This window comes from Bacillus cereus group sp. BfR-BA-01331, from assembly GCF_022663915.1.
Classification (GTDB): Bacteria; Bacillota; Bacilli; order Bacillales; family Bacillaceae_G; genus Bacillus_A; species Bacillus_A mycoides.
On the sequence record NZ_JAKUGJ010000022.1, the window covers coordinates 1 to 57,671 of the forward strand.

The window sequence follows — 57,671 nt, forward strand, 5'->3', positions numbered from 1 at the left end:
CCTGTCCTGGTTTTAAGGTATTCATAATGTGTTCTAAATCAACTTTGATGTACTGAGACTGTTTTTTTACTGTCCCATTTCGAAAGTATTCAGGAAAATCATTTTTGATATACACCATATTATTTAATTTCAGCCGCGATATATAATATACCCCGCGTTGGTCCATTTGATCTAAATCGTCCAGTGAATAATAACCCAAATCTCGAATACAGAGGTCGCCAGGTCGTAATGTCGCTAAACATTCTGTTCCAAAGGTTTTATCATTATTCTTCCCTGGTTCAACTTGAAAATTTAAAAACTGCCCACTATGTAAATCATATTCCAATTGAATCTTTATACCTGCTGTTTGTGCACAACCCCCCGAACCGGGATACACACTAGCTAAGTGTTTTGGTACTTGAAAAATCGTTGCATCTAAAATGCGAATTCGTTGAAAATGGGTTAGTGAAGAGCTTGGAATCAATGAAGTTTCATAAACTTTATTTTTTAATAATGCAGAGAAAACATGTTTTAAAAAGCAAACAGCTTTATTATTGAAGCGTTTATTTAGTCCTTCTGGACTAATAAGAGTTCCTGTAGCTGCATGTAGTTGACTACACAGTCTAACTAAAGAATCACTCGCTATCCGTTGACTCACCCAAACACAGATAGTGGCTAAGTCATGCCCTGAAAACTTACGCTTTCTTTGAACAAAATCTAATTCTCTAGCAAGCTCCTCTAAGAATGAAGGAGTAAAATATTGATATAATTCCTCAGCAAATAGTTGGAGTTCATCTTGAATCGAAAGATTCATAAAAAATGCCATCCTTTCTGTATATTTCTACAAAAAGAATAGTGATTTTTTTGCTATATGGATACAAATTTATTTTAATTTGATGGTGATGGATGGTGACCACTATTAAAAAGATACTAACATGCTTTATAAAATATAAGCATTTAAGAATCAAATTTTTAATTTGAATTACGCCCTTTTCCCTTAAGGGTCTTTACTATATTAATAAAGAAGACTAGTCCCACGGTAAAGAATGTAAGTGGATGTAGCCATGTTCTAAAATTAACCAAAGTTACAATAATCATTATTATAGAAGCTATAAAGCCTATAATATCAATGCTAAAAGATAGTTTCCCTTTTGTTGTTTTCATTTATAACATTTCCTCTCCAGATACAACTTTAATTTTAAATTCCCTATATAATAATAACACGTGCTTGGATTTTTAACTATTTTTTACATTAAATTACTTTCGTTGGTTCTGGTGCAAGAAATACTGTCATTTTGTACACTGGGGTATCTACCACATCGCCATCAAGCGGAAATTTTATAGTACCCCCAGAACGAAATTTTGTGCTAACTTGTAACAAAAAAAACTCATTTTTTCGTTTTGGGGTAATTCTAAATTCTTAAGTTGATGGGCATGGGGTGTAAAGTAAGTTGACAAAAGTTAAGGTTAGTTTACGACCCATTGCAAGTAAGTTCAATTTACCTACTGTTTTGAAAACAACTATACTACCAGGTGACTCAATTGAAAGGTTATTCATTGCCACCCAGGTAGGAGAAATCTTTTACATAGGAGACGGAGTTATAAGGACTTTTTTAGATATTCGCCCGCGAATTATCAAATTAGGCACGTTTGAAGAAGGTGTCTCTAGTAGCGGTTATGATGAACGCGGATTGCTAGGACTAGCGTTTCATCCACAATTTTATCAAAACGGTTTATTTTACCTTCATTATTCAGTAGCTGGCACTCAAGGTCCGGGTGCCTTTTCTGAACCTTTTAAACCTAATCCGTGTGATCCGAAAACTTTAAACTTAAAGTGGGTAAATAGAGATACTCAATATGATCATATTGATACGGTTGAGGAATGGATTTTACAATCACATAGTCAACCTCAAAAACGACGGACATTACTTAACATAAGAAGGCCCTTTTTTAATCATAACGGAGTCAATAGTTTAAACTTTTCACCTGAGAGTGGAAAACTTGTTTTTACAAATGGAGATGGTGGATCGGGTTATGATCCATTTAATTTAAGCCAGGATGATTTAGAAATAGCGGGTAAAATAATTGAAATTGATGTAAGTAAAAATACATTCATAAATAACCCTCCAGTAGTTACACGCTTTAATGAGTTTCCTTTATCTATACAAGAAACACTTACAGTAATTGCGAAAGGAGTTCGGAATATAACAGGTATTTCATTTCAAAGGTTTTATAATCAGTATATCAAATATGCTGGAAATGTCGGGCAGGATATTGTAGAGTCTATTTTTTCGTTTGTTCATTATAAACCCATACCGGTTACCGAACTTGTTCAAACGCATTTAATGAGATCCACTCCTAATCAAGATGGATTTATTAATTTTGGTTGGCGAGGATGGGAAGGAGAATTTCCTACTTCTTTTATAAGGCACTGTTCTGAGAATCCTACTTTGGATGAGAGAACAATGGCTTATTATAATGAAACAATAGAAACATCAGTGAGGCGCATACAGCCCCTAATTAGTTATTTTCATAAAGATTCCAGAGCAGATAAGTTTGGAGGAACCTCACTTACAGGAGTACAACCATATATGGGAACTACAATTCCTAGTTTAACTGGTAGTATCGTGTTTACTGATCTTGCTAAGAAAGAAGAATTTCAATCTCCAGTAAAGGGAGTGTTAGCTTTTACTAGAACAGCTCTAGACGGGAAACGTAATGATTTTCATGTTATTGAAACCAATTATGATTTTGGTGCTCAAGCAGCTTATTATATGAGCTTGGGAACAAACGGAGATCAAACTAGATTATATTTAGGGGTTTATGGATCTATGAAAGTAACGGATTTTAACAAAGGTATTATTTTTGAAATTGTTCCATGATACGGTATAAACTCTTAGTCTAAAAATATATGGAATTCATACTTTTTCAAACGCACGACTTAGCGCCTCTTAAAAAACCTTCTATGGATAAACATCTATTGTATAGTGATTCCTAACAAGCAGAAAGTAAAACATAACCAATAAGTATTTGAATAAAAATAGAAAGTGGTGAATTAAGTCTCTTTAGGGGGGAATTTGATGAATCGCTTTAGAAGCTATTGGTATCAATGGATGATAGAGCAGGATGCGAATTTTGTTCATAAAAGAAAGGTGACGCCTGCAAGTAGGTTAGTCATTACAGCATTACTCGGTTCATTTGCTGCTATTTTTCAATCTGCGGGGAACTTAATCCCTGGAATAGGGTTATTTATTAGTCCTTTCGCGACGCTACCGATTTTTCTAGCTATTTGTTATTCTATTCGTGAGGGAGTACTTTCTTATATTCTTACTATTTTCCTATTATTCATTATTGAGCCAAGTGAACTAATTGTCTTTCCCTTTACTACAGGCTTATTAGGTATAGCGTTAGGAGTATCCTTTTTACAATTCAAGAGGAGGATTTGGGTAATTTCCTTTTCAGCGATATGTTTACTTATAGGAATTATGATCATTCTCGATATCTTCCGTTTTCCTGTACTTGGTCCTACTATTCATACGACTATGGATATAAAAGTTATTACATTAATATTTATACTGAGTTTTTTATACTGCTGGATCTATGCAGAGCTGTGTAGAATAATAATGAATAGAGTATATAAAGTATGGTCTTAACAATTGTATAAAATCTTTTTGAACGAATACACTTTCTCATATATTTTCAAAGATTGGAGATGTAAGCCATGTATAACGTTGAAATTAGAAGGCCGAATTCGGATGATATAGATGAACTATACTTGTTTTTCCGTATAGTTATTACGAATACATATAAAAATGAAGGGTTATCCCAATTATTAGATGACATAGAAAATGAACTTAACACGAAAAAGCAATATTTGAAAAATGATTTTGATAGTAATGGAGAAAGTCGTTACTTTTTATTAGCAATAGATACAAGTAACGATAAAATCATTGGAACGATTGAAATCGGTCCAGCAAGTACATTGATTAATAGTTGTACAGACGGTGCACTTAAGGATTTGTATGAAATAGGAACTGTATTTATACTTCCGGAGTATCAAAGAAAAGGTATAGGGAGTTTACTACTAAATACAATGTATCTTACATTACTTAGCAGAGGAATAACCGAATGCTGTTTAGATAGCGGATACAAAAAAGCACAAAGTATATGGACAAAAAAGTTTGGAAAACCTAGTTATATGCTGAAGGATTATTGGGGCGAATCAAACGATCATATGATTTGGAGAAAAAGTTTACATGATATACCTATAATATTTGAATTATAAAATGAAATATCTCTCTTAACATAGCTTTTCTTACATACTTATGCTATTATTTATCTTTATAATAAAAGAGGACGTGAATGAACTTGATTAAAATTAATATTCCTGAAGCTGATGTTTCAATTACTGAACGTAACCAAGTTATTAAAGGAGACGAGCCATTAATTACTCCAATTAACGGTTTTATCGATTTCCACTTGTTCCCTAGAGATAAAGGCGGCATTTTTATGTTTTACAATATTAATGACGAACTTCTTTTCGTAGGTAAAGCTCGTAAAATTAGACAACGTATTAAAAAGCATTTTGAAGATAATGTTTCACCAATCAAAAATAATCGTGATGAAGTATACCGTATCGATGCATGTATCGTAGAAGATCCAACTGAAAGAGAAATTTACGAAACATACATCATTAATAAGTACAAAGCGAAATATAACGTTGATAAAGTGTTTTATAAATAAGTAAAAAAACAATCCTAGCACATATACTAGGATTGTTTTTTTGTGTTTCATTCTTCATTTTTTTCTCCTTTTTTAAAATAATTAGCAGCAATTAAACAGAAAAGCCCTATAAATAAAATTATAATTCCAAGCGTTTTATGCTTTCCTTCAAAAAAAGGAATATCTGAAATAACATTTGTCATACATAACCCTATAAACACAAGGATAGGTCCTGCCCACAGTAATACATTGCCGAATTTCGTATGTTGCCACATAGTAACCCTCCTCACTCCTTTTTACATATATATCCATGAAATAAAAGTAAATTCATAGAGAAAAATAGTTTTTTTCATATCGAAAATTGAACCTTCATATATTGGTACAAGCAAACGAGAAAGGGGACCATCATGAATTGGTTAGAAGCTTTTATATTAGGGATAATACAAGGTTTAACAGAGTTTTTGCCGATTAGTAGTACAGGACATCTTTATTTAGGAAGGCATTTGTTTCAATTAGATGAAGCTGGATTATTTTTAGATACGATGCTGCATATCGGGACTTTGCTTGCAGTGTTTATTTATTACAAAAAAGAATTTATATACTTAATTAAAAATCCATTTTCAAAACTAATGTTATTACTTATTGTTGGGACCATACCTGCAGTTGTAATCGGATTGTTATTTAAAGACTTCTTTGAAGATATTTCAAAAACAGGTATTACGATTGGATGGGAGTTTTTAGTGACAGGTTTCTTTCTCTACATGGCCGATAAACAAAAAAACGGTCGTAAAAAAATGGATGACATTACATATAAAGATGCATTTATTATCGGTTCATTTCAAGCGGCTGCTATTTTCCCAGCAATTTCTCGCTCTGGTATGACAATCGTCGCTGCTTTATGGAGAAAACTAGACCGTGAAACAGCAGCATATTTTTCGTTTTTATTATCTACGCCAGCAATAGTCGGAGCAATCATCTTGCAATTTGCAGATGTTTATCAAGTGAAAGCAGAATCTATTTCTAGTACATCTTTAATTGTCGGCACGTTATCAGCAGCGTTTTTTGGTTACATAGCTGTTTCATGGATGATTCAATATTTAAAACGTCACTCCTTAAAAGTATTCGCGTATTACGTATGGGGATTAGGTATTTTAATTTTAACGTTGCAATTTACTCATGTGTTTTAATTTAGTAATTCTTCGTTTAGATCCTGTTTCATTCATACAAGGCAGGATCTTTTTTCATTAAGGGGGAAAATATGTTTAATAAGGCTATCGTTATTGGCGGAAGTATAGCAGGAAAACTCGCAGCAAAAGCATTATCAACTTCTTTTAAAGAAGTAATCATTATAGAAGTCGGCGAAAGATGGGATGGAAAAGCTTTGAGAAAAAGAGTTTCACAAAGTAATCATCCTCATGTGTTATTAAAAGGTGGAGAAAATGCAATCGAGGAATTGTTTCCTACTATTACTAATGAATTAATAGAAGCAGGCAGCATCGTAAATAACTTTACTCGTGATATAAAATGGCATCAATTTGGTTTATGGAAACAACCATTCATAGGAGAAGTGCATATGATTCAACAAAGTAGGCTTTTGCTTGAATGGCATATCCAAAAAAGAATGGATCAAATTTCAAATGTAATCATTAAATTTGGAACATTGGTTGAAGGGTTATTAGTAGATGTAAAGCTTAACAAAGTATGTGGAGTAAAAGCTAAGTGTTTAGAGACTGGCATGCAAGAAGAAATTCAAGCAGATATTGTTGTTGATGCGAGTGGATTCGGTTCAAAAAGTATAGCATGGTTACGTGAATACAATATCGAAGTGAAAGAAGAGAAAGTGCGTATCGATTTATTCTACGCAACTAAAATGTTTAAACTCAAAGAAAATGAGAAATTAGACTGCTGTAATATGCTAATGTCTCCAAGTTTCCCTGACAATCCGTATGGTGTTCTTATTCAAACGATTGAGGATAATCGTTATTTTGTTACTTTCAGCGGATACGCAAATGAGAAAGCACCACAAACAGATGATGAGTTTTATGATTTCGCTGAAAATCTATCAATCCCTAATGTGACAGATTTTCTAAACAAAGCTGAGGGAATTACTGATATAAAGACATACAAAATTCCTTATCAAGTACGTCGGCGATTTGATTTAATTAATCATTTACCAGAAGGGTTGTTAGTAGTCGGTGATGCACAATGTCGTTTTGATCCAGTTTTCGGTCAGGGAGTTTCAGTTGCGGCTATGGAAGCTTACCAGTTGCAGTTGCTTTTACAACGGAGACAAAAGCTTGATAATGCATTTACACAGCAGTTTTATAAAGAAACTGCTAACATAATACAAACCCCTTGGGAAATGACTACAACGGAAATATCACGTCATCCTCAGTTAAAAAGAGAATTAACGATAAAGCAAAAATTTCAGCAATGGTATACAAAACAAATATATCAACTTTCTGCAAGTGACTCTGAAGTTTATATTCGATTAGTAAGAGTGATGAATTTAATTCGTAGTCCATTTCACCTATTTCATCCGAAAGTGCTGCTCGCTGTATTACTGATGCGAAAGAAATAGCAGGAAAATTATCGGTTAAAAAAGAATGTATAACAGTTAGTAAATCAAGAAGGGGTAAACGGGATGAAAATATACATAGAACAATTAAAGAATCAAGACGCTGAAGATTTATTTAACTTTGAACTAACGAACAAATCATTTTTTGAAACAATGGTACCAAGTCGTGGCTCTAATTATTACGTGTATGAATACTTTCAAAAGCAACTTGACGAACTATTAAAAGAACAAACTGAGGGGATTTCTTATTTTCATCTCATACGTAATACAGAAAAAGAAATTGTAGGACGTATCAATTTAGTTGATGTAGATAAGGAAAAACGAATTGGGTCGTTAGGCTACCGAGTTGGAGAGAAGTTTACTAAAAAAGGAGTTGCAGCAGCATCTGTAAAATTGATTTTGGCTCAAGCAAGAGTCTATGAAATTAATGAGATACATGCTATGACAACAACAAATAACATAGCTTCACAAATTGTATTAGAAAAGAACGGATTTTCTCGTGAAAAGGAAGCGGAGACAACTACTGTAGATTTAAACGGGGAAAACGTAAATTTCGTACATTATATTTGGAGGATCGCTAAGGGTTAAAGATAATAGGGAGGGACATGTACATGAAGGATTTACGTTATCCAATAGGTCAATTTACTTATGTAGGAACTATTACAGAAGAAATAATTGATAAATGGATTCAAGAAATTGAGGATTTACCTAATGAACTAGCAAGAGCGATAAAAAATTTAGATCAGAAGCAGTTAGATACACCGTATCGCGTCGGTGGATGGACTGTTCGTCAAGTTGTTCATCATGTTGTTGATAGTCATATGAATAGCTATATACGCTTTAAATTAGCACTGACAGAAAAGAATCCAACTATTAAACCGTACAAAGAAGAAAAATGGGCAGAGCTACCTGACTCAAAATTACCAGTAGATGTTTCACTTGTAATGCTAGATTCATTACATAAAAGATGGGTTAACTTATTATATTCTTTAGAACCAGCAGATTTAGAAAAGACATTTAATCATCCTGAATCAGGAGAAACAAAACTTGCTGCTGCAATTGGACTATATGCATGGCACGGTCGTCATCATACAGCTCATATTACTTCTTTAAGAGAGCGTTTAAATTGGTAACATTAGAGAAGGCGACAGAAATTGATGCAGAGATTATATTTCAAATGCAAGTAGAATCATTTAGTTCATTATTAGAAAAGTATAAGGACTATGAAACAAGTCCGGCAAATGAACTTATTGAAAAAACAATTTCAAGAATAAATAATCTGGACGGTGGATTTTATAAAATTTTCGTAAACACGAATCTTGTCGGAGCGATATGTATATCACGTAAAGAAGGGGCATCTAAATTTTGGATCAGCCCGATGTTTATTATTCCAAACTATCAAGGGAACGGAATTGCTCAAAAAGTATTAATTTTAATCGAGGAGATGTTTCCGGAAATAACGACTTGGGAGCTTGCTACAATTTTAGGGGAAGAGCGAAATTGTTTTCTATACGAAAAGATGGGATATATAAGAACGGAATTTAAAAAGAAATTAAATGATAAAGCAACTTTAATTTATTATAAAAAAGAAAGGTAAAGCACATTTTAAATGCTTTACCTTTTTATGTTATCTAAGATTAAATATACAAAATTAATGTATATTCTTCCAAAAAAATCGGGTTAGTAATTTTGAATTCGAATAAATATACAAAAATGAACTATTTCGTCGTATATGTTACTAACGCTTTTTGAATGCTTAAAATACTATCGTCACCTTTAAATTCTTTCGTAATTGGATCATCCATACTAGATACCCAAATTTTAAGCTCTGCATCTAAATCAAAATGCCCAGCTGTTTCAATGCTAAATTGTGTAATGCTTTTATAAGGAATAGAATGATACTCTGTTTTTTTACCTGATATTCCTTGTTTATCTACTAAAATAAGACGACGATTTGTAAATACGATTAAATCACGAATTAATTTATAAGCATGCTCAACTTTTTCATCATCTAGCATAATCTTTTCTAAATCACGTTCAACGCTTTCTGTACTCGCACTTGATGCATTTCCTAAAATACCACTAAATAAACCCATATGAAATTCCTCCTTTATAATATGTGGAATGAGTTTCTTATATTGTACCATGCGAATGACTAATAGATTATGACATTGCTTCAATAGTTTTTTGTTATTATTGCAACCAATTTATATAACCTCATCCTAAAATCTTGTGCTAACATATAATTAAGAAAACAGAAGCAGAGGGATATAGCATGAAAAATATCGGTTTAGTATTAGAAGGCGGCGGAATGAAAGGGTTATATACTGCAGGAGTACTCGAATACTTTATGGAAAGGGACTTATTCTTTCCGTATGTAGTCGGTGTATCCGCTGGAGCGTGTATGGGAGCAACATATTTGTCGCGTCAAAAAGGAAGAAATAAGAAAGTAAATACAGAGCTAGTAGCAGATCACAGGTATATATCTTATCGAAACTTAATTCAAAAACGTGAATTATTTGGAATGGATTTTTTATTTGATGAAGTACCAAACAAAATTGTACCGTTTGATTTTCAAACTTTCCTAAATTCAAATGAACAGTTTGTAATCGGAACGACTGATTGCGAATCAGGACAGGCAGTTTATTATAATAAAACAGAACATGGAAATGATATTTTAAAAATTATTCGTGCATCAAGCTCTGTGCCGTTTATAGCACCTGCTGTAGAATATGATAATCGAAAATTGTTAGATGGAGGGATTATAGATCCTATTCCAGTTTTTAAAGCGCAAAATGATGGTTATTTAAAAAACGTTGTTATAATGACAAAGCCAGAAGGATACGAGAAGCAGCGTAATAAATTTTCTGGACTAGCTAAAATTTTATATAGAAGATATCCAAAAATCGCAGAGCATTTAGTAGAACATTATCGTTTTTATAATGAAACTGTATCTTATATGAATCACAACGAACAAAAAGATAATTTTTATGTAATTCAGCCAAGCGCACAGCTTCCTATAAGCGGAATAGAAAGAAATAAAGAAAAGCTCGTTAATTTATATAATCTTGGCTATAAAGATGCTCATAATCATTATGAAAATTTATTGAATTGGATGGAGAAATAAAGGAGTGGAACGTTGGTATTAGGAAAAGAAGTTATTTTTAATGAATTGCAAAAATACATAGTCCTCTATATAAACCATTTCCGAATTGTGACATTCTAAAAGTACGGAAAGATTATAAAAATATATTTACAGAAGATGATTGCATAAGTTCTGATTTAAATTATTATTGGATGCATACAGCAGCAACTTTAAATTCTGTACTAAATAAAAAAGAAAAGAATATTTCGTTTCAGCAAATACAGTGGCTAAGAAAATCGTTTTTTGAATGGTTTCCACAATATCGTTTTCTAGAAACAGAAATTGTGAAGTATCCTATTTTGCATAGAGATTTTATGAATTATGAGAAGTCCCGGAAACTATTACTTTACTATCTTACTGAATAAAGACGAAGACGCACAGGTTAAATATAGCTTGTGCGTTTTTTTAGTTCATAAAATATACAATATTATCAACTTGTTTATATAGGAATTCTAATGAGAAGAAAGAAGTACATATAGAATGATATAAGGGAGAGAGAATAAGTTTAGTAGCCGTTTTCCTTTAAGTTATTGTCCAACTTGAATATAGTTATTTATGTTAAAATATTTCGAGTAAAATCAAGTTCTTAACGATTTTATCAAACATTAAACAAAATAAATTAGAAACGCAGAAGGGACAGCACTAACATGGAAAACGTGTCAAAGATAGATAAATTGGAATCAATAAAATCTTTACAATCGACAATTCGTAAACTTGAAAATGCTTTTTCACAGATGACTCAAAAAGGAGCAAATACTACCTTAGTAAAAAAAAGGCTTAAAGCCGTTTGCATAGGGCTAGCAGTGTTAGAGAACGTGTGGAATCAAGAAAGTCATCGGTATAGCCAAGAAGAGTTAGCAGAAGCTCGTAATGTCCTTGCTGGTTTGCTCCCATCAATTGAGAGAGCCTATGATAAGTCTAAAGATGGTAGTCCTCAAAGAACGCTTTTAACAAGACGGATAAAAGCGTTGGAGCTTTCTATTCAGGCAATTGATAAACTTTCTAATAAATAACTCATCTAAATACACAACATCCTAATCTTAAATTTTATAAAAGCAATCTAGTGAAAAGAAATACAAAGGAGGAAGATGGATGACTTCAATAATTAGTCCAAAGTTAGAGGAACTTAATAATCAATTGAAAAACGGAAACGAGAAAGCTTTTTATACTTTTTTGCATGAAATAAAGTCAAATAATACGCCATTAATAGAACAGTGTCCAGTAGATAATCGGTATAAGCTTATAACGTATATATGGTTAGGGGACCGAAAAACTGAAAACGTTTATGTATTCGGTAGTTTTCCTGGTTGGGATCTGTCTGTAAATCAATTGCAACGGTTGTTACATACAGATATTTGGTATCGAACGTTTAGAACGGATAAGCGTTTTATTTCAACTTACTATTTTTCAGTAAATGATTTTTTCGAAAATGATTGGATAAAGCGTAGTGAGCAGTACCGACTAGACCGATTTAATGGAAATGTATTTGGAGAAGATGCCAATAAAGCATCCGTGTTAGAAATAGATATGAAAGTGCCGTATGATAGTCGATTTCCTTCTAATCATTATCCATCTGGAGAAATTGAAACATATTCTTTCTATAGTTCAACTTTAAATAATACACGTAAGATTCATATTTATACTCCTCATAATTATTCTCAAACTTCACACCTTCATGAACTTCTCATTGTATTTGATGGGAATTCTTTTATTAAAGACCTTTCAATCACAAGAACACTCAATTATTTAATTTATAAAAAAGAAATTCCGTCTTGTATAGCTGTTGCTATAGATCCTGTTGATCGGCTAGAAGAGCTAACCTATAACGATAAAATGAATACATTTTTAACGGAGGAATTACTTCCGTGGATTCAAGCTAAGTATCACGTATATCAAGAAGAGAGGAATACAACAATTGCCGGTTTCAGTCTCGGTGGCTTAGCAGCTTTTTATGCAGCTCTTCAAAATCCACATATTTTCGGGAATGTGTTGTCAATGTCTGGATCCGTACATTGGAAAAAGAATGGCTTTGAAAATAAAATTCCGTGGATTGAAAATCAAATTACATCTGTAAATCCCAATACGTCTCAACCTCATTTTTATTTGGCAGCAGGACAACTTGAAAATGAACCTCTTTTAACGGCTAATAAGCGCTTATATAGAGCTTTAAAAGATAAGGGATACCAAATGACTTATGAAGAGTTTCAAGGCGGTCATGACAGTGTTTGGTGGCGAGAAAAGTTATTTGATGGATTGAGAGCATTAAAACATACAAAAACCACACTATAAAATAAAAAGGAGAGAGAATCTATGAATCAAGATGAGCTAGATAAAAAACTTAAAAAACAAGAAATTTTAGTTAAAGATGAAAAAGTTTGGTCGTTCACGTATGAGGATCATATTAGTTCTATCGTTAAACAGGCAGAAAAGACAGGAGCGTTTAATGATTTACCTGGGAAAGGGAAACCTCTTAATCTTGATAAAGATCTTTCGTATAATCCTGACAAGCAACTTTATAGAACTTTGAAAAATAATCATGTTTTGCCTAGGTGGATTGAACTTTCAAAGGAAATAGATCATCTAAAAGAAAATTTAAAAGAACTAACGGATAATGCAGAAGCAGCTATGTTAATTACAACTATTAATAAAAAGGTCTCAGAACATAATTTACTTTGTCCGCCAAGTGCGCAAAAAATGAGGGTTAAAACGGATTTTTAGCTTTTTTTAATGAAACCATCTTTTGCAATATAATTGAGGTAGGCATTTATTATTTATCTTTAAAGGGAGGCAGAAGAAATGAAGAATACGTATCAGCTTCAATTACCGAAAGAACTAGAGCAGTATCGAAGTATTTTAGAAGAAAGTGTGAAACCGTATATTAAAGTGTCTGGAACGCAAGCAGAAACAACTCTTTTTGAAAGTAAGTTTGGTGGCTATCCGTATATACCTATAAATCAAGAGCATCCTAAAGACTCGAACGGACAACCTATGATGCTACTTGCGCAGTTAAACTTTGAAGAAATGCCGCATATTGACACTATGCCTCAAAAGGGACTATTACAATTTTTCGTAAGTGCTGATGATGAACTTTTTGGAATAGATTTTGACCATCCAACTAGCCAAAAAGACTTTCGAATTATTTATCATTCTACAATAACGGAAGATTTAACTAAGGTTATTACTGATTTTAGTTATTTAAACACTTTAGATTTAGAGCATTTTATCATACCTGAAGCAGCTAAACTAAAGTTTGAATTGGATTATCAACCAGTAACATCAAGAGATTATCGATTTGAAAAAATTTTCAAGGAAAACATTGATTGGGAAGAAATTGTTGATGAAGAAAATAAAACAAAATTAGGCGAACTGTATGATGATCTATACGAAGATCAAGGGCATAAAATTGGCGGTTATCCATTTTTCACACAGACAGATCCGAGGGAATGGGAAGAAAAATACCAACAACACGATATATTATTGTTACAAATCGATACAGATGATTCATTAAATATTATGTGGGGAGATTCTGGTGTTGCTAATTTCTTTACACGTAAGGAAGATTTATTAAACCTAGATTTTTCCAATGTTATTTACAATTGGGATTGTTACTAAAAATAGATAAATGGATTACTAGCTAGCAAAAGAAATCTTCCTGAAGGTGAGGAGGATTTTTTCACGTTAAAAATAAACGTTATGTTAACTAGAATGAAGAATCCAATGAAAGTCAAGCGTAAATAAAAGAAATAACAATAAAAATATAAAATAATGAAACATATATAATTAGCAATAAATCTATAAAGCAAAACATAAAATAAAATTTATCATTTGTATAGAAAAATTTATTTCGCATAAAAAAATTCCGTGCTAATCAAAATTATTTTTGGCTCGTTAAACGATAATCAATAGATTAAGATTTGCTGTGATTAATTTATAGCAAAATAAACGATAAAAACTGTAGAAATTCATTTAGATAAGATTTTATGTGAATCTCATTAAAAATACCCGTTTCGTCTCATTAAGTATAGTTTACTTGGTTTTTGATACAGGTAAACACTTACTCTATACAACTTCGTATAATATATATTATGTTAACTAGAAAAAAGTGATAAACTTATTATATGTTAGTTTCGGTTGTTACACTTCCCTTTTCTTTGGATTCATTCTGTGTGATGGATTGTGTGGTTATTTGTTTTTGTTGTTGTTTTATAAGTTGTTGATGATAATGTCTCCAGATATAAATTATATTTAAGACAATAAAAAATACAATCCGTTTTAAATGAACGCATTAAACGAATTGTATGGATATGATTAATAACAAGTTTTTAAAATTAGTTTGCTACAGCAATTGCTTCGATTTCAATTAATAAGTTATCGTTAATTAACTTTCTAACTTCTACAGCTGAACTTGCTGGTGGATTCTTAGTATCAATGTATTGATCTCGAACATCTCTGACAATGGCCATTTGAGAAATATCTGTTAAGAAAAATGTTAATTTTACTACATCATTAAATTTTAATTCCGAAGTTTCTAATGCGCTTTTAATATTTTCGAATACTTGTCGCGTTTGTATAGCTAAATCATCAATGCCAACTATTTGATCATCAGTATTGATCGCTACTTGTCCAGATATGTAAATGGTTCGTTTAGCGTTACTAACTTCGACTACATGTGAGTATCCAAAAGTTGCTGGCATTGTTTCTGGATTGATAAATTTCTTTTTCATGGCTCTTCTCTCCTTCAACATCGTATTTTCTGTATATTTATTTTTATTACTTGTTTATAAATGGTCAATTTTGTTATACTCACGTATTTTCCATTGTTCTTGATGATAATAAATGCTACTTATACAGGCCGTAAAAAGTTTTGTTTTTCCTGATCCAATTTCATTATTTGATATAAGAGCAAGAATTGTGTTTATAACGGCACTATGGGTAACTAAAATAACATTACTATCTGGGTATTTTTTCAGGATTATATTTAAACCGGTTATAATTCTTGCTTTTAGTAGTTCTCTTGGTTCTTGATTTTTATAATTACGTTTTGGAAACATTTTCGTCCGCTCTTCTGTCGTTAATCCTGAAGCCATGCCATAATCACGTTCTATAAAATTCTCCATTTCAATTATGTTTACTGATGTTAACATGTACGTATTTATGATTTCAGCTGTTTGCTTAGCTCTTGATAAAGGGCTAGAAATAATTACATCCCATTGTTTTTCACGCAAATACAAACCGCATCTTTCGGCTTGTTGTTTACCATTTTTATTTAGCTCAATATTCTCGTGGCCTTGGAGCTTTCCAATAGCATTCCATTCAGTTTCCCCGTGTCTAACTAAGCATAAAACAGTCATACATATATCCTCCTGCTACATATGTGAAGTTTAAATTCTATACGTATAGTTTAATACATTATATATGACTGATCCTTTTGGGAACTGATTTTAATTACGCCGTGTTTAATTAATTCTTCAGTTACTTTTGTATAGAAAAAGTGATACCACCAAATAAAAAATTCTTCGTAAGTTATTTCTTTTGAGTATCTGCTGCTTGCAAAGTATTCTTTTAAAGGCTTCTCATTTTCTTTACATAATGAAATCAAATCTTCACTGACCGTGTTCGCGATTTCGTTAAGTATAGATAAGTCTGCGGCTGTAAACACTGGGATAACAGGTTGCGAATTTTTATATAAGCCTAATTTTTCGTATAATACATTTGAATTTAAGTCTACTTGTCTATCTACTGCTACAAAATTTTCAACTAATTGCTTTTTCGTATAATTAATATCGATAATAGCATCGTGAAAATATTCTTCAAACGTTTCTTTATTCGCAGTTATTAAATTCAAAGTTGTATATCGAGTGTTTCCATAAAGACCAATTTGATATTCCCCTAAATCCAAATACGTATTACCATACATTCCAAAGGACTCTTTGTCTGTTTGTTCTTGTTCTAGAATCGCATAATAATATCTTTTATTGTTTCTCAAAGGCCGTTCTGTTTCTAAATAGTTTTCTTCAATGTTAATTATTTGTCCAAAATCTAATAACACACCACTATATAGTAAAAGACTATACGATTCTTTAGATAAATGATTAAATGTCTCGATTCTTTTAGACATAGCATCAATTTGATTAGAATACTTTTCAATTATGTTAAGTGCAGTTTTAATTAGAGGCTCACATAGGTTATACAGTTTTTCTCCTTCATTAGCTGTTATAACCATACATGTTGGATAGTAACTCCCTTCTGTCTTATTCAATAAACCTTCTAGTTCTAATGCGTGCATTTGTTTTTCGAATTCCTCGTTAGTCCAATTTAGCTTCGTTTTTATAGTATTTGATTCTATGCCCAGATGGAGCATTACAAGTAAATATTGAAGGTTTGTTCCGCTTATTTTTAAAGTTGGATAATTGTCACCTGTTGAAATCATTTTTGTCTCATAAGTTGTTTTAAGTATTTTCTCCGGAGAATAAGTAGCAAGCATTTTAAAATCCCTTCTTTTTTAGTAATTTAATTGTAAAATCTATGTATTTACTATGTTCTATAAATAAAAATAAGTATCCTTTAATGATTTCAAATAAAAAACCTTAGTATAGCTATGTTAATACCTATACTAAGGTTATCTAGAATTTTATATTGTGTTATTGCTATTTATATATACCAAATTAATTTGTTCATATTCTTTTTTAAATTGATTATCATTTTTTATCCAACGTTTAAATGTTAATTCATTAATATTTATATTTGAACATGCTGTAGTAATACATTTGTTTTTCTCATAATCTTTAAGGAAGTTTTCTTTTCTTTGCATAACTGCAGCTTGAGTTCTTTTTAATTTTCGATCTTGTAATTGTTCTAAACTTACATGTTCTTTATGAAATGTTTTATATTTTCTATGCAAATATATATTTTTGTCTTTATAAATCCAATTTGCAAAAAGCTGAATTGATTTTCTCCCAGTCAGCATGACACGATAATGTGTATTTTGATTTAAAAGGTTAGAATTTAAGTTGTAATTTTGCAGAACTTGGTTTAGAGAGTTCATAAAATTATATGATCCTCCTACAAAACTTACTGTATATGCTTCATAATTGACATAACCATCTCCGTCAAAATACCCTCGAATAAAATGATGCAGATATTCATCTGGTACGAATGGAAATTCTACAGTAAATGATTTACAAGGCTTGATTCCGTGAATATTCATAAGATCTTCTTTAATTGTTTTACTATTGAGGTTTAACATATATACGCCTGTTTTTTTATTTTGATAAAGCGGCTGGTTTGTGTTTAATTCTTTTTTTATATCGTTTAGAATGTCACTTTCTTTTTGCGAGATACTGACACATTGATTTTCTTTTGGTATAACACCGTCTGCTGTTATAAATCCTAAAATATAAGCCATGTTATTTGACCAAGTTTTAAAATAATCTTCTATTAAATCATACTTTCTCTTCCAACTACCTATAGCTCGTCTGGGCACGTTTTTTTCTTTTAAAACCATACGAATATATTCAGCAGACACATTGGCAAGTACAGCTATTTCTGAGGTGCTCTTCCCTTTTGTATAAAGCTGAATCATTTCAGATTTTGATAGTTTACATTTTGACTTCTTTTTTCTTTCTTCTTTCTTCAAGCATTTATAGACTCTCCTTCCTGTGGATAATTAGTTACCTATCTGCTTCTATAACATATAAAGAAACATACGGTCTTTGTTGTTTATAAGAAAGAATTTACTTAAACAAAACAATTCACAAATCTATTTTTTATATATAAATAATAAATTTGAAGAATTTATGAAATGTACTGCATTTAAGATGAAAGGTAAAATGATATAGTTTAAACTACAATTAGCTACAATAACAACATACGTATATTGTTAAACGTAAAAAGGAGAACTAATGAAAAAGAAATATATGAATCAAATTCCGACTGATGTAAGTTTTAATCCGAAAGATATTATTGGTTTAATGACTGATTACTTTAAAATGAAAACAAAGCTGCGTCCTGTAAAGAATTTACCTATTGTTTTATCGAATAAAAATAATGAGTCTTTAGAGAGTGTGACATGGTTTGGGCACTCTGCTTCTCTTTTGAAAATAGAAGGTAAAAAATTGTTATTAGACCCTATGTTTGGAGATGCCTCTTCCCCATTTCCTGTGTTTAATAGTAAGCGGTATAGTGGTGCTTTTTCTTTAGAACATGATGAACTTCAAGAAATTGATGCGATTATCATTTCTCATAATCACTATGACCATTTAAATTACAAAAGTATTATGCAGTTAAAAGATCGCGCAAAGCACTTTTATGTACCAACGGGAGTTGCGCAATATCTTATTAAATGGGGTATTTCACCTAGTAAAATTAGTGAACATAATTGGTGGGATGAAATTACGTTTGATAATATTAAGTTAGTTTGCGCTCCTGCAAGGCATTTCTCTGGACGAAGTATGACAGATAGAGATTGTTCGTTATGGTGTTCATGGCTTATTCTTGGTCAAGAAACGAAAGTTTTCTTTAGCGGTGATAGTGGCTATGCTCCGCACTTTAAGGAGATTGGTAATAAATATGGTCCATTCGATCTTACTTTAATGGAATGCGGGCAATACGATACGAGATGGTCTGCTATTCATATGTTGCCAGAAGAAACAGTACAAGCTCATATTGACGTTAAAGGAGAATTGCTCGTTCCTATTCATTGGGGTGCTTTTACGTTAGCATTACATGATTGGAGTGATCCAATCGAGCGAGTTACAAAAGAAGCAAATCGTTTAGGAGTTAATATTGCAACGCCACAAATTGGTGAAGCTATTACGTTAAATTCTAGAGAATATCCTACGTCAGCTTGGTGGCGAGAAGTATAATTATAATAAAAAGCGAACCGATTTAATATTGATGGTTCGCTTTTTATTCATTTATGACTCATCTATTAAAATTTTTTGTTTTATCTACTGGAATTGCATTTTTCATCTTTTCTGTTGTCCAATATCCTGTGGGGTCTTCTATATCGTTTGAATCTTGAATAGCAGATGGGATACCGGGGGATTTTTTCACTTGAGTAAGAGTATCTTTTTCGCTAGAGGTTGCCAATGCTAAGTAAATAATTAAGGGTATTATAATAGTAACACTAGTTATATATATCCCAAATAAGTAATTTCCTTTTTTCATGAGCTCCTCCTTCTATTACATACTAATCCCCCCTAATTACTACTTTACTATGCTGGTCTGCTTAGCTAATTCTTTATTCTTATACTCTACTAATTTATGATTTGATAAAACGCAAGAGTGCTCTAATATTAATTCATTATAAAGTACTTCAGTTAAAAATTTAGGTATCATCTCTCCTACGCCGTAATTATAGTCACTTAGAATCCAAGATACCTCTTTCCAATCTAGAATTCCTTCTGAGACTTTTTTTGGAGTGTGATATGTAAATTCATTAAGTAGCTCTACTAAATAGACATACATGCCACCAGAATATGAGGAATCCTCCCATTTAATAATGCCTTTAAATTGAATTTGATTTTGTTCAACATCTATATTTGTTTCTTCTTTTATTTCACGAATTACATTTTCTAACGGTGTTTCTCCTTTTTCTATCTTCCCTCCTACACCGTTCCATAATCCTTTTACAGGATCATATTCTCTATTTAGCATAAGTATTTCTTCATTTCTTTTTATAAAACATAAAGTGTGCTTGTACATAATTTAATTCCTTCCTTTGTTCTCAATAAGTTCTAACAGGTGATATTAAATATACTGCTGCAGATTGTTCACCTGCTTCAATTAATATCGGTCTCATGGAACCACCAAAACTTAAAGTAACTCTATCTTCTTTTATTGCTTTTAAAGTATCGACCATATATCGTCCATCGAAAGATATATTTAATTGCTTTTCACCGTGAATAGCATCAATTTGTTGTGTCTCGGATATTTTACCAATTTGAGAAGCGTTAGAAGAGATTTGTATTGTGAATTCGTCGATGATTTCTAAGTTAACGTTGTTGTTTGCCCATTCACTAGCCAATAAACTTGACCGATCTACACCTTGTAAAATCTTTTTTCTATCTATATTAATAACCGTTTGGGATTCATTTGGAATTAGGCCGGATATATTAGGATATTTTCCTTCAATAAGTCTTGAATACAACGTAATTGTACCGAATTTAAAAATAATGTGACTCTCTGAAAGATATATGCATACTAAATTTGAATTATTGTTCATTAATTTTAGTAGTTCACTAATAGTGGAACTTGGTACAATACAATTTAATTTCGCATGTGAAGAAATGGGTATTTCACGTAAAGCCAGTCTATGCGAATCAGTAGCAGCACAAATTAATTTGTTATGATCAATAACGAAATGCACGCCGGTAAGAACGGGTCTAGATTCATTTTTAGCAGCTGCAAAGACAGTTTGTTTGAATACTTCAATCAACTGTTCCGTTTCTACATGTATTTCTGCATGTTCGTCTATAAATGGTACATTTGGAAATTCGTTCGCCGAGAATCCATTTAAGTTTAAAGTAATTTCATCTGATTGAATTGTAATCAATTGCTCATTAATGCTTTTTATTAAAATATCACTTGGCATTTTCTTAATAATTTCAATGAAATATTTCGCTGGTACAACAATACTTCCTGCTTTTACAATAGTTGTAATTTGTACATCTTCAATTGAACTAGGTATAAACTTTTCAATAAAAATATTCGAATTACTTGCGATTAAAGTAATTCCGGATGGATCTGCTGTTATTTTTATTCCAGATAATATAGGAATTAAATTTTTTTGTTGAGATAGCTTTACTTACTTCTGAAAGAGCTTGTGTGAATTGTTTATGATTAACGATAAACTCCATTTTTTCCCCGCCTTAAATGTAATAATATATTTATGAAGATTGATGAATAATGGTTCCATTAAAAATATAAGGTATTGTTTCTTTCTTTTGTAAAAGGCCTTTTAAGTGTTCTGGTATACGTAAATAAGGTTCTGCTTTATGTAATTCCATCCAGATAATTTCTTCAATTTCTTTTGGTCGTGATATACAGATTTCCCCTCCGATTATTTCTCCTAAAAAATTAAAGAAGATTGCATGATGTCCCCTTTCCTCAAACAAGGCTTCACTAATGGAACAAACCCCGTTTACATATATATCTAATCCAGTTTCTTCTTTCACTTCACGAATTACTGCCTCTTCTAACGTTTCACCGTATTTTACTGCCCCACCTGGTAAAGTGTAATAAGAGCCATTTTTCCCTTTGTTTTTAACCATTAAGAGCTTTTCGTGAGTTTCATCGTATAAAAGCGCGTATGTAACATTCACCTTTTTCATATTTAATCCCCTTCAATGATACGAATTTTCTGTCTTCATTTCATTCTATCATTAAATTGTTTTTATTCACAAAAAAGACAAAGAACGTGTTTTGAAAAAGAATAATCAAAACACGTCCACTAAATGTTAAAAATCGATTCGGTTAAAAGATACCAAGCGATAGCAACTATAAATTTAATATGTTTTTTACAATCTTTTTTCTAAATAGTAGTGATGATGTCCTTTAGGATGATCTTTACTGACTCCGATCACTTTATATCCGTGTTTTTTATAAAAGTTTGGAGCTTGGAAACTAAAAGTGTCTAAGTTTATCAGCCGACATTCTTTTTCGATTGCAAATTCTTCAATAAGTTTCATTAATTTGCTGCCATAGCCTTCGTGTCTATATTCTTCAGACACCCACAGAAAGTCAATATGCAAGTGATGCCAAAATGTTATAGCTGTTACCCCTCCGATTATTTCTTCTTTTTCATTCCTTACTATAAAACTTACCTTTTCTGAAGGTGTTTTTTCCTCATTTGAAAGATGTTTTTGGTTATATTCAATTACTTTCTCTCTTATGTAATCACTATCTTCTTGTACCCACTGCTGCACTATTTTCATTTTAAGTATCACGCTCCTTTTTACTTATCTATTCAATTTTATAATGATATTGTCCTGTCTTTAATGAGTTAGTAAAGAAGCAAAGTTAACGTAATAAAAAAGAGCCCTGACATTAGGACTCTTTTTTGAATTAAGCTATTTTTCGATGTAAATGTTTTATTTCCTTTTTCTTCTCTGCATTCGGTGGACGAATTAATATAGAAATAATGAAGGAGATAATACTTAAAACACCGATTGTAATGAAGGTTGGTTGAAATCCGCCAAGTAGTGCGCCAATGAATGATCCTGCAAGTGCACCAAATCCGAAACCTTGGTAAACAATCCCGTAGTTTGTGCTATGGTTTTTTAATCCGAAGAAATCCCCGACAATGGCTGGGAATATAGTGATATTACCACCAAAGCAAAAGGCAACGCTTGCTACACAAGCAAAATAAATCCCGTAATTTAGTGGAATAAAACTTAAAGTAAAGACGGACAATCCAATAATAATAAATGTAGCAGAGACGATTTTTAATCGGCCTATTTTATCTGATAACGTTCCAAGAATAATTCTACCTATTGTATTAAAGATTGCAATCATTGCGACGGCATTTGCGGCAGTCGCTGCACTAAGACCAACGAGCTGCACCCCAATGTCTTTTACCATACCGATTAAATATAAACCACCCATACATGAAGTGAATAGCATGAAAAACAAGAAATATACTTGTTTAGTTCGCATCATTTCACGCGGCGTATAATCATTGTGTAATGTTTCAGCCGTAGTGTTACTTACAATTGCTTCACGTAAGAAGAACGATCCGATTAATACTAAAAGTAAGACGATAATACCCCAATATAAAAATGCTTGTGATACACCAAGACTATCGATAAGATTTCCGTTTACATATCTAAAAATTAAGCTACCCATTCCATATGCCGAAACAGATATACCAGAAATAAGCCCTTTACGGTTTGGAAACCATTTAATTAAATTAGATAGTGATGTAATATATGCTGTTCCATCAGCGTATCCAACGACAACACCGGCTAATAAATAAAGTAATGGTAATGAAGAAACTTGTGAACTAAGTATTAAACCGAGTCCTAAAACAATTCCTGCAGTAGCGACAAGTTTACGGAGTCCAAATTTTTGTTGTAGCTTTCCTGCAAACAGAGTTGAGAATGATAAAGAAAAACTCGTAATTGAGAAAGTAATCGCGACCGAATTGAGGTTCCATCCAAACTTACTTACAAGGGGTTGGTTAAATAAACTCCATGTGTAAATTGTTCCTAGGCCAATTTGAACAATGATTGTACCTAGAACAATTAGCAATGGATTTATAGATGTTTGTTTCATGCTAACTGTCCCCTTCTTTTATCATGACATGAATTTTCACAGTTAGTATATCCATGATAAATTGCAAGATACTGTACGGAAAATGGAAATTGAGTTAGCTTACACAAAAAGACACTTCATCAAGAAGTGCCTTTTTGTAGGTTATATACAGCATTTAAAGAAAGCTTTGTTAAGATAAGACATTTTCGAATGCTTATGTATATATGTTATCAAATAATTTGCTGAAAGTGATGAGACTTAAGACGTATTTTTCTTTCATAAATAAGTCGGAGAGAAAATTAATATTCAATTTCCTCAAAGTCTTTCGCCTGCGGTACAGTTTGCATATTAGCTGCATCTTTCGGATCGCTATAAATCGCGTTTTGTTCTGTGTTTACATCCTTTATATTTTGCTTTTTATTTTTATTCACTTCATTTTTCATTAAAGTTCACTCCTTTTTATTATAGGAGTAGTTATACCCTAACCATAGTATTTTTACTGCTACTAAATGTATCAGCGACTAAATTGCTAAATTCACGTAAATAATATAAATAATTATCCCCACCATAGTTGTATCTTTTATTGTACATTTTAGCAACGACGACATTATATTCTGGAATGACTAATATCGTTGGTCCTGTAATTCCTAATATTTGATAGGAACCTTTAGGAACTCGCTCACCAAGTTCGCTAAATAAAGCAGGTTCATTTTGAACGAACCAAAACAACCCGTTTTGAGGCAGTTCTTTATTTGTATACTCTGGACTTTGTAAGCTCGTAGCAAGTGCTATAACTTCTTTTGGCACAATTTGTTTACCATTTAAAAACCCTGTATTTAAATGAAGGTTACCCCAAAATGCAAATTCTCTCGCAGAGACAAAAAGATTTTTCTCGGAGCCGTCATCTACTGCACCAACACTACTTATTGCATCTTCATCTGGGTTTACAACAACCTTAACTAAATTATCATCTTGTTTTATTCTCCATCCAGTTTCTTTGAAATCAGCAGGTATGAATACACGCTCCTTTAATAGTTCAGGAAAACTCTTATTATACAGTTGATAAATAAGCTGCGTCACCATTCTTACATTAATATCTCTGTACGCCCAAGCTTGTCCCGGCTCAAATTCACGAAAAGCTGTCCCATCCTCGGTTTCATTTAAACCGTGTGAATGAGTTACTAAATGTCTTATCGTTGTCTTTCCAAGTAATGAAGGATCATATTCTTTAAAATAATTTACAGCCTCGTCATCAAGAGATTTTATTTTCCCCTCATAAACTGCATAAGCTACCATTAATCCTAAATAGCTTTTTCTTGCGGAAGCGACATTGAATTGTGAAGATATAGTTACTTTTTTACTAGTAGGAGTATTTGAATGCGTTCCACTATAATGCTCTAGCACAATCTTATTATCTTTCATAATACAAAGTGCTGCCGTAGAACTTTGATTTGTCTCTTTAATGTTTTCTACCCATGAAATTAATTTTTCATATTTGTACAAATAAATATCCCCCTAAAACATATAAAAATAACAGCATGAAAGAAAAGTTTCAATACATTATAACTTTGCATCGGCACTTTTCTTTCATGTGAAATATTATTGATCTATAGTACTTAAATAATCCACCAGTTCCAGCAATTAGAACAGCTGAAACAACCAACACAGCCTACACAACCTACGCAACCGCCGCAACGTCCGCCGCCACAACCACCACAGCGACCACCACAGCCGCCACCGCCACAACGTCCGCCACCACCGCATCCGCCACAACGACGTGCATCGTCTTGAATGTAGTAATATGGATATTGATTTTGTTGTTGATCCCAATACACAACATTACCAGGTTGATAAGCATTAAGGTTTAACGCTTGTAGTTCTTGTTGAAACTCATTCATTATGAAACCCTCCATTTACAAATGTAAATTCCGTCCAAATTTTCGAGTTTATTTACTTTTAAAAATAAAGTAGAAATAAGGCTATAGACTAAATGCGTACATCAACAAAATATGACTTTACACTAGGTGATGTACCTTGTTTATGAGCCTATTTTCTTTATATTCTTTTAGTGGACGGAATTAATATAAATAGAGACAATTAAAAGTTACTAATCCAGCAAGTTAATAGTTCATCACTTAATTTTCTTTCTAGTAATTCTTTTACTGAAGGTGTCGGCATTATTGTATAGGAATTTATATTTTCTTTATTAAAATCAATCCAGTGAAATGCTAAATGGGACTCTTTAGATATTGGAGTGAAATCGGATTTTAACTCATTTGAATCTATTTCAAAAATGTGGTTAATTTCATGGTGGAGGGTTTCTTTGGCTTGCCATTGATTTTCTATGACGCCTAAAAATTGTTTTATACTGCAAGTTACCCCAAGTTCTTCTCGTAACTCTCTTATTAGTGCATTCTCTGCTGATTCCCCAATTTCAACATGGCCACCGGGTAAAAAATAGTGATGTCCTATGTATTCAGTAACTAGTAATTTTTCATCTTTTATCATGATAGCTCGTACAATATGATGGAATTTACTTTTCATTTTGTATTCCTCCTAATCAGTCACTTTATACTTGCTCGAAAATTTTCATTTAAAAGCGGGATAATATAAATCATAGGTGTTTCATATGGGTGAATTTCATTGATAATTGCAAGAGTACCTTTTACAAGTTCTCGTTTATACGTTAATTAAAACTAATAATTTTGATAAACGATTCTAAAAAAGAGTATGTTTATGAAGAAAATTATCAAAACATACTCTTAATATTTTTAGTTGATTCATTCTTTTACAATAAGGTTTGATTAGCCCTATTCTTTGCGGCCTCAAAATCGAAGCCGTAGCTAAAGTATGCAATCACTACTATTCCCTAAGCAAATCTATTCTCTACTTCAAATTTACCTGCCTGTACAAATTTTAGACTCTTAACGAACCACGAAAGCCTCTTGCGGCATAGTAAGATTCTGCCCCATTGTGATACACAAAGACGTGTCCAAAGCGATAATCGCAAAAAAGGGCACCGCCAAGTTCTCTAATATCAGAAGGTGTTTGCACCCAACTCGACGTCTTCATATCGAAATTTTCAAGATTATGTAATGTACGATATTCTTCTTCCGTTAATAGTTCAATACCCATGGTAGTTGCCATATCAATAGCGTTATTTTCTGGTTTATGTTTCTTTCTTGATTCTAGCGCTTCAAGATCGTAACAAACACTTCTACGACCTTTAGGACTTTCTGCTGAACAATCATAAAAAATATATTCGCCTTTTTCTTTATCAAAATCAACAACATCAGGTTCGCCACCAGTTCGTTCCATTTCGTTGAGCGACCACAACTTTTCAGTATTAGCATCCAGCCTTTCTTGAACATTAGCCCATTCTAAATCTTTATGACGGTTCATATTATTCTCAAAACGATCTTTCAATGTTTGTAGTAATTCTTCACGTTGCTCTAGTGACAACTCTTTTTTATTGCTTTCTTTCATATTAGTTCCTCCATTGATGTTTTTATTAATGATAGTTTAAGTATATATAAATACTGTTTTATAATAAAATGTTTAAATAATTGCGTGAATTGAGTTTGCGATAATTTATATGAATTAGTACAACCAATTCTCCGCAATATGACCCTTTAACGGAACAACTTATTGTTTCAAAACAGTTTCTTAATCGATCTTTCAATTCTAGATGTTCTTTTCCTTTTCACTATAAATACACGATATAACTTTATTCAAAACAGTACATCTTTATTTCAACAACAATAAGCGATATACTTCCTCACCGTCATATACATTTCCTAATGGTTTAAAATCATAACATTCATATAGTTTCTTTGCAGAAATATTATCTTTATGGACAGTTAATCTAATTTCCTCACACTCTTTAAAGTTATTTTTTATTAAGTTAATGATTTCCTTTAATGCTGCTTTTCCATATCCTTTCCCTTGCTCTTTTTCATCAATGATAAATCCGTTAATCCAATACATATCTGTTGACTCTCGTACAAAAGCATGCATAATAAAACCAACTATAAGATCACCATCATATATAGCGAATGGAATATATTCGACATTTTCACCATCTGGTTTTATGTATACTTTAGCAAGTGATACTGCCACTGCCGGAACAAAGTGTATTTGGTTTTCTTTAACTTGTAACTTTAATGCGTCTTCCCAATTTTCTCTCGTAACAATTTTTAATTGGACGTTCACTATTTTAAGCTCCTTTAAAAAGAGAATTTATCTTTTATATTCAACGGAGTGAAATGATTCCCTTTTTCGGCATCAACTTATAACATGATTTTCATAAAATCCTGAATAAATTTTCCCTCATCTAATTGTAACGCTATACGCGCCCCTTCAGATTTAGAGTGTGGGCGAAAATCAGCAAAAGTTTGTCCCTTCGTTTCGCCGCAAATATCCACAGTCACTTTTCGAGATGTATAATTTAAAAATGTAGGATTCACTAAACCGCTTATAGCAAGTACATCATGTAATAATGGCCCTTCAATAGATGGATTGAGTTTTTGGTATGCTGATAAATAATAATCGTACATGGGTTTCATAATCGGCTTAAATGGATTTTTTGTATTAGCTAAAATATAAGTAAATACATTTGGGGTTAAAACTGTTTTATTTGTTACATTTAAAGGGAATAACGTTAAATTTTTCGCTTGCTGAAATACAATTTGACTTGCTATAGGATCTCCGTACACGTTTGCCTCTGCTAATGGAGTAACATTCCCTGCTTCTAAAAAGACACCACCCATAAAATAAATTCCTTTTACATTTAACATCAAGTCGTTCCATAAATTAAAAGCAATCGCTAACGAGGTAGATCTTCCTACATCGACAATTGTTAAATCTTCTCCATACTTTACAAGAATCGCAGCAATACTACCAAAATTGTATATCGGAATAGATAACACACTTTCCGGTACATGTATGGGTCCTAATCCTTCTGGTCCATGAATTTCAGGATAATACGTTGTAATTTCATTTGTAAGTGGCTTTGTTGCCCCGCTAATTACAGGAATATCTTGTCTGTTTGCTAACTGTAAAATATATGCGGCATTATGAGCGGCATGTATATGTTCAACATTTCCATATCCAGTTACGATACCAACAATTTCAATTTCAGGATGCAGTAAGCCATACATAATTGCAAACGAATCATCAATACCTGGGTCTCCAAAAAATAAAACCTTCTCCAAGAAATGCACTCCTTTCATAGGTAAGATAATTATGTATATGTGGAAATAATTTAAATCTATACAGTTCTAAGCAAATATTAATGGTGAGTAATGTATTGATAAAAAAGAACTAGCATTATGCTAGTTCTTTTGCAGATAAATAATCTACCAGTTTAATTAAATCTCGTACAAATATTGGACTAACTGATTTTAATATAGATTATCCCCACTATATTTATAGAATTGAAAGCCTGTTATTAATCCGGAATTTTGCATTCAAATTGCAAATACTCGCAGGGATGTCTTACCGTACTTTTTCGCTCTCGATTTGCTTATAATTATCTTTTTTAAATGTTAAATGAGCAATCACAACTCCAAGTATAGTAATTATCCCTCCAATTATCGAAACAAAGGTTGGCACCTCGCCTAACCATATCCACGCAATAAAACATGCAGTAACTGGTGTTAAATATAGAGAACTCGTTGCTTCAGAAGCCCCGGCATGAGATGTAATATACGCTAATGCAATATATGGAAGGACTGTCGGAAACACACCTAAATATATAACGCTCAAAGTAATTTCTATAGGAGCTGCTACAATTTCTTGATAAATCCCTGGTAAAAAAATAAGCATACATACAGTACCAGACCAAATTGTATATATTGTAAATGGTAAGAAACCGTACTTTTTTAAATAAGACTTTTGAAAAACGAAAAATAGACTTTCTGAAAATGCCGCTAATAATATTAGTAATACCCCACTATTCAATTGAATGGAATCTCCTTGACTTAATGATAAAAAAGCAATTCCTACTAAACTAATTACACCACCAATCCAACTATTTAATTTCATTTTTTCATTCATAAAAACAGAAGCAAGAATTGCCGTTAATATAGGTGTTACTGAAACAATTAAACTAGCAGGTCCAGCATTTACACTCTGTTCACCGTAGTTTAGTGCAATATGATAAATAGTAAATCCTAGAGCGCCAAATATAAAAATTACTGGAATATCTTTTAAATCAGGTAACCGTAATTTGTATATAAGTGAAAACAGAAGAAGAATCAAAGAAGCAATTAGTAATCGTAGCAAAGTAAGGTGTTCAGGGGTGTAAGCTTCAAGCCCCATCCGAATTCCTGGAAAAGCTGTTCCCCATATAAGAATCGTAAAAGCGTGAGCACATACAATACGAAAATCCCATTTTTTATTATGCATATTTTCTCTCCCTCTCCAATAAACCAGCCATTTTCTAATTACCAATTATTTCTTTTCATCATATTTAATAGTTGATACAATGTCTTCAACCAGTTAATCCTCGAAAAAACCAACCACTTTGCATTTTTAAAATGAATGAGGGAGTTATTAATATGTCTACTGATAAAAAACTGCCTAAATATCGGCAGATAATAGACTATATGAAAGAAAAAATTGAATACGGAGAATGGCCGATTGGAAGTAAGGTTCCTAGCCAGCGGCAGTTAGCGAAATTATTTCATGTAAATCGTAGTACTGTAATAACCGCACTAGAAGAACTTATGGCAGATGGCTTAATTCAAGGGCAAATCGGGTCAGGAACAATTGTAACGAATAATACATGGTCATTATTAGCCACCAATCCCCCGCCCGATTGGAGTGAATATGTAAAGGCTGGTATTCATAAACCAAACAAGTTAATGGTACGAGAAATAAATAAAGCAGAAGCAAATGAAAAATTGATTCATCTTAGTAAAGGAGAACTTGCACCTCATCTTTTCCCGTTAGAAACTATGCAATTCATTATGCGTAACGTATGTGAGGAACTAGATTATTTCGGATATGAAGAACAAAAAGGATATTTGCCTTTACGTGAAGCAATAAGTAATTATGTAAAATCATTTGGAATAAATACATCACCAAGCTCTATATTAATAGTCTCTGGTGCATTACAGGCATTACAATTAATATCAATCGGTCTTTTACATAGAGAGTCAACTGTTTTACTTGAACGACCTTCTTACTTATATTCTCTTCATGTATTTCAATCGGCTAATATTCACCTTTCAGGAATACAGATGGATCAACATGGAATTATCCCTAATGACTTGTTAAGAAGAATTAATTATAGTCAAAAGAAAAATATTTTATATTCGATTCCTAGTTTTCAAAATCCGACGGGTGTATTAATGTCCAAGGATCGAAGAAAAGAAATACTAAAAATATGCGAAAAAGAACAATTGCCTATCATTGAAGATGATATTTACCGTGAATTATGGATTGATGAAATACCGCCACTACCTTTAAAGTCGATGGATAAACATGGACATGTTTTATATATCGGCAGTCTATCTAAAACACTTAGCCCAGGACTTAGAATTGGCTGGATTATCGGGCCAGAGCCTGTTATTGAGAGATTGTCAGACATAAAAATGCAAACTGACTATGGATCAAGTTCTTTATCACAAAGAGTTGCTGCAGAATGGTTGAGTAAAGGATTTTATGAAGAACACGTTGCGAACGTAAGGATCCACCTGAAAGAGCGGAGACGAATGATGTTACAAGCTTTAGACAAGTATTGTGCAGATATTGCTACATGGGATATTCCAAGTGGTGGATTTTTTATATGGCTAACGGTTGTACCTAACATTCCAATGAAAAAACTGTTTTCAGAAGCACTATCAAAGGGAGTTCTTTTAAACCCAGGACGTATTTATGAAGAAGAATCGGATCAGTGCATACGCTTATCGTATGGATATGCTTCCTCTGAACAAATTACTCAAGGTATTTATATATTAAGTAATTTAATTCGTAAGTTAATGGCATAATAAAAATCCTCTTTTATATAAAGAGGATTTTTATGTGTACCCTATTTACCACAATCTCATTTCCTGTCCTAATAGAATAAGTTCTTCATAAGGATCCCCGTCAATTTTTAATACTTGTGCAAAAGCCGGTTCTGTTTTTATGCCTTGTTCTTTTAATTGGATGATTTTTTTTCTAATATGGGGATGCTGCATTAATAGCATGTGCTCCACTATCATATGTTTATATGCATTTTGGTTACGCACTGGCTGCGGTTGACCAAATAATTCAAATTCAAAACCTTCAAATTGAAAAGTTGCCTTTATTGTTAAGATATTTCTAATGTTTTTCTTTTTCATTTCAAAACCTTCATATGAACCATACAAAGATCTAATTTCCTGTTCAAAAACATCATAATTATGTACTTCCATTACAATATCTAAGTCAGAGTGAAGGGTATCAATTCTAATAGGGATTGTCCCGCAAAGTACAGGACTATATAAAGCTAAATCCGCCATTATGTTTAGCTTATTCATAACGTCGTAAACTTTTTGTTGTTTATCGTTCCCGGATTGTAAGTATGTGATAGATGTAAACATAGAAGTCTCTCCTTCATTTAACGTAATACTCATCTCACTAAATTTGAGAAAAAATTTAATCATTTCATTTTGTTCTAGGAGTACCTTTATTTCAATATATTAAGGCGAACTAACTATATTTTTCAACTTTTCTCCTATACTGCAATACTATAAAAATAAAAAAGGAGGAACTTTTATGAGCATTTTCAATATTCTTTTGACCATACACATATTATTTGGAACCATATGTTTAATTACTGGTATTGTAGCGATGGTCGCTCAAAAAAAGAAAGGAAAACATACGGAATGGGGCGAAATATATCATGCATCTTATGTTGTCATAACCCTGACGGCAATTATATTGGCCATTATAAAGTGGGATGAAATCGCATATTTATTTTATGTAGCAATTATCTCCTATTCATTTGCGATTTACGGATATCTTGCAAGAAAAAAACGATGGAGAAATTGGTTGCAACACCATATTAGAGGTATGTTAGGATCTTATATTGGTGCAGTTACCGCACTTTTAGTAAACATTGGTATGTATATCCCTATTTTAAATCTACTTCCACCAATATGGTTTTGGTTCTTACCTACTATAATTGGTATTCCTCTCGTAGCCAGTGTATCAAGAAAATATAAAAAACAAAGGAAAAATTAATTACATTTTGTTTACTTTCTAGTTTGTTTTGTAAAAATGATATTTAATGTAGTAAAGACATAGAAGAGAAAATAAAAAGAATCCAAGTTTTATTGGATTCTTTTTATTTCTGTTTTTTTAAAGGCTTTATTGAATGTAAACGATCCGGATAATTAGTAAACATCCCGTCTACACCCCATATAAGTAACTTTTTCATATCCTTTTCATTATCTACTGTAAATGGATGCACTTCTAATCCATATTTCTTTATTTTTTTTACATAGGCTGCGTCAATATATTTAAAGTTCATTCCTAGGCCAATGCAGTATTTTTTATAATTCTCAATTTCTAGTTCTGTTAATTGAACTGCTTTTTTATATGATAATAATTGTACTAACGGTATATTGGCATTTAAATTATGAATCTTTCGCAGACTTTCTTCACTAAATGATTGAATAATAGCTTTATCATTTATTTGGTAGCGATTTATAATTTCTAATAGTTTTTCTTCCATTCCAGGATATTCATCTGGTGATTTTGTTTCGATATAATAGTTAGCATTATGTCCAAACGTTTCAATAATTTCTTCTAGTGTTGGAACTTTAGCATTTTTAAATTCTTCTTTTGCTAAATCGGGGTATTTTTCATTGAAAAAGCTGCCTGCATCAAGTTGTTTTATTTCTGCTAATGTATGATTTCTTACTAATCCAGTACCGTTCGTTGTACGATCCAATGTTTCATCGTGCATAGCTATTAAACGTCCGTCTTTTGTCATTTGAAGATCTATTTCTATATAGTCTCCCTTTAATTGTTGTCCTAATTTGTAAGCTTCTATTGTATGTTCTGGTGCATATGCAGATGCACCTCTATGTGCAATGTTTTTTATATGATTTAATGTATTAGTAGCTTTAATGTATTTATGTTCATTTATTTGCTGAAAAACAAAGATGCTTATTACCATAAAGAAGCATATGAGTGTAATTAGAGATATTTTTTTCATAACGGTATGTTAACTCCTATATTTAAAGCAATTTTATTTGGATGAATTATCCAAATAAATGTTGGTTTTCAAAAACAGTCATTTGTCCTACAGCTTTAAATCCAGATTTTTCATAAATGTTAATTCCATCAGGTGAAGCTTCTAGTACGCAGTACATATTTTTTAATTGTTTTGCTTCTTGCAGCAGGAAATTAAACATAGTAGAGCCAAAACCTTTTCCTCTCATTTCTTCTTTAGTCGCTATATCATAAATACCGACACTATCTTTCGTACATACTAAAGAGCCAACAGATACTACCTCACCTTTATTAAGACCTAAGTATAGTTTCATGTCATCGCTATTCCATACATCTAAAGAAGAAATTTGATTATAGTATGCTTGAACGTGAGTACCTTCTGCTGATGTACCGAATAAAGCCGCTAACGTTTCGCCAAATTGTTGTATTTGTTCTGGCGATGTTGCTTTTTGTATTGTAAAACCTACTGGAATGTCTATTATTGGATGAATTTTTCTTAAGTCTGCTACCATCGCGATATTCTGTTCTGCTTCTTTTAAACCAAGTTTGATTAATTCGCTTTTTATAGTCTGTTCTTGTTTATCATCCCAAAACCAAACACTCATTGGAAATTTCTTTTGATTATAGCATTCTACCTCCTTATATAATTTCTCAATCCCTTCCGTTACATTACTATTTAGTAGTGTAATAATATTAAATGTATCTGCAGGTAATCCGCAGTCGATAGTAATGTAATCCTTCGTTTCTTTTACATCCATTCCATTTACCTGCCGCGCAATATATGAGGTTTTATATGTGAAATTGTCTATTAGTAACTGTTTATAATTCATTAATTTTGCTCCTTTCATAAAAATTCGTATTCGAATCTTTCAGTATTAAATATAACATATAAGAAATGTACCTATTTCTATAAAAATATCTCTATAAATCACTCTTTGCGCCCTAAAAGAATTAAAAATGATATAACGTTGTCGGAATGAAAAAAGTGGTATATAATAAATATTAACATTACTAGTAATTATTTTAGGTATTCCTAGAATAAAGGAGCGATACATATGAAAATTACTATTTATTTCGGAAGTCATGAGGATCAAGATGTCCGTACTATGGACTGTCATTTAGATGTAGAAGATACAGAAGAGATTGTTTCTGTATCATAATATAAATAGTTGGGATGAACCCTCTTCCCTACAGCGTTTAAGACACCTTTTACAGGTGTCTTTTTTGTTGTTTTTTCATCAAAAACCCTTTACTTTAGAGCGTTTTAATAGTAAGATATAAATATACGAACAAACGTTCTTTTTATTTTAATTGTACATGAAGGGATGATTTTAACAATGACTCAAGCAAAGCGCAGAGGAAGAAAAAAGCAAACACCTATTATTTCAAATACAGGCTTTATCGGCTCTGTCTTTATTGATACATTGGAGTTACAAAAGAAATCCTATTATTTCGCTCGTAAAAAACTTCAAATTGTTCATCACGTACTAGATGGTCTATCTGGAGCAACGAGTGCATTATTTAAAGAACATAATATCGCTGCATACATGTCATGTGTGTATTTACATAAACAACAGAAAATTGGCTTCGTTCTTTCAACAAAACCGTTTGAACAAAGTGATGGTGTTTCTTATTTTATAAATTATTTGATCGAAAAGAATTTTTATGGTGACGAAGACATTGAATATCAAGAAGTATTTAATACAGGTTTTATTGGTGTAGTATTCGCGGATTTATCTAGTATAGATCGCTTTAATTTTGAGTTTGAAATGGGTATGCTAACGAAATTGATGAAAGATATGATTATTCCGGTTAAAGAGCTCTTTTTACGCCACAATGTACCGGCTTACATCTCCACTTCTCATTTAGAGGAGCAAAATAAATTAGGTTTCGTTCTATCTGTAAAGCCATATGATGAACGTGCAGAAGCAGATTTATACTTCGAAACATATTTAAAAGAGCGCGGATTATTTATTGGTGATGAAGAAGATGATATTGATAAAATAGTTATTAGAAAGACAGCCGAATTACGATAGTTTTCCAGTACAACTTACATTAATAAATTGTTCAGTATTTAATTTGAACTTAATACCTTCCTATTGGTAATAGGAAGGTATTAATAATTTATTAGTCCTGACGCTTTTCATACATCTCTATTTTTTTATTTAGTAAATCTTTACCCCAAGCTTGCATTGCTTCTAATACAGGTATAAACTTTTCCCCCTGCTCTGTTAAAGAATATTCTACCTTTGGTGGAACAACTTTATAAACTTCTCTGTGTACTAGCTCGTCCTCTTCAAGCTCTCTTAATTGTCTAGTTAAGATTCCTTTTGAGATGCCAGGTAACATCCTCAATAATTCATTAAACCTAATAATTTCATTTTTGCTTAAATGCCACAAAATCACGATTTTCCATCTTCCTGCAATTGCATTTTGGGTAACTGTTAATGGACAAATTTCTTGCTGTGTTTCTTCAGAAACCGATTCATCTTGATAACTAAAACGTGCCATAATAAAATCTCCTTTTTCGCTAAGTACTATTTTTATGACTATGTTATTAAATTGTGCCTACTTACATAAATCCTTCTTAAGAAATAGTATATGTAATGTATACAAAAATCAAAAATAACGCTGTATGTAACGGAGGAGATTGTATGAAAGTTTTTGTAACAGGTGCAAACGGAAATTTAGGTTCTAAAATTGTTGAGTATTTACTTACCAGATTATCAATTGAAGAAATAATTGTTGGTGTACGTGATGACAAGTCTGAAAAAGGACTAAGCTATAAAGAACAAGGCTTAGAAGTACGTGTAACGGATTTTGAAAATCAAGAAACCTTGTTTTCAGCATTCAAAGATGTTGATCGTTTATTCATCATGTCAACATTTGGTGACTTTGATACAGTTATACGTCAGCATACAAATGCAGTAGAAGCTGCCCAAGCAACAGGTGTAAAACAAATTATTTATCCAAGTGTTACAAGAGCAGAAGGAAATGACTTCTTCCTAGCAGGCATGCATAGAGCACGTGAAGTAGCAATTATTGAATCAGGTATTCCTTATGTGATTCTGCGTAACAACTGGTATGTAGAAAATGAACTTGGTACAATTCAAAGCTGTATGGCTGGTGCCCCTTGGGTGACTTCTGCAGGAGAAGGGAAAATCGGTTGGGTATATCGTCCGGATTTAGCTGAAGCAGCAGCGAATGTTTTGGTAGCTGATGGTCACAAAAATAAGATTTATGAACTTTCTGGTGAAAATTTAAAACAACAGCAATTTGTTGATACATTAAGTGAAGTATTAGGTAAAGAAATTCCTTTATTAGAAGTAGATGACTCTTCTTATGAAGAAATGTTAAAAGGTGCTGGAGTACCTGAAGCCTACCTTCCAATGTTAGTAATGACTCAAAAAGGGATTCGTGAAGGAGGATTAGAATCAACACATACCCATTTGAATTTCTTATTAGAACGTCAGGCTACACCATTAAAGCAAGCATTAACACATTTATTAGTAAATACAAAATAGATAAATCAAATTCTACAGCCGAGATCAAATAATAAATTTTGTATCTTACAAAGTGCCAGTCCACATTAGGAATGGCACTTCTTTATTACTGCCTTTACTTCGACCATCTATCACTTTAGTTAAAGAAGGATTTTTAAACAACATTATTATTTTTTAAAGGACTCTATTGCAAAATAAACATCTTTTTGTTACTTAACAAATTTACTTAGCTACGCAAAACACTATAATCTTTTGAATGAATTTCTAAGTTCAACTTATTTGAATAAGCCTTATTCAAAATAAGAAATACTATCCCTCCTGTAATTGGAAGCGTGTAAGCAGGGATATAATTTAATAATAATCCTGATAATGCCAATGCTATTGGCTGCATCATTTTACCTATACTTAATCCAATACTGAGTACTCTCCCCCTATATTCATCAGGAATCTCTTTTTGCATGAAATAAATTAAAGGAATATCAATTAATGCTATTATTAGCCCTAAAAAGAACATAACAACACAATACGTAATAACGTATACAAAATCATTTACTTCAAAACTTTTGAATAGAACTGGAATTCCTGAAATAATCATAAAAACTGCCAACATTGAACTTAACTTTTTTAAAAGATAGGAGTAAGAAAAACGATCAGTTATCTTTTTTACTAAAATTGCACCAATTATCATCCCTACAGGAAAAGTCCCTTGAATCATACCAAATTGCTTAGAACTTAGATTGAGAACCGTATTTATAATATATGGCAATGGAACAGTTACAGCAAAACCTAGGAAGAAATTAAGTGAAGTTAAAATACTAAACGTATTCTTTAAGCTTTCCTTTTCAATTAAGTAAGAAAACCCCTCTTTTATATCTTTAATAAAATTAATTTCTCTTTTTGAACATCCATCATTTATGTTGTACTTGAACAAGTTAAAGTGAATAAACAATATGGATATGCCCGAAAGAATAAATGAAATACCATTTATAATTATAAAAGTTTTTATATCTAAGACAGCAAAAACGATGCCCCCTAACATAGGACCGAGAATTAAAGATACAGAATCGATAATTTTACTTATAGAGTTAATACTCATTAACCTCTTTTCAGAGACGATATTTGGTTTTGCGGCTTCTAACCCTATTCCAAAGAATGTTGTAAATACCGACATAAGAAAGGTAGTAGTATAAATGATGAATAAGTTTAAATTATAATTGCTGCTTACTATATAAACAGCAATTAATAAGCTTCCATTTAATAGATCCATACAAACAACCAACTTCTTTTTATCAACCTTATCTGCAATTACACCGGCAAATGGATTCATAACAATCATTGGAATCGTTCCTAAAATGAGTGTAATTGCGAAATTTAATGCTGATCCGGTTATTTGTAAAACATATAATCCTAATGCGAAACTATAAATAGAGCTACCAAATATTGATACTGTTTTCCCAATTACATAGAGACAAATATTTCTTAGTTCTTGTTTTCTTTTTTCATTTTGTAAATGTAATCGTAAACTCCCCATAACTTTTCCCTCCCGCTTAACTTTGTATTACGTACAGTGTAAGTTCTCGGGTCAACCCAATATCAATATGCTAGTATTAAAAACTTTTAAAAGAAAAATTAAAAAAGATGGGGTTAACCCCATCTTTTTCCGAAAAATGAATATGTATAAATTTCTTCTCCTTGAACAAAGAAATCCTCGTATTTTCCTCCTCGTTCTATATATTCTGAAGTTCTTTCATCTATGGAATTAAACTGTAGCTTTTGGATTTCTTCCTTGACTTTTGAAGACGTAAAATTATCTCTTAATCTAGTTGTAATTTGGCTATTTATGCTAAAATTTTTAAATACAATAAATGAACTTAATAAATAACAATCAGGTTTGAATAGATATTTTAATTCGTGCAATAAAAATTTTTCATGCTCAAAACTGTAATTACTTGTACCAGACTGATCAATTACAATATCAACAGAATGGTTCTGAATAGGTATACTTAAAAAATCAGCGCAAATAAAAAGAATGTTTCTTTTGGAATTTCTTTTTTCAATTACATCTTTTAAAAATAGAAGTTTATTCAAATCTCGATCAACAGCAATATATAAGCAATCCTCTGGCAGCTCTTCATAAATATTTCGTAAAAAGAATCCAAGACCCGATCCTATATCAAGTATTACCTTGTCATTTAAATCTAGTTGTTTTAGTTTCTTTTTCGCCCATTCTCCTATTCTATGTATATTCTCCAAATAAGAAGAATCAGTTGCATGGATATAATCTGAAATAGGATCTTCAAAAGAAGCCCTGTCAGACGTTTCAAACGATTTATCTGCTGTTAAAATCCCTGAATTAATAACATATTCTTCGCCGCAATTACAAGTTAATTTCCCCTCCGTAATTTGATTACTATTAATAATTCCATCTTGAAGAATTAAATTTCCGCTACACTTAAAACATGTAAGAAAATTAAGCACCCTTAAATCTACCCCTAAAATTGAATTAGAAATCTCAGTTGTTATAGATAAATCATTTAACGCTGTCTTTAATTTATCTCTTCTTTCCTCTAAAATTTGTATTTCTTGTTCAATCTTTTCGTATTTCAATTTAAATAAAGATTGGTAAAAAGTATCTTTTTCATAATTTATAGATTTTGCTAAACTTTTATAAAGAAAAAGTTCTTTAATTTCATTCAAACTAAATCCTAGCCATTTGTACTCTAATATAAGCTCTACATCTTTTTGACAATACTCATCAAAAAAATAATGGCCACCCTTTTTTTCAGGAATAATTAGTCCGAGATCCATATAATGTCTAATTGTATCTATACTTATATTGTTTTTTTCTCCAAACTTTCCGATTTTCATAATATCACTACCATTTTAGTATTTGTTTATAAATACTTCTTTTCTAATAGTAGGAAATCCTTTTATCCATCTATGTATAATTATCTAGTATAGGGCAATTGTAGAAAAAAATAAAAAAACCCGCGAATCATTCACGGGTTTTCCTCTTAATAACTAATTGCTATTGTACCTTCACCTGCATGTACAGCAAATGAAATCGGCAATGGATACAGTTTGAAATCCATTTCAGGAAATGATTGTTTAATATCTGAAATCCATTCTTCAGCTCCATCTTTATCGTTAGCATAGAACATATGAAGTACTTTTGGTAATTCTTTTTCAAGCTCATTTTTAATGTATTCTCTACATTTTTGGATTTTACGCACTTTCTTTTCAAGTAAAAGTTCTCCGCCTTTTACTTCTAAGATTAAGTTGACACTTAATAAACTTCCAAGTAAAAATTGAACTCCCTTTACTCGACCACTTGCATATAAACCTTTTAAGCTTTTTGGAAATACATAAAAAGGCCTTCTTTTTTCATCTACTAATGTTTTATGTATATCTTGTAAAGTCATACCATCATTGTATAACGTTTTAGCTTTTCTCAAAAGTTCATCCATTGGATAACTTGTCGTTTCACTATCTAATACAGTTAAAGGGAAACCTGCCATATCAGCAGCTAACTTCATATTTTGATAGGTCCCACTTACTTTTCCGCTAATAGCAACTGCAAAGCCTTCTTCATATTCTTCTTTGCATTTAGTAAATAATTCTACCATTTCCCCTATGTTAGGTTGCGAAGTAGTAACTGTTCTTCCATCATTTAACGCTTCATAAAGACGTTTATGAACTCCTTCTTCACAATCCTTATAAGACACTCCATCAATAATAACTTCAATTGGGATAACAAAGTTATCACCATCTGTTGTAAAACTCGCAGTTGTACTATCAGTAAACCAAGCAACACGCTTCATGTTGTTCCTCCCTTATTCTGTTCCTCTTTTCTGACTTTTCTATATATTTATCTTACGAAAAGAGAATATCCCCTGTAATAGTAACAGGACTTTATTATTTTGGCTATAGTAGATGTATAATAAATGTGAATGTTTTTTGTCTATTTATCAAAAAAAAGAAAACCACACAATTTTCCGGCTTTCTTTTAACATTAAATTACTTAAATGTTTCGTTATCTAAAATGACAACATAATCATTCGTCATTCGCCCCGCTTCTTTCGTATAACTGACAAGTCGCTGGATGTTATCACAGCAAATCTTTGCTCCCCATACGAGTAACGGTACACCAATAAAATCAATATGAAATCTTCTAGAAAACAAACCGCCTAAAGTCATTGGCAATGGAACTGTTGGTGATGTATTAGAAAAAATAATCTTATCATGGTTTTGATAATGTTTTTGCAGAATCTCTCCTAAATGCTTCATTGCAGGTACAACGACCTTTGATGCCCCGCAGCCAATTGTATATACGGGATTCCCATATTCATCTTGTCCATGAAAAATAATTTTCCCCATATCTTCTGTTTTCAATTTATTAAAGTACTCCACATTTAAAATTTCTTCTTTCGTTAGCTTCCGATCAGTTGGTAATTTATTTAAATGATAAGCTGCAGCTAGCGAGGTTGTATGCGTTCCACCGAAATCTGTGTAGATAAAAATCATAATATCATCCCTTATTATAAAAAGTTCAATGTTAATTAGTATCACCATTCAAAAGATTGTTAAACAAGGGATGATTTTTTTTATACTCTTTGTGTTAATTCATTATATTTTTTCCAAATATAATATCGTCTACTAATTACTGTACCTAATGTGATACAAAGGAAGGCATTCGTTACAACCATTAATGTGGAGTGCGTACTGCCAGAAAACATACTTTGCTTAATCACGATTTTCGCACCTAAAATAACAAGGAGAATAATTGTACTTAACCAATTTCCTTTTCGTAATACATGACCCGTTTCACTATCTAACCGAAATGTTAAAGCTTTCCCCCTAATAATCCCAAGTGCCAATCCAATTCCAAACATTGCAACGAAGAGAAGTCCTTGCAATAAAGTTACTTGCTCCATGTGAACAATGGACTGAATTGTTACATAGCACAATAAAGCTGGAACAAGCCAAATACGATTAATTTTCACTTTACGTTCTTTCCCTTGCATTAAAACGATAATAAGAATAACAACGATAATATCCAATTAAATCCCCCCTATTTACACGTTTCCCTTTAAAAATTATATTCTTCTTTCTTTATTCGATACTTGAAATACAATATCTACATTAAATTGTAAAATATGGAGTGTTCTTTTACATCAGTCTTAAGCATTATTTATAAAAATAAAAAGACGTATTTTTTACTCGTACGTCTTCTAGTACCTGTATTCAAAACGAGTACATTCATGAACCCGTTTAAATTGTTTTCTTATCTCTTCTTTATTTTCACCTGTGTAATGAGTAAATGTTTGAACCGGATTTAACTGTTCTATATTACTTTTTATTACATCTTTTATTTCATCTGTATGATCAGAATATACGTGTAAATATGGATCTACGTTTACAAAAGCATTTTTTTCATACCATCCATGTACCCACAGATTGTCTCTAGTCCATGCTTCCAATCGATTTAGCTTAAGTTCTTTAGCTATCTTTTCTGCTTTATTTAATAGTTGATTACCAATGCTCCTTCTACGAAGATCCGGATGAACTGCAATATGCCAAATCATACCGCCAAGACCAGTTCCTCTTGAACAAACAGTACGTTCTTCTAATTCGTATTCAATATCTATTAAACCCACTATTTGATCTTCGTGTACAGCTACTAGTTCAATAGCGGGATTTTCATATTTTTCTTTCTCTCTAAGTACATTGTCATAATATGCTGTATCTAAAAAAGATAACGCACGGCAACGTACCTAGCTTATTTCGTCTTCTTTTTTATATCCATGTAATCACAAAACTCCTTCTATTTCTACCATTAGTTTTTCAGGTCCTGCCCCTTTATTTGATGGAATAACTAATGTAATTCCTAATTCCGGGTATACGGCCGAGCGAAAACTCACGCCTGGATCATATCCCATTACATGATATTTAAAAATATTTCCTTGTCTTTTTTCAATCCATATTCCATAGCCGTAAGACTGGTTATTATTCACTAAAATATGAGGAGTTAAAAGTAACTTCGTATATTCGTGGCTTAATATTTCGTTGTTAAATAGAGCTTCCCAAAATTTCACCATGTCTGGTGCAGTAATATAAGCACCACCATCAGAACCTCCTTTTATGGGTATAGAGTATGCATTTGTTCTCCATTTTTGACTATTTCCATCCTTTATATATCCGAGAGCTGTATGTTTTGGTAAATTATCTAAAGAGAAATAGCCTGAATCATTCATACCAACTGGAACAAATATGTTTCTTTCTATATATTCCGTAAATTCAAGTCCTGTCTGCTGTTCTATAATTAATCCAAGTATAATAAAACCTGCATTGTTATAGTAAAACTTACTTCCTGGTGTAAACATCATATTACTGTTTTGGAATAATGGTAAAAAGTCTTTTAAACTTTTTAATAGATACATAGGAGTTTGTTTCCAAAGGTCTTCAAAGTTATCCATGATACTTTCATCAAAATAATCTGGAATACCTGAACTATGCGTTAAAAGTTGATGTACTGTAATATCTTCATTAAAGTTTGGAAATTTAATATGTAGACAATCTTTTAACTTTGTATGAAAAGTAATTACACCTCTTTCAACAAGTTGACAGATACTGATAGCAGTGAATAATTTGCATCCTGAGGCAATTCCAAATCTTGTTTGTAGTGTATTGTTTATACATTCACTTCGGTTAGCATATCCAAATGAATTTTCATAAATAATATCATCATCTTTTTTTATTAAGACTACCCCAGAAAAATCTATATTCTGATGTATTTCTTTTACAAATTTTTCTATTTGATCTTTTGTTTTTATCATAATAACCACCCTTGTTTATTGGTATTGTTCTTTCCCCTTATTATTTTTCCATATATAGGGGAAAGAAACCTCCTATTCAACCCCCTAAGTTTCAAATAAAAACCAAGGGAACTATTTTGAATTTATTGATTCAGCGGAATATACCTTAGACTGCGATGGTAATAAAGTAAACACGCACAATATGATAGTAATAAGTAGCATTACCAATACTCCTACAATGACTACAAGTTGTATAGAAGTGAATTGAGTTGCAACGCCGAACAGAATCGTTATAAAAATTGTTAAAACAGCTATAACGAGCCCGTATATACTCCCGATTCGTCCCATCATATGAACCGGAACGTTATTTTGATAAAATGTGTAAAATCCTGTATTTGCATATGCCATAGAGAAAGATAAAACAAAGAATCCGATAGCAGCCATTAAAAACTCATTTGAAAAAGCATAAATCAAATATCCGATTGCAATGAATAATGATCCTATCCCAATTAGAAATGAAGGTGCTAATTTTTTTGATAAAATTGTATTTGTTATTGCTCCTAAAATAAAACCCGCACCAGCGGTACTAACTAAAAAGCCATACTCACTATCTGTTAACAATAAAACTTCTTTCGCAAACGATAGTTCAAGTGAATCTATAGCGGTAGCTAAAACCATCATTCCTTGGAATAGGAAATAAACACATACTATATACACAGATTTTTTGCTGAAATTTAAAACTATGTTCCAATCTTTCTTTAATACAGTTAGTGACAATTTATCATTGGATGTATTAAAATCGTCTTTTTTATCAAGATTAGGTAAAAGTAATGTAATGAACCCTGATAGCAAAAATGCTATAGCATTCATATATATAGCAAACTCTGGTGTACCAGTTATTAATAATATCCCTGCCACTGCTGGACCAATTAAAAATGCACCTGATCCTATTAAACTACGTAGTGAGTTGAAACGTTGTCTTTGCTCTACTGGAATTAATTTCGTCATATATGTCATAGCAGTTGGTTCATAAATCGCACTGGCCATGCTTATAAAAAATACTAAGAGATAGACAATCCAAAGGGATGGAACCAAGGGTAAAATAGCGATAAATACTACTCGATATATATCGAGGTGAATCATTAACTTTCGTTTATTTAAACGATCTATCATACTTCCTGACCAAGCGTTTGTAAATAAAGTGGCTAATGGTTTTATCACATATAAAGTAGCGACAGCTAAGGCTGAGCCACCCATATTATAGACAAGTACATTCAGTGCGATTAAATAAATCCATGCACCTAAATTCGCAATACCAACTCCGGACAATAGTAATAAAGGATATTTCAAATCTTTAAGTAATTTTTTCACTTTAGGCACCCGCTTTCTAAATTGTTTTAAAACAATAAAAAAATCCCACCCCCAAGACTTAAAGTCTTAGGGACGAGATTTATCATCGCGGTGCCACCCTAGTTTGTTAATATGTCGCCATATTAACCTTATCAGGTACTGCACTATTTTCATGCTTATACCTTAGCTCTATAACGGGAGCTCCCGTCACACCATCCACTTTTAAAAGGTTCCGATGTGCTGCTCAGAGGCTTGGTTCAATAAAGAATTTTTGCTCCTTTTCAGCTAAATGGAGCTCTCTGTGAAAAATTCATTTTATTTACTCTTCTCTTCACTGCATTTGATTTTTTCCATATTATCACATAGGTTTTATATTGTAAATGATTAAAAAGAATAATCAGTTTTTTAAAAGTGAGCAACCTTTATAATTTTGTGACTTGATTTTTTATTTATTAAAAAATACGGTGCGTGAAATTGCATGTAACTCTAACAAAAAGAGCCTATTATACTATAGACTCTTACAAAATTCGATATTAATTTGTACTCGCTTCTGCTAATGGTTCTAGAGGCGGTTCCAAATCTAGTTTTAAAGTATCACCTTCTTGTATATATTGTTCCTTTTCAATGCTTTGACTCGTTACATACCCTGTACCTGTTGTTTTTAAATCTAATTTCAACAACTTAGAGAAATACATAACATCACGCATTGACCAACCTTTTAGGTTAGGCATTTTCACATTACTTCCTACTAGAAATATGCGATCTCCTTCACTCATTACCTCGCCAGTCTGTGGATATTGTTTTATTATCTTTCCTTCTCCTAATAATACCGGCTGAAGTTTCTCTTTTTCTGCAATATTTTTTACGGTATCCATTGTTTGATTTACATAATTTTGTACTTTTATTTCAGATTTCTTTATTGCATCTGCCATTTGCTTTTCTGTATATGGTTTCACTTTTAAATATTCTAGACTATTTTTCATAACTGGTTTAAAAATTTCAGCAAGAGGCTGAGCACCGTATTCATTCCCCTTTAATTTAGGTTGCTTAATGGCTAAATATACGACTAATTGCGGATCATCAATTGGAGCCATTCCTAAGAATGAAAAAATATAATTATCTTTCCCTTCCATATATCGTCCATTTTCAGGATTCGGAATTTGCGCTGTCCCTGTTTTACCACCAATCGGATAACCATCAATTTTATACATCGTTCCCGTTCCTTTAGATGATGTTATAACACGCTCCATTAAGTTCCTTACCTTATCTGCGGTTTCTTTTTTAATCGGATTCCCTATTTCTTTAGGTTGATTTTCCATAATAACTTGTTTATTTGTTGGATTTACAACCTTATCAACAATATAAGGTTGCATCATTTTCCCGTCATTTGCTATAGCTGTGGCCGCTTGTACGATTTGAATAGGAGTTACAGTTGAGCCTTGGCCGAAAGATGTAGTAACTTGTTGAATTTGAGTATTTAACAATAATGTATTTTTACTTTCTCCAGGTAAATCTATCCCTGTTTTTTGATTGAAACCAAATTTATTCATATATTGCTTGAATTTATTTGGTTTCAGTAACTGGTCTTCTAAAATAGAAAAAGCAACGTTCGATGACCTTTCAAACCCTTCGTCAAATGTAATTGAGCCCCATCCATAGCCGCCATTATGATCTTTAATCTCTGCTGAACCAACTGCGTATTTTCCTGATTGGAAATATTCTTTCCCGTTATATACACCTTCATTAATTGCAGCAGCTAATGTAAAAACTTTCATTGTAGACCCTGGTTCGAATGCATTCGCAATTGGATCGTTTAAAAAATATTCAATGTCTCCCTTGTTAGGATTATAACTAGGCTTACTAGACATTGCTAAAATCTTACCTGTTTTTGGATCTGCAATAATTCCTACTAACATAGAAGGGTCATAGTGTTGCTCCGCTTTGTTCATTGCATCTTCTAAAAAACTATTAATTTGTTTATCAAGCGTAAGGTATACGTTATTTCCATTTTTAGCAGGTTCTACTTTTCCTATATCATTTGTAAGCGGGATTCCTTTTCGAGAGCCTACATATGCGACATTACCATTTGTAGAGCGCAAATATTTATCAAGACTTTGTTCAAGTCCAAACTTACCTTCTGCATTTCCTTTTTCATCTGGCCTAGCAAAACCTAGGATATATGATGCAAAGTCTTCGTTTGGATATACTCTAGCTTTTTCTGTCGTAAATGACACCCCTGGTATTTTTAATTTTTTTATTTCCTCCTTCACTTCTCTAGGTAAATTCCGTCCAATTTTACCAATTTCAACTTGCGTACGTCCTTCATGAAAATTTTTCATGATCTCCTCTTTATCAACTTCAAGCGCATCTGCTAAACGTTGTGCGGTATCTTCTTTATCTTTTAATTTATCTTTTCCTTTTAGGTTTACAACGATGCGATATGTCGTTGAGTCTTGGACTAATACTTTACCGTTTTGATCATAAATTGTCCCGCGATTTGCCTCTAAAACTCCATTTTTGTTTTGTTGTTCCTTCGCAAGATCCTTTACATTAACATTATGCACGACTCCTACTGCTTGAATATAAAATATACGTAAAAGCATAGTAAGAAACAAAACAATAAAAGCAATCATCATATATCGAGCGCCTTTATTCGTTTGAAGTTTATGCATACTAATCTCCTTTCCTTTACAATGCATTAATGCGAAGATGCACTTTTTTATTTTAGATACTATATTTTTCGTAGTTTTTTCAGTGAATTCCTCTAAAACGATAAGAAAACAATCTAAGTTGCTATTTGTTTCTGATCGTTTATGTTTTTAAATATAAAATACGGTGAGTGAAATTTTTCGAATCTTCAAATAAAAAAACCTACTTTTTGGTAGGTTCTTAAGTTTACGCTATGTGGTTATATTTCGCTAAAAAAGGAACTCGTTTTGCTACTAGTGCATACATTTTGAAAATAAAACTTGCTAACGGTTCAAATATACGTGCGCTTTGCATCACTAATCCACTTGTAATAAATGTTAAGAACGCAGCACCAAGTATATCTAGAGGATAATGAACGCCTACGTACATGCGTGATACACCGACTAATATTGCCCATATTAACGCGATATATTTAAGTTTTTCTCCTCTTAGAATAAATACGAAAGCAATCGAAAATACGAGTACAGAATGATCACTTACAAATGATGAATCTGCTGCATGCGGTACTAATTGATTTACATGATGTGTTATAAAAGGACGCGGATGGTAATATACCGCATGTATAAGAACATTTACTAATAATGCAATACTAACTGAAAGTGTCGTATATAACACTGTATATTGTTTTCTAATTGCATTCTCTTTCTTTCCATTATTGAACCATAGGATAAGCATGAATAGAATAGCTACATATGGAACACTATTTGTAATAGCGATCATTAGCGTATCTAATAGCTTGGATGATCCAGCAAAGTTATTAATCCATTGAAATACTGTGTAATTCATATTACTCTCCCCTTATTATTACTCATTGTACTTTAAATAAAGATACAAGTGTTCTTGATTTACACAGTATACAACATCAATATGAAAATGGGCTTAAACTTTTCTCATCTAATTCTCATTTTATTACTATTCATTTGACAATCGTGTAACTATTTACAAGAGCTAAGTATGTATAAAGCTTGTAAAACATTTTAAATAGTATGGTAAACACTTTATGCATGAATATAATACTTAACATGTTCATTTAAATATAATTTCTCTGAAATCATATTTTCATTCCATACGAAGGGCAATATTACCGAATTGTTCTCCTTGCTGCATTCGATTTAAAGCTTGAATTGCTTCTTCTAATGGATATACTTTATCAATGATTGGTTTAATATTATGTTCCTCTATAAAATGAATCATCGCATTAAACTCTTCACTGCTCCCCATTGATGTTCCCATAATATCGATTTGATTATAAAATAATGCTCGTAACGGTAATTCGATTTTATCTCCTGAACTTGCACCAAAGTTAACGATTCTTCCATTTGGTTTTAATATATCAAAATATTTTAAGAAAGTCGCCGGACCTATACTATCTATAATTAAATCCACTTTTTCCCCATGTAGGCACTCGTCCCAATTACCAGAACTATTAAAAGAAAAGTCTGCTCCATATTTTTCAGCAGCCTTTCTTTTGTCCTCTATCCTTGAAGTAACACTCACCTTTGCTCCAATTGCTTTAGCAAATAACATAGCATAAGTAGCTACACCACCGCCGATTCCCGGAATTAGGACATGTTCTTCAGGTTTTAATCTACCTTTTGTAAAAAGCGCTCTATATGCAGTTAATGCCGATAAAGATAAAACGCCAGATTCTTCCCACGTAAGATATGATGGCTTTTCCACTACATTTTCTGCTGGTACAATAACATATTCAGCAAACGTTCCATCGGCTGGTCCACCTAGTACTTCAGGTAACTCTGGTATTTCATGAGTATTATTCCATCCAATACTAGGGTTAATAATAACCTCGGTATGTAGTGAAATATTTGAAACTCCTTCTCCTAGTTCTATAACAATACCTGCACCATCTGACCCTAAAACTAATGGTAGTTCCATTTCTTTTCTATTATTCATTATAAATAAATCACGATGATTTAAACCTGCTGCTCTTAATTTCACTTTAACTTCCCCCACATTAGGAGTTATCTCCGGTGATAATTTATATTCTAAACCTTCTAACCCTTTTTTATGTTGATGTACAATAGCTTTCATTAATTATTCCCCCTTAATCCTTTCAATGTACTTTAAATATCGAAATAAATAAAATAATTTGATTACTAAGCATCAAAAAAGGAGGAAATACAAAATGTATTCCTCCTTTTAAAGAGTATTTTCAAAAAGAATTTTTTACCTTTAACTATTCATGTGTAGTATCAGGAAATGTAATTGTAACAATTGTTCCTTCGTTTTCTTTACTCTCTAATTGAATAGCTCCGTTATATTTTTCTACAAGCCTTTTTGCAATTGATAAACCTAGCCCATTTCCACCTTGTTTTCGGCTTCTCGCTTTATCAACTCTATAAAAACGGTTAAGAACAAATGGTAAATCTGCTTCAGGTATTCCTGCCCCATGATCTATTATTCGGATTTTAATTTTTCCTGACCGCATACTTGATTCAATGCAAATATACTTAGTAGCTTCTTTTGTATATTTCACTGCATTATCCATTACAATAATAATTATTTGTTCTAAGTAAGATGATGGTATTGAAACATACGCTTCATCTGCATCCAATTTCATATCAAATTGAAAGTCAGTTTGCAGTATTGCAAAGTTTTGTGTAACTTGTTTTAATACGCTATTAACATGGACTCGTTCGACTGCTATTGGATGCATCTGTTCTGCTTCAGCTCTTGATAGTTCTAGCAGTTCTGAAACTAATTTATTTAATCGATCTACTTCTTTTAGACTAGATTGAAGAGATTTATCCAATACTGCTGAATCATTTTTCCCCCATCGATTCAGCATTGATAAGTGCCCTTGAATAATTGTTAATGGTGTTCTTAATTCATGAGATGCGTCTTCTACAAACTGTTTTTGCTGTGTAAAAGAAGTTTCTACTTCATCCATCATTTCATTAAAAAGAATCGATAATTTTGCGAGTTCATCATTATTTTCTCGTACTGGAACTCTTTCATTTAGTCCGTTTTTCTTAATACGCTTCATCGTATCCGTTATGTTTTGAACACTTGATAAAAGCTTTTTCGTTATAAGTATTCCGCCTAAAAAACTAAACACTAATCCACATATCCCTGCAAAGACCATTACCACTAAGATAATTTTTAATAAATGATCAAATGTCTCTAAGTTTTTCGTAAGTTCAATAGTTCCCGTGAATTTTTTTGTTTGAATTGGTATGCGCTCAACTAATATTCGATCTTCTATATGTCTTTTTATTAAGGATTCATCTTGGGTAACCTGTTTTGGTTTTATCCAAGCTTCATTAAAATCTCGAGAAACAGTAACAATGGGCTTTCCATCATTTCCGATAATACGAATCATTTGATGTTTATCAATCATATTATTTAGAAATTCTTTACTATTTTCAAATGTTTTGCTCGAGAGCGTTTCGTTTTTATCTTGAAAATATGCCGCTATTTCTGTCAATTGTCTGTTTATTTGTTTCTGTTCATAATCTATAGTCCACTTATTAATTACAATGAATTGTAACGTGCTATACAAAATAAACAAAATGAATACTAGTGTAGTGGACCAAAGTGTTAATTTCCACTTTATAGGTAAATTCCGAATTCGGTGCACAATGTTTTTTATCATTTCATTATATATCCAGCACCGCGGACTGTTTGGATATACTCCTCCTTATCCACACTATGTAACTTATTACGTAAATAACGAACATATACATCGACTATATTCGTCTCAACCATTGCATCATAACCCCATACTTGGTCCAGTAAAATATCACGGGTAAGAACTCGATTAATATTTTTCATAAACATAAGCAGTAGCTCGAATTCTTTATTTGTAAGTTCAATTTCTTCATTTCCTTTAGTTATAGTTCGAGATTCAATCTGAAGCTGTAGATCTTTAAACGAAAGAAATGATGCGTGCTTTTGCTCTGTATTTTCTTCTCTCCTAAAAATCACTCTCATACGTGCTAAAAGTTCTTCAATTGCAAACGGTTTTGGAAGATAATCATCAGCTCCACTATCTAACCCTGTCACACGGTCCATAATACTATCACGAGCAGTCAACATAATAATAGGTGTACTTTTAGTTGCTCTTAGTCGACGACATACTTCCAGTCCGTTTAATCCTGGTAACATTAAATCAAGTAATATGAGATCGTAATTCTTTTCAAGTGCTGCTTCTAATCCCTTTCTTCCATCAAGTTGTATATCTACTATATATCCTTCATACTTTAATTCTAATTCTAAAAAATCTGCTAAGCTTTCCTCATCCTCAATAATTAGTATATGTTGCAACGATACTTCCTCCTATACGATTAAATGAATAAATAATCCTATTCCGAATATGACTGCAATAATTTGATGTGCTTTTCGATACATCTTCAATTTTGTTTTCTGATTAGATTTCTGTAAAACAAATCCCGCAACCCCTAATGTTATTAAGGTTAAAAGAGAAAATATACCACTGTATATTAGTATTATATGACGACTTCCTTTTATTAAAAAGTAAACACCGTGAGTAGTCGCAACAGCTATTACAGCGTATCCAATTAATACGTGAAAATGTTTTATAAAAAGATATAGCTCTTTAATTATTTTAAATCCGTGAATATGTTTCTTCTTTAAAAATAACCATATATGACGTAAGAACCATAATGATGCAGCTATAATTACCCCGTATTCACCTAAAGAACCTAATTTCTTATTTAGCCATTGTACATTTAATACATTCCCGTACAAAACATTAATAAATAGCAATTCTACACTACAAACAATAATAGTAATACCGATGATTTTAACATATATATGGAAATATTTATTTCTAAGTATTTTCTCCATTTTATATAATCTCCTTTTGACTCAAAAGCTCTATACTCAGCAGTGTATCAAGTAAAAGAGAGAATAGCATGAGAGAAAGATTAAAATAAAATGAGAATCTGCAGACTACTTATATTTTATTTATCTCCTTTTTGGCCAATTCTAATATGTTGCAAATAAACGGTGCTTTTGCATTTGTATATGAAACACGATCAAAAGGATATGCAGCAGCAAGCATCTCTTTTAATACTCTATATTCTTCACGTGCCCACTCATGATTTATTAGAAAGTCTCGAAATAAAAGGTTGTTCCTCCATTCCTCGCTATTATAAATATAAACATGTAAATGGTGGGTACCAGCTCTCCATTTACCTTTTCTAAAAAAACGCCAATTAGGTGTTTTTTTAGGAACATATTCATAGCCAATTTCTTCTAGGGCTTCCCTCCAATTTCCGGTAATTTGTAAATTTGTTACGCCGATCATCATATCAATAAGAGGTTTAGCCCCTAACCCTTCTACGGCTGTGCTTCCGATATGTTCAATGGCAATAATTTCTTCATGGAGTAACGGCACAATTTTATTTTTTTCAGTTAAAAACTCTGTATGCCAATATTGTTGGTACGGTTTAATTATGATTTTTCCATCCATTTGCTTTCCTCCTTATAACTATATATTATTATATTTATAAAATCTAAGTTTATAAATATAGGGATTTCACAAAATATGTCGAATACTGTAAGGGACAACTTAATTATATTAAATTTGAGGTGAATTATGAAAGATATTCCAGTTAAAATTCAGTTAGATACTATAACATTCCAACTAAAAAAACATCATAATTTTGATTGGCTTACAAAACTAGGTACAGTATTTGCGGTTTTTGACCAACAAGATTCCGGTAATATAAGTTTTGGTGTTGAAAAGAATGGGAAAAAGAACTTTATAAAATATGCAGGGGCACAAACACTCGCATATAATGCTTCTACAAATGAAGCTATACAAAGATTAAAAAGCTCAGTTACTATATACAATGAATTAAAACACGTTTCTCTTATAAGTTTAATTGATCACTATCCTATAAAACATGGATATGTTTTAATTTTCGATTGGTTTGACGGTGAATGTCTTCACCCGCACTGGAGTTTCCCACCCCCAGCAAAATACAATGATCCTAACTCACCATTTTATAAATATAAGAAATTATCCGTTAAAAATAGGCTAATTTCATTAAATTCTATTTTTAATTTCCATACTTACGTTGAACACAAAAACTATGTAGCTATTGATTTTTATGACGGTAGTATTTTGTACAACTTTAAAACTAATGAAACAAAAATTTGTGATATTGATTTATACAGTAACAAACCGTATGTAAATAAGATGGGACGAATGTGGGGGTCATCTCGTTTTATGTCACCTGAAGAGTTTCAACTTAACTCTATAATAGACGGACAAACAAACGTATTTAATATGGGGGCTATAGCTTTTGCACTACTAGGTGGCGGGCAAGATCGTTCCTTTATGAAATGGGAAGCTAGTGAAGGCTTATATGAAGTAGCATACCGTGCTGTAAATGAAAATCGTAGTGAGCGCTATGCGTCAATGGAAGAGTTTAATAATGCATGGTTAAAAGCCTATAACACTGAAAATCTATAAAAACTACATACATTATAAAAGTACATGTAAAACTTGCACTTTTATAATGTATAATACATATGGGATTGAAATTCAGGATAACGGGGCATGTATTATGAACTTTGTTTACATTAATCAAAATGTTTTAAATAATCTTCTTTATATTTTAAGCAGTATATTTGTTTTTTATTTTATTTATGATAGTGGGTACTTCGGGAAGAAATATAAGAAACTACTTATCATTCTTTGTACGAGTATCCCACTAATTTTATGCATGCGGTATCCCATCTATATGGATGAAAATTATATTCATGATTTAAGACAAATCCCCTTTTTAATTGGTACACTTTATGGTGGATTTCCAGTCGGTATTGCATTACTCATGATTTTATTAATAATACGTTTTATGTTTTATGGTTTTAGCCTGTTAACAATCATTGTTTATGGAACGATGTTAATAATTACAGCATTCGCATCATCAAAATTTAATACATACAATAGGAAAATAAAAGTAACTTCATCTATGTTTTTAACTTTTTTCCTTGCAATATTTACAACAGTAATTGTTTTAACTCTATCAGATTTTGAAGTGAATAATTTGTACATTATTTATTTCATTCTATTACCAACTATTTTAATATTATTTATGGTCTATTTTAATGAGGTTTTAAAAGATGCAATATTTATGCGATCAAAATTAATAAAAGTTGAAAAAATGGAGATTGTCAGCCAACTCGCTGCAAGTATTTCACATGAAGTAAGGAATCCATTGACTGTTGTAAAAGGATTTACACAACTTTTAAAAACACCCAATATAACTCAACAATCCAAAGATGAGTATATTGAACATATTCTTGAAGAGTTAAATCGTGCACAAGCAATTATTGATGATTACTTAACTTTTGCCAAACCAGCTTCAGAAAAACTAGATCATATTTCAGTGGAGCACGAGTTAAATCGAGTTATTAATATGATGTTGCCTTTTTGTAACATGAATAATATTAATATTACAAAAGAGTTCTCAGAGGGAACAATTATTGGTAATACACAGCACTTCCATCAATGTTTTTTAAATTTAATAAAAAACAGTATAGAAGCAATGCCATGTGGCGGTAATCTAATTATTTCTGCAACTGTCAGCAATAATAAGGTCATAATAAGGATTCAAGATAGTGGAGTTGGAATGTCGCAAGAGCAAATTAATCGATTTGGCGAACCGTATTTTAGTACAAAAACGAAAGGTACTGGTTTAGGTACGATGGTTGCTGTTAAAATTATTGAAACGATGCGAGGCAATTTAAAAATTCGAAGTATCGTTAATAAAGGAACTACTTTAACTATTACATTCCCAAAATATAATAATGAGAGCACGTTGCATAATAAATAAAAAAGGAGCATAATAGCTCCTTTTTTATTTCGATACAAAAGTATCTGCTATGTTTTTTAAATTTACATTTAGAAGAGACTAATTAGAAATTAGTACCCTTAGCTCCAACAACTACATCCAACAATAATTAATAAAATAAATAACACAACTAATAAAGCGAAACCTCCACCAAAACCACAAGAACCGCCGAAACTCATATTTTCTCCTCCTTTTGGTTTGAAAACTAATAGGTAGTTGATCATTTTAACTGGTTCGTATTATACAGTATGTATATCTCCCTTTTTTGAGCATGTCTTCATAAAAATTAGTAAAAGCACTCTATTGAGAGTGCTTTAAAATGGGTACCAGAAGCTTTGGAATACATTCAGCTTTAAGTAAACTGCAATAATCAAAATGATAATACCAACAAAAAGTGTGATGTAATCCTCCTTTTGTGCGTCTTTTGCATAGTACCACGTTCGTTTATCATTTTTTCCAAAACCTCTTAAATCCATTGCATTTGAAACAGTATCAATCCTTTCTAATGAATGAATAATAAGTGGCCAAAAAATTAAAACACGGTTTTTCATACGAATCCACAAGCTCGCTTCTCCTTTTTCAAAAGGTACGCCTCTTGCTTCCTGCGCGTGTCTAATGATTATATATTCAGATTGAATGCTTGGTATATAACGCAGTGCAATATTTATTGCATATGTAATTTTATAAGGAACAGCAAATTTATTTAAGCTGCTCACAAATTCACTTGGATGAGTTGTATAAATAAAAAGAAGTGTAAATGGTAATAACGTAAAATATTTCAATGAAAGTGTAGCTGCATAAAATAAAGTTTCATATGTAATTGTTGCATAACCTATATAAAAAAAAGAGGTATACGATCCCGTTAATTCCGATCCATGGGTGGGCGTAATGAAAAGAATCATAACGGAATTTAATAAACTAAATGTAAATATAACGCTGAAAATAACTATAATTTTACGCAATTGAATTTTTGCAATTAAGAGGCCGATACATCCAACAATAAATAAAATTAGCAATATACGAAAATCAAAAAATAAAAAAGTAAGTGTCATACAAAATATAAATAAAGATAATTTAATTGCACCATCCATACGATAAAAATACGTATTATGCATATTCCTCCCTCCTATTAGCTTCAATATAAAGTTTCACAAATGTTTCTGGAGTTGGAATTCCGCTTAATTTAGCTAGTTTTATTAATGAAATCTCCCGTAGATTAGCTCTTTGTAACGTTCCTCGATCCCCTAAAACAGCAGATACAGTATTGTCCGCAATAATTTTCCCTTCATGCAGAACTACCGCTCGATCTGCATATTCTAAAGCAAGATTCATATCGTGTGTGATAATAATAAAGGATATGCCCCTTTTAGCCAGTTTTCTAATAAACGACATAAACTGTTTGTAATGATAATAATCTTGTCCAGCTGTTGGCTCATCTAATACAATAAGTTTTGGGTTTGTTATAAGTACAGATGCAATAGTAAGCCTCTTTTTTTGTCCATAGCTTAATGCCTGAATTGGCCAGTTACGAAATGGATATAATCCACAAATTCTTAAAGC

General features: G+C 31.9%; 63 protein-coding genes, 3 pseudogenes and 1 other annotated feature (1 of these 67 running past the window's edge). Of the genes and pseudogenes, 22 read left to right on the forward strand and 44 right to left on the reverse strand.

From position 1 onward, the window contains the following. Both MR155_RS25115 and MR155_RS25120 read right to left on the reverse strand, forming a co-directional pair. Positions 1-793, reverse strand: a 793-nt coding sequence (locus MR155_RS25115) for an IS4 family transposase (RefSeq protein WP_242311375.1), incomplete at its 3' end; no start/stop codon positions are given. A 158-nt stretch (positions 794-951) separates the two neighbouring features. Further along, positions 952-1,143 (reverse strand): hypothetical protein, encoded by a 192-nt coding sequence (locus MR155_RS25120; protein WP_098516254.1) that lies wholly within the window; start codon positions 1,141-1,143, stop codon positions 952-954. 287 nt (positions 1,144-1,430) lie between these two features. Between MR155_RS25120 and MR155_RS25125 the strand changes: the two genes are divergently transcribed. The 4 genes from MR155_RS25125 (at position 1,431) to MR155_RS25140 (ending at position 4,722) form a co-directional block, all read left to right on the forward strand. After that, positions 1,431-2,861 carry a PQQ-dependent sugar dehydrogenase gene (locus MR155_RS25125; RefSeq protein ID WP_242311377.1) on the forward strand — a complete coding sequence of 477 codons (1,431 nt, stop codon included), beginning with the start codon at positions 1,431-1,433 and terminating at the stop codon, positions 2,859-2,861. 198 nt (positions 2,862-3,059) lie between these two features. Then, positions 3,060-3,632, forward strand: coding sequence for a YybS family protein (locus tag MR155_RS25130; protein WP_002013264.1), 573 nt, complete (start codon positions 3,060-3,062; stop codon positions 3,630-3,632). 68 nt (positions 3,633-3,700) lie between these two features. Further along, on the forward strand, positions 3,701-4,264 hold the full coding sequence (locus MR155_RS25135) for a GNAT family N-acetyltransferase (protein WP_242311379.1): 564 nt from the start codon (positions 3,701-3,703) through the stop codon (positions 4,262-4,264). A 77-nt stretch (positions 4,265-4,341) separates the two neighbouring features. Beyond that, positions 4,342-4,722 carry a nucleotide excision repair endonuclease gene (locus MR155_RS25140; protein ID WP_002013261.1) on the forward strand — a complete coding sequence of 127 codons (381 nt, stop codon included), beginning with the start codon at positions 4,342-4,344 and terminating at the stop codon, positions 4,720-4,722. A 47-nt stretch (positions 4,723-4,769) separates the two neighbouring features. On the opposite strand, the gene MR155_RS25145 is transcribed toward MR155_RS25140, so the two are convergent. Then, entirely contained in the window at positions 4,770-4,976 is a 207-nt protein-coding gene (locus tag MR155_RS25145) for a hypothetical protein (protein WP_242311380.1), read from the reverse strand. Positions 4,977-5,108: 132 nt separating this feature from the next. Between MR155_RS25145 and MR155_RS25150 the strand changes: the two genes are divergently transcribed. The 5 genes from MR155_RS25150 (at position 5,109) to MR155_RS25170 (ending at position 8,876) form a co-directional block, all read left to right on the forward strand. After that, positions 5,109-5,888: an undecaprenyl-diphosphate phosphatase gene (locus tag MR155_RS25150; protein ID WP_113936404.1), complete on the forward strand. Its 780-nt coding sequence runs from the start codon at positions 5,109-5,111 to the stop codon at positions 5,886-5,888. Between the two features lie 71 nt (positions 5,889-5,959). Continuing rightward, entirely contained in the window at positions 5,960-7,282 is a 1,323-nt protein-coding gene (locus tag MR155_RS25155; protein WP_242311382.1) for an NAD(P)-binding protein, read from the forward strand. Positions 7,283-7,345: 63 nt separating this feature from the next. Next, positions 7,346-7,867 carry a GNAT family N-acetyltransferase gene (locus MR155_RS25160; RefSeq protein ID WP_242311383.1) on the forward strand — a complete coding sequence of 174 codons (522 nt, stop codon included), beginning with the start codon at positions 7,346-7,348 and terminating at the stop codon, positions 7,865-7,867. A 23-nt stretch (positions 7,868-7,890) separates the two neighbouring features. After that, on the forward strand, positions 7,891-8,412 hold the full coding sequence (locus MR155_RS25165; RefSeq protein WP_219302409.1) for a YfiT family bacillithiol transferase: 522 nt from the start codon (positions 7,891-7,893) through the stop codon (positions 8,410-8,412). Continuing rightward, complete coding sequence (locus tag MR155_RS25170) at positions 8,352-8,876, forward strand: GNAT family N-acetyltransferase (RefSeq protein WP_242311385.1); 525 nt, start codon at positions 8,352-8,354, stop codon at positions 8,874-8,876. The genes MR155_RS25165 and MR155_RS25170 overlap by 61 nt, the downstream gene beginning before the upstream one ends. Before the next feature lie 121 nt (positions 8,877-8,997). On the opposite strand, the gene MR155_RS25175 is transcribed toward MR155_RS25170, so the two are convergent. Next, complete coding sequence (locus MR155_RS25175) at positions 8,998-9,375, reverse strand: PH domain-containing protein (protein WP_002065713.1); 378 nt, start codon at positions 9,373-9,375, stop codon at positions 8,998-9,000. Between the two features lie 179 nt (positions 9,376-9,554). Between MR155_RS25175 and MR155_RS25180 the strand changes: the two genes are divergently transcribed. The 6 genes and pseudogenes from MR155_RS25180 (at position 9,555) to MR155_RS25205 (ending at position 14,036) form a co-directional block, all read left to right on the forward strand. Next, positions 9,555-10,406, forward strand: coding sequence for a patatin-like phospholipase family protein (locus MR155_RS25180; RefSeq protein ID WP_242245601.1), 852 nt, complete (start codon positions 9,555-9,557; stop codon positions 10,404-10,406). Between the two features lie 12 nt (positions 10,407-10,418). Then, positions 10,419-10,789: pseudogene (locus tag MR155_RS25185) on the forward strand (YxiJ-like family protein). A gap of 282 nt (positions 10,790-11,071) precedes the next feature. After that, a complete protein-coding gene (locus MR155_RS25190; RefSeq protein ID WP_113936397.1) occupies positions 11,072-11,437 on the forward strand; it encodes a hypothetical protein in 366 nt (121 codons plus the stop codon). A gap of 79 nt (positions 11,438-11,516) precedes the next feature. Beyond that, positions 11,517-12,713, forward strand: coding sequence for an alpha/beta hydrolase-fold protein (locus MR155_RS25195; RefSeq protein WP_242311387.1), 1,197 nt, complete (start codon positions 11,517-11,519; stop codon positions 12,711-12,713). A gap of 21 nt (positions 12,714-12,734) precedes the next feature. Next, positions 12,735-13,142 (forward strand): DnaJ family domain-containing protein, encoded by a 408-nt coding sequence (locus tag MR155_RS25200; protein WP_113936396.1) that lies wholly within the window; start codon positions 12,735-12,737, stop codon positions 13,140-13,142. Positions 13,143-13,220: 78 nt separating this feature from the next. Continuing rightward, positions 13,221-14,036: a YwqG family protein gene (locus MR155_RS25205; protein WP_242311389.1), complete on the forward strand. Its 816-nt coding sequence runs from the start codon at positions 13,221-13,223 to the stop codon at positions 14,034-14,036. A gap of 716 nt (positions 14,037-14,752) precedes the next feature. Here the strand turns inward: MR155_RS25205 and MR155_RS25210 are convergent. The 4 genes from MR155_RS25210 to MR155_RS25225 all read right to left on the reverse strand — a co-directional run bounded on the left by MR155_RS25210 (position 14,753) and on the right by MR155_RS25225 (position 18,006). Further along, the gene (locus MR155_RS25210; RefSeq protein WP_242311391.1) at positions 14,753-15,148 is read right to left on the reverse strand and encodes a RidA family protein; all 396 of its coding nucleotides are present in this window, start codon (positions 15,146-15,148) and stop codon (positions 14,753-14,755) included. Between the two features lie 54 nt (positions 15,149-15,202). After that, positions 15,203-15,775, reverse strand: coding sequence for a histidine phosphatase family protein (locus MR155_RS25215; protein WP_242311393.1), 573 nt, complete (start codon positions 15,773-15,775; stop codon positions 15,203-15,205). 50 nt (positions 15,776-15,825) lie between these two features. Continuing rightward, positions 15,826-16,908, reverse strand: coding sequence for a hypothetical protein (locus tag MR155_RS25220; protein WP_242311395.1), 1,083 nt, complete (start codon positions 16,906-16,908; stop codon positions 15,826-15,828). A 147-nt stretch (positions 16,909-17,055) separates the two neighbouring features. Then, on the reverse strand, positions 17,056-18,006 hold the full coding sequence (locus MR155_RS25225; protein ID WP_242311446.1) for an LAGLIDADG family homing endonuclease: 951 nt from the start codon (positions 18,004-18,006) through the stop codon (positions 17,056-17,058). Between the two features lie 319 nt (positions 18,007-18,325). On the opposite strand from MR155_RS25225, the gene MR155_RS25230 reads away from it, so the two are divergent. Beyond that, positions 18,326-19,288 carry an MBL fold metallo-hydrolase gene (locus tag MR155_RS25230; RefSeq protein ID WP_242311398.1) on the forward strand — a complete coding sequence of 321 codons (963 nt, stop codon included), beginning with the start codon at positions 18,326-18,328 and terminating at the stop codon, positions 19,286-19,288. A gap of 58 nt (positions 19,289-19,346) precedes the next feature. Here the strand turns inward: MR155_RS25230 and MR155_RS25235 are convergent, their stop codons facing one another. The 14 genes and pseudogenes from MR155_RS25235 to MR155_RS25300 form a co-directional block, all read right to left on the reverse strand. Continuing rightward, entirely contained in the window at positions 19,347-19,592 is a 246-nt protein-coding gene (locus MR155_RS25235; RefSeq protein ID WP_242311400.1) for a hypothetical protein, read from the reverse strand. Between the two features lie 39 nt (positions 19,593-19,631). After that, entirely contained in the window at positions 19,632-20,129 is a 498-nt protein-coding gene (locus tag MR155_RS25240; protein WP_242311402.1) for an NUDIX hydrolase, read from the reverse strand. Positions 20,130-20,151: 22 nt separating this feature from the next. Then, positions 20,152-21,283 (reverse strand): annotated as a pseudogene (gene dnaN, locus MR155_RS25245) (DNA polymerase III subunit beta). Positions 21,284-21,313: 30 nt separating this feature from the next. Beyond that, positions 21,314-21,757, reverse strand: a complete 444-nt coding sequence (locus tag MR155_RS25250; protein WP_242311403.1) for an NUDIX hydrolase — start codon at positions 21,755-21,757, stop codon at positions 21,314-21,316. Positions 21,758-21,943: 186 nt separating this feature from the next. Continuing rightward, positions 21,944-22,360, reverse strand: a complete 417-nt coding sequence (locus tag MR155_RS25255) for a GNAT family N-acetyltransferase (RefSeq protein WP_242311404.1) — start codon at positions 22,358-22,360, stop codon at positions 21,944-21,946. 130 nt (positions 22,361-22,490) lie between these two features. Continuing rightward, positions 22,491-23,699 (reverse strand): L-lactate MFS transporter, encoded by a 1,209-nt coding sequence (locus MR155_RS25260; RefSeq protein WP_242311405.1) that lies wholly within the window; start codon positions 23,697-23,699, stop codon positions 22,491-22,493. 278 nt (positions 23,700-23,977) lie between these two features. Then, positions 23,978-24,121 carry a hypothetical protein gene (locus tag MR155_RS25265; protein ID WP_242311406.1) on the reverse strand — a complete coding sequence of 48 codons (144 nt, stop codon included), beginning with the start codon at positions 24,119-24,121 and terminating at the stop codon, positions 23,978-23,980. 31 nt (positions 24,122-24,152) lie between these two features. Further along, positions 24,153-25,181, reverse strand: coding sequence for a serine hydrolase domain-containing protein (locus MR155_RS25270; protein ID WP_242311407.1), 1,029 nt, complete (start codon positions 25,179-25,181; stop codon positions 24,153-24,155). Between the two features lie 113 nt (positions 25,182-25,294). Then, the gene (locus MR155_RS25275) at positions 25,295-25,576 is read right to left on the reverse strand and encodes a heterocycloanthracin/sonorensin family bacteriocin (protein WP_002065695.1); all 282 of its coding nucleotides are present in this window, start codon (positions 25,574-25,576) and stop codon (positions 25,295-25,297) included. A gap of 199 nt (positions 25,577-25,775) precedes the next feature. Further along, a complete protein-coding gene (locus MR155_RS25280; protein WP_219375783.1) occupies positions 25,776-26,222 on the reverse strand; it encodes an NUDIX domain-containing protein in 447 nt (148 codons plus the stop codon). A gap of 372 nt (positions 26,223-26,594) precedes the next feature. Continuing rightward, entirely contained in the window at positions 26,595-27,164 is a 570-nt protein-coding gene (locus MR155_RS25285) for a DUF4256 domain-containing protein (protein ID WP_242311408.1), read from the reverse strand. Positions 27,165-27,425: 261 nt separating this feature from the next. Beyond that, entirely contained in the window at positions 27,426-27,890 is a 465-nt protein-coding gene (locus tag MR155_RS25290; RefSeq protein ID WP_242311409.1) for a GNAT family N-acetyltransferase, read from the reverse strand. Between the two features lie 77 nt (positions 27,891-27,967). Further along, a complete protein-coding gene (locus MR155_RS25295; protein WP_242311410.1) occupies positions 27,968-28,891 on the reverse strand; it encodes a nucleoside hydrolase in 924 nt (307 codons plus the stop codon). A 283-nt stretch (positions 28,892-29,174) separates the two neighbouring features. Beyond that, complete coding sequence (locus MR155_RS25300; RefSeq protein ID WP_242311412.1) at positions 29,175-30,086, reverse strand: DMT family transporter; 912 nt, start codon at positions 30,084-30,086, stop codon at positions 29,175-29,177. Positions 30,087-30,238: 152 nt separating this feature from the next. On the opposite strand from MR155_RS25300, the gene pdxR reads away from it, so the two are divergent. Next, positions 30,239-31,672: a MocR-like pyridoxine biosynthesis transcription factor PdxR gene (gene pdxR / locus MR155_RS25305; protein ID WP_242311414.1), complete on the forward strand. Its 1,434-nt coding sequence runs from the start codon at positions 30,239-30,241 to the stop codon at positions 31,670-31,672. 45 nt (positions 31,673-31,717) lie between these two features. Here the strand turns inward: pdxR and MR155_RS25310 are convergent, their stop codons facing one another. Further along, positions 31,718-32,248, reverse strand: a complete 531-nt coding sequence (locus tag MR155_RS25310; RefSeq protein WP_242311416.1) for a DUF4269 domain-containing protein — start codon at positions 32,246-32,248, stop codon at positions 31,718-31,720. 175 nt (positions 32,249-32,423) lie between these two features. Between MR155_RS25310 and MR155_RS25315 the strand changes: the two genes are divergently transcribed. Beyond that, positions 32,424-32,891: a DUF2306 domain-containing protein gene (locus MR155_RS25315; protein WP_002085290.1), complete on the forward strand. Its 468-nt coding sequence runs from the start codon at positions 32,424-32,426 to the stop codon at positions 32,889-32,891. Between the two features lie 103 nt (positions 32,892-32,994). Here the strand turns inward: MR155_RS25315 and MR155_RS25320 are convergent, their stop codons facing one another. Continuing rightward, positions 32,995-33,870 (reverse strand): glycerophosphodiester phosphodiesterase, encoded by an 876-nt coding sequence (locus MR155_RS25320; RefSeq protein ID WP_242311418.1) that lies wholly within the window; start codon positions 33,868-33,870, stop codon positions 32,995-32,997. Between the two features lie 46 nt (positions 33,871-33,916). Then, positions 33,917-34,717 carry a GNAT family N-acetyltransferase gene (locus MR155_RS25325; protein ID WP_242311420.1) on the reverse strand — a complete coding sequence of 267 codons (801 nt, stop codon included), beginning with the start codon at positions 34,715-34,717 and terminating at the stop codon, positions 33,917-33,919. Between the two features lie 507 nt (positions 34,718-35,224). Here MR155_RS25325 and MR155_RS25330 point away from each other — a divergent pair. Next, entirely contained in the window at positions 35,225-35,923 is a 699-nt protein-coding gene (locus MR155_RS25330; RefSeq protein ID WP_002085281.1) for a hypothetical protein, read from the forward strand. A gap of 91 nt (positions 35,924-36,014) precedes the next feature. Here the strand turns inward: MR155_RS25330 and MR155_RS25335 are convergent, their stop codons facing one another. Continuing rightward, positions 36,015-36,398, reverse strand: coding sequence for a winged helix-turn-helix transcriptional regulator (locus tag MR155_RS25335; RefSeq protein WP_002085280.1), 384 nt, complete (start codon positions 36,396-36,398; stop codon positions 36,015-36,017). Positions 36,399-36,541: 143 nt separating this feature from the next. Between MR155_RS25335 and MR155_RS25340 the strand changes: the two genes are divergently transcribed. After that, on the forward strand, positions 36,542-37,411 hold the full coding sequence (locus tag MR155_RS25340; RefSeq protein WP_242311422.1) for an SDR family oxidoreductase: 870 nt from the start codon (positions 36,542-36,544) through the stop codon (positions 37,409-37,411). Between the two features lie 205 nt (positions 37,412-37,616). Here MR155_RS25340 and MR155_RS25345 read toward each other — a convergent pair whose 3' ends face one another. The 15 genes and pseudogenes from MR155_RS25345 to MR155_RS25415 all read right to left on the reverse strand — a co-directional run bounded on the left by MR155_RS25345 (position 37,617) and on the right by MR155_RS25415 (position 53,719). Further along, complete coding sequence (locus MR155_RS25345; RefSeq protein ID WP_242311423.1) at positions 37,617-38,921, reverse strand: MFS transporter; 1,305 nt, start codon at positions 38,919-38,921, stop codon at positions 37,617-37,619. Positions 38,922-39,034: 113 nt separating this feature from the next. Beyond that, entirely contained in the window at positions 39,035-40,258 is a 1,224-nt protein-coding gene (locus tag MR155_RS25350; protein ID WP_242311425.1) for a methyltransferase domain-containing protein, read from the reverse strand. A 146-nt stretch (positions 40,259-40,404) separates the two neighbouring features. Further along, positions 40,405-41,211 (reverse strand): DegV family protein, encoded by an 807-nt coding sequence (locus MR155_RS25355; protein ID WP_078176616.1) that lies wholly within the window; start codon positions 41,209-41,211, stop codon positions 40,405-40,407. A 196-nt stretch (positions 41,212-41,407) separates the two neighbouring features. After that, the gene (locus tag MR155_RS25360; protein ID WP_002085266.1) at positions 41,408-41,914 is read right to left on the reverse strand and encodes a DUF3189 family protein; all 507 of its coding nucleotides are present in this window, start codon (positions 41,912-41,914) and stop codon (positions 41,408-41,410) included. An 80-nt stretch (positions 41,915-41,994) separates the two neighbouring features. After that, complete coding sequence (locus MR155_RS25365) at positions 41,995-42,450, reverse strand: CcdC protein domain-containing protein (RefSeq protein WP_016095464.1); 456 nt, start codon at positions 42,448-42,450, stop codon at positions 41,995-41,997. Positions 42,451-42,621: 171 nt separating this feature from the next. Beyond that, positions 42,622-43,173, reverse strand: a pseudogene (locus tag MR155_RS25370) (GNAT family N-acetyltransferase). A gap of 27 nt (positions 43,174-43,200) precedes the next feature. After that, positions 43,201-44,226, reverse strand: a complete 1,026-nt coding sequence (locus MR155_RS25375; protein ID WP_242311427.1) for a serine hydrolase domain-containing protein — start codon at positions 44,224-44,226, stop codon at positions 43,201-43,203. A gap of 111 nt (positions 44,227-44,337) precedes the next feature. Further along, entirely contained in the window at positions 44,338-45,576 is a 1,239-nt protein-coding gene (locus MR155_RS25380; protein WP_242311429.1) for an MFS transporter, read from the reverse strand. A 65-nt stretch (positions 45,577-45,641) separates the two neighbouring features. After that, positions 45,642-45,899 (reverse strand) — a binding site (T-box leader). A 189-nt stretch (positions 45,900-46,088) separates the two neighbouring features. Continuing rightward, positions 46,089-48,227 carry a penicillin-binding protein gene (locus MR155_RS25385; protein WP_242311431.1) on the reverse strand — a complete coding sequence of 713 codons (2,139 nt, stop codon included), beginning with the start codon at positions 48,225-48,227 and terminating at the stop codon, positions 46,089-46,091. A 223-nt stretch (positions 48,228-48,450) separates the two neighbouring features. Then, on the reverse strand, positions 48,451-49,050 hold the full coding sequence (locus MR155_RS25390) for an undecaprenyl-diphosphatase (protein ID WP_002085252.1): 600 nt from the start codon (positions 49,048-49,050) through the stop codon (positions 48,451-48,453). 273 nt (positions 49,051-49,323) lie between these two features. After that, entirely contained in the window at positions 49,324-50,313 is a 990-nt protein-coding gene (locus MR155_RS25395) for a zinc-binding dehydrogenase (protein WP_242311433.1), read from the reverse strand. Positions 50,314-50,458: 145 nt separating this feature from the next. Next, entirely contained in the window at positions 50,459-51,877 is a 1,419-nt protein-coding gene (locus MR155_RS25400; RefSeq protein WP_242311435.1) for a HAMP domain-containing histidine kinase, read from the reverse strand. Beyond that, positions 51,874-52,548 (reverse strand): response regulator transcription factor, encoded by a 675-nt coding sequence (locus tag MR155_RS25405; RefSeq protein WP_002032425.1) that lies wholly within the window; start codon positions 52,546-52,548, stop codon positions 51,874-51,876. Before MR155_RS25405 ends, MR155_RS25400 begins: the two co-directional genes overlap by 4 nt. A gap of 12 nt (positions 52,549-52,560) precedes the next feature. Further along, a complete protein-coding gene (locus tag MR155_RS25410) occupies positions 52,561-53,091 on the reverse strand; it encodes a hypothetical protein (RefSeq protein WP_242311437.1) in 531 nt (176 codons plus the stop codon). Between the two features lie 109 nt (positions 53,092-53,200). Further along, positions 53,201-53,719: a GrpB family protein gene (locus MR155_RS25415; RefSeq protein ID WP_242311438.1), complete on the reverse strand. Its 519-nt coding sequence runs from the start codon at positions 53,717-53,719 to the stop codon at positions 53,201-53,203. Between the two features lie 126 nt (positions 53,720-53,845). Here MR155_RS25415 and MR155_RS25420 point away from each other — a divergent pair, with 126 nt between their 5' ends. Together MR155_RS25420 and MR155_RS25425 are read left to right on the forward strand one after the other, a co-directional pair. Continuing rightward, on the forward strand, positions 53,846-54,727 hold the full coding sequence (locus tag MR155_RS25420; RefSeq protein WP_242311439.1) for a protein kinase family protein: 882 nt from the start codon (positions 53,846-53,848) through the stop codon (positions 54,725-54,727). Positions 54,728-54,773: 46 nt separating this feature from the next. Then, positions 54,774-56,093, forward strand: a complete 1,320-nt coding sequence (locus tag MR155_RS25425) for a sensor histidine kinase (RefSeq protein WP_113936369.1) — start codon at positions 54,774-54,776, stop codon at positions 56,091-56,093. A gap of 98 nt (positions 56,094-56,191) precedes the next feature. Here the strand turns inward: MR155_RS25425 and MR155_RS25430 are convergent, their stop codons facing one another. The 3 genes from MR155_RS25430 to MR155_RS25440 all read right to left on the reverse strand — a co-directional run. After that, complete coding sequence (locus MR155_RS25430; protein ID WP_000007808.1) at positions 56,192-56,290, reverse strand: YjcZ family sporulation protein; 99 nt, start codon at positions 56,288-56,290, stop codon at positions 56,192-56,194. A 135-nt stretch (positions 56,291-56,425) separates the two neighbouring features. Continuing rightward, on the reverse strand, positions 56,426-57,226 hold the full coding sequence (locus MR155_RS25435) for an energy-coupling factor transporter transmembrane component T family protein (RefSeq protein ID WP_219302469.1): 801 nt from the start codon (positions 57,224-57,226) through the stop codon (positions 56,426-56,428). Then, on the reverse strand, positions 57,219-57,671 hold the 3' end of the coding sequence (locus MR155_RS25440) for an ABC transporter ATP-binding protein (protein WP_219302472.1). 1,248 nt of this gene lie beyond the right edge of the window; 453 of the gene's 1,701 nt are visible here — the last part of the coding sequence; its start codon lies beyond the right edge, outside the window — the gene reads right to left on this strand; it ends in the stop codon at positions 57,219-57,221. Before MR155_RS25440 ends, MR155_RS25435 begins: the two co-directional genes overlap by 8 nt.

Coding starts and splice junctions, on each gene's coding strand:
- MR155_RS25195 (WP_242311387.1), top strand. CDS start 11,517: ATGACTTCAATAATTAGTCCAAAGTTAGAGGAACTTAATAATCAATTG.
- MR155_RS25135 (WP_242311379.1), top strand. CDS start 3,701: ATGTATAACGTTGAAATTAGAAGGCCGAATTCGGATGATATAGATGAA.
- MR155_RS25190 (WP_113936397.1), top strand. CDS start 11,072: ATGGAAAACGTGTCAAAGATAGATAAATTGGAATCAATAAAATCTTTA.
- MR155_RS25425 (WP_113936369.1), top strand. CDS start 54,774: ATGTATAATACATATGGGATTGAAATTCAGGATAACGGGGCATGTATT.
- MR155_RS25230 (WP_242311398.1), top strand. CDS start 18,326: ATGAAAAAGAAATATATGAATCAAATTCCGACTGATGTAAGTTTTAAT.
- MR155_RS25260 (WP_242311405.1), bottom strand. CDS start 23,699: ATGAAACAAACATCTATAAATCCATTGCTAATTGTTCTAGGTACAATC.
- MR155_RS25415 (WP_242311438.1), bottom strand. CDS start 53,719: ATGGATGGAAAAATCATAATTAAACCGTACCAACAATATTGGCATACA.
- MR155_RS25430 (WP_000007808.1), bottom strand. CDS start 56,290: ATGAGTTTCGGCGGTTCTTGTGGTTTTGGTGGAGGTTTCGCTTTATTA.
- MR155_RS25330 (WP_002085281.1), top strand. CDS start 35,225: ATGACTCAAGCAAAGCGCAGAGGAAGAAAAAAGCAAACACCTATTATT.
- MR155_RS25225 (WP_242311446.1), bottom strand. CDS start 18,006: ATGATTCAGCTTTATACAAAAGGGAAGAGCACCTCAGAAATAGCTGTA.
- MR155_RS25335 (WP_002085280.1), bottom strand. CDS start 36,398: ATGGCACGTTTTAGTTATCAAGATGAATCGGTTTCTGAAGAAACACAG.
- MR155_RS25255 (WP_242311404.1), bottom strand. CDS start 22,360: ATGAAAATAGTGCAGCAGTGGGTACAAGAAGATAGTGATTACATAAGA.
- MR155_RS25420 (WP_242311439.1), top strand. CDS start 53,846: ATGAAAGATATTCCAGTTAAAATTCAGTTAGATACTATAACATTCCAA.
- MR155_RS25200 (WP_113936396.1), top strand. CDS start 12,735: ATGAATCAAGATGAGCTAGATAAAAAACTTAAAAAACAAGAAATTTTA.
- MR155_RS25160 (WP_242311383.1), top strand. CDS start 7,346: ATGAAAATATACATAGAACAATTAAAGAATCAAGACGCTGAAGATTTA.
- MR155_RS25180 (WP_242245601.1), top strand. CDS start 9,555: ATGAAAAATATCGGTTTAGTATTAGAAGGCGGCGGAATGAAAGGGTTA.
- MR155_RS25315 (WP_002085290.1), top strand. CDS start 32,424: ATGAGCATTTTCAATATTCTTTTGACCATACACATATTATTTGGAACC.
- MR155_RS25350 (WP_242311425.1), bottom strand. CDS start 40,258: ATGAAAATCGGAAAGTTTGGAGAAAAAAACAATATAAGTATAGATACA.
- MR155_RS25155 (WP_242311382.1), top strand. CDS start 5,960: ATGTTTAATAAGGCTATCGTTATTGGCGGAAGTATAGCAGGAAAACTC.
- MR155_RS25140 (WP_002013261.1), top strand. CDS start 4,342: ATGAACTTGATTAAAATTAATATTCCTGAAGCTGATGTTTCAATTACT.
- MR155_RS25175 (WP_002065713.1), bottom strand. CDS start 9,375: ATGGGTTTATTTAGTGGTATTTTAGGAAATGCATCAAGTGCGAGTACA.
- MR155_RS25165 (WP_219302409.1), top strand. CDS start 7,891: ATGAAGGATTTACGTTATCCAATAGGTCAATTTACTTATGTAGGAACT.
- MR155_RS25310 (WP_242311416.1), bottom strand. CDS start 32,248: ATGTTTACATCTATCACATACTTACAATCCGGGAACGATAAACAACAA.
- MR155_RS25280 (WP_219375783.1), bottom strand. CDS start 26,222: ATGAAAAGTAAATTCCATCATATTGTACGAGCTATCATGATAAAAGAT.
- MR155_RS25205 (WP_242311389.1), top strand. CDS start 13,221: ATGAAGAATACGTATCAGCTTCAATTACCGAAAGAACTAGAGCAGTAT.
- MR155_RS25145 (WP_242311380.1), bottom strand. CDS start 4,976: ATGTGGCAACATACGAAATTCGGCAATGTATTACTGTGGGCAGGACCT.
- MR155_RS25210 (WP_242311391.1), bottom strand. CDS start 15,148: ATGAAAAAGAAATTTATCAATCCAGAAACAATGCCAGCAACTTTTGGA.
- MR155_RS25390 (WP_002085252.1), bottom strand. CDS start 49,050: ATGAATTACACAGTATTTCAATGGATTAATAACTTTGCTGGATCATCC.
- MR155_RS25320 (WP_242311418.1), bottom strand. CDS start 33,870: ATGAAAAAAATATCTCTAATTACACTCATATGCTTCTTTATGGTAATA.
- MR155_RS25150 (WP_113936404.1), top strand. CDS start 5,109: ATGAATTGGTTAGAAGCTTTTATATTAGGGATAATACAAGGTTTAACA.
- MR155_RS25240 (WP_242311402.1), bottom strand. CDS start 20,129: ATGTACAAGCACACTTTATGTTTTATAAAAAGAAATGAAGAAATACTT.
- MR155_RS25220 (WP_242311395.1), bottom strand. CDS start 16,908: ATGCTTGCTACTTATTCTCCGGAGAAAATACTTAAAACAACTTATGAG.
- MR155_RS25300 (WP_242311412.1), bottom strand. CDS start 30,086: ATGCATAATAAAAAATGGGATTTTCGTATTGTATGTGCTCACGCTTTT.
- MR155_RS25410 (WP_242311437.1), bottom strand. CDS start 53,091: ATGGAGAAAATACTTAGAAATAAATATTTCCATATATATGTTAAAATC.
- MR155_RS25355 (WP_078176616.1), bottom strand. CDS start 41,211: ATGAAGCGTGTTGCTTGGTTTACTGATAGTACAACTGCGAGTTTTACA.
- MR155_RS25275 (WP_002065695.1), bottom strand. CDS start 25,576: ATGAATGAGTTTCAACAAGAACTACAAGCGTTAAACCTTAATGCTTAT.
- MR155_RS25395 (WP_242311433.1), bottom strand. CDS start 50,313: ATGAAAGCTATTGTACATCAACATAAAAAAGGGTTAGAAGGTTTAGAA.
- MR155_RS25345 (WP_242311423.1), bottom strand. CDS start 38,921: ATGGGGAGTTTACGATTACATTTACAAAATGAAAAAAGAAAACAAGAA.
- MR155_RS25360 (WP_002085266.1), bottom strand. CDS start 41,914: ATGATTTTTATCTACACAGATTTCGGTGGAACGCATACAACCTCGCTA.
- MR155_RS25375 (WP_242311427.1), bottom strand. CDS start 44,226: ATGATAAAAACAAAAGATCAAATAGAAAAATTTGTAAAAGAAATACAT.
- MR155_RS25215 (WP_242311393.1), bottom strand. CDS start 15,775: ATGACTGTTTTATGCTTAGTTAGACACGGGGAAACTGAATGGAATGCT.
- MR155_RS25235 (WP_242311400.1), bottom strand. CDS start 19,592: ATGAAAAAAGGAAATTACTTATTTGGGATATATATAACTAGTGTTACT.
- MR155_RS25170 (WP_242311385.1), top strand. CDS start 8,352: ATGGCACGGTCGTCATCATACAGCTCATATTACTTCTTTAAGAGAGCG.
- MR155_RS25130 (WP_002013264.1), top strand. CDS start 3,060: ATGAATCGCTTTAGAAGCTATTGGTATCAATGGATGATAGAGCAGGAT.
- MR155_RS25325 (WP_242311420.1), bottom strand. CDS start 34,717: ATGAATTATAAACAGTTACTAATAGACAATTTCACATATAAAACCTCA.
- MR155_RS25250 (WP_242311403.1), bottom strand. CDS start 21,757: ATGAAAAAGGTGAATGTTACATACGCGCTTTTATACGATGAAACTCAC.
- MR155_RS25385 (WP_242311431.1), bottom strand. CDS start 48,227: ATGCATAAACTTCAAACGAATAAAGGCGCTCGATATATGATGATTGCT.
- MR155_RS25120 (WP_098516254.1), bottom strand. CDS start 1,143: ATGAAAACAACAAAAGGGAAACTATCTTTTAGCATTGATATTATAGGC.
- MR155_RS25285 (WP_242311408.1), bottom strand. CDS start 27,164: ATGAAAGAAAGCAATAAAAAAGAGTTGTCACTAGAGCAACGTGAAGAA.
- MR155_RS25340 (WP_242311422.1), top strand. CDS start 36,542: ATGAAAGTTTTTGTAACAGGTGCAAACGGAAATTTAGGTTCTAAAATT.
- MR155_RS25435 (WP_219302469.1), bottom strand. CDS start 57,226: ATGCATAATACGTATTTTTATCGTATGGATGGTGCAATTAAATTATCT.
- MR155_RS25400 (WP_242311435.1), bottom strand. CDS start 51,877: ATGATAAAAAACATTGTGCACCGAATTCGGAATTTACCTATAAAGTGG.
- MR155_RS25265 (WP_242311406.1), bottom strand. CDS start 24,121: ATGAAAAATGAAGTGAATAAAAATAAAAAGCAAAATATAAAGGATGTA.
- pdxR (WP_242311414.1), top strand. CDS start 30,239: ATGTCTACTGATAAAAAACTGCCTAAATATCGGCAGATAATAGACTAT.